Genomic DNA, 55,014 nt, shown 5'->3' with positions numbered 1-55,014 from the left:
GTCGAGGGCGAGCTGCAGTTGCACGGTGTTCGCGCCGAGGGTGGCCTGCGTCTGCGGCCACTGCCCCTCTGGGAGCACGTGCACGAACGGCTCATTGCGGTAGGCATCTTCATAGGCCTGCCGGAGTGTCGTCAGGTCGGTGCCTTCGGCGATCGGTGCGCTGCACGTCGCGAGGATGCCGCGGGACATCGGCACGAGCACCGGGGTGAACGAGACGCTCACCGGCTGCGCGGCGTACGGCGTGAGGTTCTGCTCGATCTCCGGGGTGTGCCGGTGGACACCGCCGACGCCGTACGCCGAGGCGGAGCCCATCACCTCCGCGCCGAGCAGGTGCGGCTTCGGCGCCTTGCCCGCGCCGGAGGTCCCGCTCACCGCGACCACCACCAGCTGGCCGGGATCGACGAGTCCGTTCTGTACGGCGGGGAGCAGTGCGAGCGTGGAGACGGTGGGGTAACACCCCGGGACGGCGACGCGGTGCGATCCGCGGAGCTTGTCCCGCTGCCCCGGGAGCTCCGGGAGTCCGTACGGCCAGGAGCCTGCGTGCTCACCGCCGTAGAACTCGACCCACGCCTCGGCCTCGGTCAGCCGGAAGTCCGCGCCGCAGTCGATCACGGTGACGTCCTCGCCGAGTTGCTCGGCGATTCCGGCGGACTGTCCGTGCGGCAGGGCCAGGAACACCACGTCGTGACCGGCGAGGTTCTCCGCCGTGGTCTCGACCAGGATGCGCCCGGCCAGCGGCACGAGGTGTGGGTGGTGCGCGCCGAGCGCCGTACCGGCGTTCCCGCCGGCGGTCAGCGCACCGATCTCGACCTGCGGGTGGCCGCTCAGCAAGCGGAGCAGCTCGCCGCCCGCATATCCACTGGCACCGGCCACCGCCACCGTCACACTCATATGAATGAGTATGCCATACCCCGAATGAATATCCAACCGTGAGGGGTGTCGCCTGCCACCACTCAACCACCGATGGTGCGCTCGCGGTGTGACTCAGCTCATGTCACAGATGGTCGGCGGGGCGTGTCCGGGAGAGGGACGACGACGTGGAGGTGGATCTGATGGCTCGGATCGGCTTGGAGCATGAGCGGACCTGGTTCGTACGGCTGGCGGAGTGGGGTAGCCGGCGGAAGTACGGGAAGGTGCCGGATCCCGGGAAGGTCGCGCTGCACAACCGGCGGGTGCTGGTGTCGACGCTGCTGCTGGAGGGGTCGGCGGCGCGGTGGAAGGCACTGGATCCGGAGCTGAAGGCGCTCGCGGTGATGGTGACGTCGGCGCGGATCGGGTGCAGTTGGTGTATGGACTTCGGGTACTGGGAGTTCCACCACCAGGGTGTCGACCCGGTGAAGCTGCGTGATGTGCCAGGGTGGCGGGACAGCGATGTCTACACGGATCTGGAGCGCGCGGTGATGGACTACGCCGAGGCGATGACCGCCACCCCACCGGAGGTCACGGACGAGCAGGTCGAGCGGTTGCGCAAGGATCTGACCGACGAGCAGCTGGTCGAGCTCACGGCGATAGTCTCGCTGGAAAACTACCGCTCCCGTGTGAACGCCGCTCTCGGCCTGACCAGCCAGGGCTTCAAGGAGTACTGCGAACTGAGGCCCGTCCGGTGAGCGACGAGCAGTTGGCCCGGGAGTTCGACGAACACCGGGCCGTCCTGGTGGGAGCGGCGTACCGGGTGGTGGGCAGTGTCAGCGATGCGGAGGACGTGGTCCAGGAGGCGTGGCTTCGGTGGGCGGCGATCGAGCATGACGAGATCCGCGACGTACGCGCGTACCTGATCCGCATCACCACTCGGCTGGCGCTCAACCGGCTGCGGGAGCAGAAGGCCCGGCGGGAGCAGTACGTCGGCCCCTGGCTGCCCGAGCCGATCACGCCGACCCTGGCGTCGAACGACGACCCGGCGGCGGTGGTGGAGATGGCCGACTCGGTCAGCATGGCGATGCTCGTCGTACTCGAGACGCTCTCGCCGCTCGAACGCGCAACCTTCGTACTGCGTGAGGTGTTCGATCTCCCGTACGACGAGATCGCGGACACGCTCAACCGGTCCGAAAGCGCGGTCCGGCAGCTCGCCCACCGAGCCCGCGAACACGTCCACGCGCGGCAGCCGCGGCACCACGTCGACAAGGCGCGGCACAACGAGCTCACCATGCGATTCATGGCCGCGGCCGGATCCGGTGACTTCGACCAGGTGGTGTCGCTGCTCGCGCCGGACGCCGTCCTGATCAGTGACGGCGGCGGCAAGAAGAAGGCCGCACTCCGGCCGATCCACGGCGGGGAGAAGATCGCTCGCTGGCTGTTCGGAGTCCTCGCGGAGAACCCGAACTTCGAGATCCGGATGGCCACCATGAACGGCGACACCGCGTTCATCGCGTACTTCGACGACGAGCCGGACACGGTCGCGTTCCTGGAGACCACGGACGGGCTGGTCACCGAGCTGTACCTGATCCGCAACCCGGACAAGTTGGGCACCGTGCCGGCTCGGCACACGCTGGAGTCGTAAGCTATCTGCAACTCAGTCGCAGATGGAGGGGTGCCGTGAAGTACCTGGTGGTGGAACCGGACGAGGCGCTGGATCCGGGTTTGCGGGCGGATCTGCTGGACACCTGGATCGCGGCCACCGACGCCGGCGGCGCGGTCGGGTTCACCGCGCCGGCACCGGTGGAGCGGGTCGCGGAAACGCTGGACGAGGCGCTCGGCCGGGTCGCCGCGGGGGTGGATCTGCTCGGGGTCCTGCACACCGGCGAGCGGTACGCCGGGATGGGCCTGCTGATCGATCGCGGCAGCGCACTGCAGCGACACTGGCGGACGGTGTTGCGGGTGATGGTTCATCCGCACCACCAGGGCAACGGGGCCGGCCGACTGCTGATGGAGGGGCTCCGCGGCTCGGCCGTCGACCTCGGACTCGAGCAACTCCAACTCACGATCCGCGACGGCCTCGGCCTCGAGGCGTTCTACGAGCCCCTCGGCTACCGAGTCGTCGGCCGCCACCCCCGCGCGGTCCGGGTCACCCCCACCAACTACCGCGACGAAATCATGCTGGTCCTCGACCTGTAGGCCGGCGGGGGTGTGGGGCTAGCGGCGGGTTCGGGCTATGGCGGCGAGGGTTGCGCCCAGGGCGGTGAGGAGGGTGCCGAGCGTCAGGAGGATGGCTGGGGGGCCGCCGGTGGGGGGTAGCTCGGCTTGGTTCAGGGAGCGGAGGTCTTCGGTTGGTTGGGCGCCGACGGTGAACTTGACGGGCGCGGTGGTGGTGGCGCCGGTGGTGTCGGTTCGTTCGTAGGTGAGTTTGGCGGTGCCTGTGAATGCTGCCGTCGGCGTGAGGATGATGGTCCCGTCGGGGGCGACCGTCCAGCGGCCGGAGGCATCGGTCACCTGCTTGGCGCAGGTGCCCGGGCCGGTCCGCAGGCAGACGGTGCTCGGGGTGGTCGCACCGCTGTCGTTGAGCAGCGGGTTCACGGCGACCGCGTTGCCTGGAGTGCCGGTCGCCGCGTCGGGCGTCGCCTTGGCGAGCAACGGTCCAGCGACGGTCACCTCAACCAGCGCCGTGCTGGAGGTGCCGTTGGCATCCGCGACTCGGTACGCGACCGATCGCGTCGTGCCGATGAAGTCCTTGGCCGGGGTGAACGTGATTGCACCGTCCGCGCCAACCGTGAAGGCACCCTCGTCCGGTACGGTCACCGCCTTCTTGTCCTTGCCGTCCGCCGGATCCCGCAGTACGACGTAACCCGGCACGAGCGGCGCGGACGGGTCACCGGGTCTGTCGTTGCCCAGCACCTTGACGACGACCGCCGTACCGAACGCCGTTTGAGCGCTGTCGTCGACGGTGACCGGACGCACCGGCAGCACCGACACCGTGATCGTCGCGCGGGCCGAGTTGCGGTTGCTGTCCTTGACTTCGTACGCCGCCGGCCGGGCGGTGCCCGTGAACGTCGCCACCGGACTGAACGTCACCTTGCCCTTGGCAACGACGTACTCACCTTGGCCGGCAATCGTGACCTGGTCGACCAGTGCACCATCCGGACCGACCAGCAGCACCGACGCCGGGTCAAGCGTGGCCCCCGGACCAGGCTTGTCGTTGGCGAGCGGGTCGAGCGTCACGGACAGATGCTGTTTCGTACGAGCGGCGTCGGGAGCCGCGACCGGACGAGCCTGCACGCTGACCGTCAGCGTGGCCGATGCAGTCGTCCCGTTGCGGTCGGCCACCTGATACCGAACCGGAATCGCCACACCGGCGAACCCGTCCAGCGGTACGAACCCGATGCCGCCGGACGGCTGGACCGTGAACGTCCCCTCCCCCGCAATGGCCAGCGACGACACCGGATCCCCGGTCGCTGGATCAAGCAGCCGAACCTCGCCGTCGACGAGCGGCGCAGTCACATCACCCGGCTTGTCGTTCGCCAGCACGGCGACCGTCACCGCGGTCTCGTACGGCGTCGTCGCCGTGTCATCCGCGATCGTCGGAGTGACCGGCGTGACCGTCACCGCGACAGTCGAAGCGGCCGTGTTCCCACTCGTATCCGCGACCTGATAAGCGATCGAGACGACCCCGCTGAACGCCGGCGCCGGGTCGAACGTGATCTTTCCGGTGGTCGCGTTCACCGCGAACACGCCCTGCCCCGGAATCGCCGCCGTCCGCCCCCACCCGCGGGCGCCGTATACCTGGACCGAGGTCTTCTCGAGCTCGGCGCCCGTCCCCGGATCGTCGTTGGTGAGCGGGTCCACGGTCACAGTGACGTTCTGCTTGATCGTCGCGACATCGGCCGCCGCTGACGGCCCCTTGCCGACGGTGAGGAAGAGCAGGCCTTCCGCGGTGCTGCCGTTGTCGTCGGTGATCCGGTACGTCGCCGGCTTCGTCACACCTTGGTAGCCCTTGACCGGCGTGAACGCCACCGTCCCGTCATCGGCAGCGACGTACGTGCCTTCACCCGCGTGCGTGATCGTCTTGCGGTAGCCACCGGCCGGATCCTTCAGCACGAGGCTCGACCGGATCAGCGGCGCGGTCGGGTCGCCGGGCTGGTCGTTGGCGAGCACGTTGACCGTGATCGGGTGGTCGTACGGCGTGATCGCCGAATCGTCCACAGTTACCGGCCAGATCGGCGTGACGGTCATGCTCAACGTCGAGGCGGCGTAGCTGCCGTTCGAGTCGGCGACCCTGTAGTTGATAGCGAACGCCTTGCCACGGAACGCCGGCAGCGGATCGAAGACCACGGCGCCGCTCGGCTGGACGGTGTAGGTGCCCTGCCCCGCGACAGTCACCTTCTTGACGTAGCCCGCGGTCCGGGCAGCCGAATCCAGCAGGCCGACCGACTGCGGGTCCAGCGTGGCGTCGGTCCCCGGGCTGTCGTTGGACAACAGATTCACGGACACCATGACGTCCTGCAGCGTCGACGCGGTGTCGGCAACCGCGACCGGCGGCCGGCCAACGGTGATCGACAGCTTCGCGGTGGTCAACGTTCCGTTGCTGTCGGCCACCTGATAGCTCAGCGGCGTACCAGGCCCGCGGAACGTCGCGCTCGGGTCGAACCTGACCACTCCCCCAGCCGCCGCGTAGACGCCCTCGTTCGCGATGGTGACCGTTGCCTTCGACAATCCGTCGGCCGGGTCCGTCAGCAGCAAGCTCCCCGGCACCAAAGGCGCGGTCGCATCACCCGGTTTGTCGTTCGCGAGCACCTTGACCGTGACTGTCTTGTCGTACGGCGTCGTCGCGGTGTCGTCGGTCGCCACCGGGGTGACCGGCGTGATCGTGACCGTGATCGTCGACCGAGCGGCCTGATCGAACCCGTCCGTGACCCGATACGTCAGCGTGGTCGCCGTACCTGTGAAGCCCGGCAGCGGGTCGACGGTGACGGTCCCGTCCGGCTTGACCTGGTAGTCGCCCTGGCCCGGGATCTTCACCAGCTTCTTCAGCGAACCGTCGGCCGGGTCGAGGAGCGCCAGGCTGAGCGGGTCCAGTGCGGTGCCCCGCCCCGCGGTGTCGTTGGCGAGCGGGTCGATCGTCAGCGGGACGTTCTGCTTCCCGGTGGCGGCGTCAGGCTTGACGGTCGGCGCGGCCGGCTTCGCGATCGTGACCGTCAGCGTCGCCGCGGCGAGCGTGCCGTTCACATCCGAGACGCGGTAGCCGATCGGTGCCGCGACGCCGGTGAACGTCGGCATCGGATCGACCGCGACCTTCCCCTCCGGTGTCACCGCGTACGTCGCCTCGCCGTTGACGACGACCGTGGTCTTCGGCTGCTGGGTCTTCGGATCGAGCAACTGCAGACTGGTCGGCACCAGCGGCACGGCCGGGTCACCGGCTTCGTCGTTCGCCAGCACCGACACGGTCACGGTCGTGTCGTACGCCGTACTCGCGGTGTCGTCCGAGGCGTCCGGCTGAACCCTGGTCACCTGCACGGTCAGCGTGGAATTCCCGATCGCTCCGTTGTCATCGGCAACCTGATAGGCAACCGGGGTCGCGGTTCCGCTGAAGGTCGGCAGCGGTTCGAACAGCACCTTGCCGTCGGGCTTGGCTGTGTACTTGCCCTGCCCCGGCACCACCAGCGTCGTCCCCGGGTCCGTGGTCCGGCTCGGCGTCACCAGCCGCACGCTGTCCGGCCGAAGCAGCGCACCGGTCGGGCCGGGTTTGTCGTTCTCGAGAACGGCGACGATCACGGCACCGCCCTGCAGCGTCGTGACCGTGTCCGGGTTCGCTACCGGCGGTCCGGGTGCATCGACGGAGACCGTGAGCTCGGCGCGGGCCGGCGTACCGTTCTTGTCGAGCACCTGGTAGATCAGCGGCGTACCGACGCCCTGGAAGCCGCGCACCGGCCGGAAGGTCACCTTGCCGGCGGCAACCAGGTACATCCCCTGCCGCGCGACCGTGACCTTGTCGACGAGCTTCTGGCTGACCGGGTCGAGGAGCCGCAGGCTGGCGGGATCGAGCGGTGCATCCGGCGAGCCGGGCAGGTCGTTGTCCAGCACGGGTACGACGGCGTCGGTGTCGAACGCGGTCGAGACGGAATCCCCGTTGGCGGTCGGCTTCACCGGCGTGACCGTGACCGTGAGCGTCGACTCGGCGGTTTGCTTGGTGCTGTCGGTGACGCGGTAGCCGATCGTCGTACCCACGCCGGTGAACTGCGGTGCCGGTACGAAGTCCGCGCCGCCGTCCGGCTTCACGGCGTATTCGCCCTCGCCGGCGATCACCACCTTCTTCTTGAAGATCGCGTCGGCGGGATCCCGGAGCACCACCGAGGCGGGAACGAGCTTCACGCCGGGCGCCGCGCGGTCGTTGGTCAGCGGCTTGAGCGCGATGCTGACGTTCTGCGGGGTGGTCGCGGTGTCAGGCGTGGCAACCGGGTGGGCCGGCAGCGCGACGGTCAGGGTCAGCTTCGCGGTCGCCATCGTTCCGTTGCTGTCGGCGACGCGGTAGGTGACCGGAGTGCCCGAGCCGACGAAGCCCGGCACCGATTCGACATGGATCTTGCCGTTCTGGGCGACGTACTTGGCCTGGCCGACGACGTTCACCATCACGACACAGTTCTTGCCGTCGACGAGGCACAGCGTCCCGGGCTTCAACGGCGTCCCCGGGTCACCCGGCTTGTCGTTGCCGAGGACATCGACCGTGATGCCGGTGTTGAACGCGGTTTTCGCGGTGTCGTCGAGCAGGATCGGTGGTGGCGGCGGCGTGATCACCAGCGGGTAGTCCTCGACCTCACCTGCGTCGGCCGGACCGGTCGGCTTGTCCACCTGCGCATCGGTGTAGCCGACCCGCACCCGCGCGTACGTCGCTCCCGCGCGCGGGCTCAGCTCCGACCAGTTGAGTGTGACGGCGCCTTGGCCGGCGGCGAAGGCGGCGCAGGAGCGTTCGGCCGGGTCGAAGGTGCCGTCGTGGTCGAGGTCGATCCAGGCGCACGCCTGGCCGGCCTTCGAGGCGCCGGTGAGCTTTAGGTCGGCGGTGTAGACAGTCGCGGTGGTGCGGAGCGGCTCGAAGGCGACGCCGTCGTCGGCCTGGTCCGGTGTGGTCGGGCCGGTGGTGCCGTTGGCGACGGTCGCGTTGTCCTCAGTCGCGTCCTTGCCGAGTCGTACGTCGCTGAGCACGGACCACGCGGCGCCGTACGACGCCGGGGCATCGCCGAAGTCCTCGCCCGTGGACGCGAGAATCGAGAAGGCGTCACCGGAGGACCCGGTGTTGAAGGCCGGGAGCTTCGAGTGTTTGGTGAAGAACGCGGTGACGTCGAAGGTGATCGAGGTGGCGACGCCGTTCACGCGGATCGATCCACAGGCGGCAGTCGCGGAGGCGTCGGGGCCGGTGCCGGTCTTGGCGTTGACGCAGTTCGGGCCGGCGTCGTGGTTGACCGCGGTGATCGTGTCACTGGTGACGGCGAGGTTGTTGCCCTGGCCGACCTTGGTGAGGCTGAGGCCTGCGGTGGTGAGCTTGAGGATCGAGTGCAGCTCGGACTGGGCGGTCGGGGTGCCGCTCACGGTCTGGGTCACCGCGCCGCCGATGCCCGCGAGGTGCAGCACCGGGTTGCGCACCGGCCGGCTGAACGCGATCGTCACCGTGCCGCGGTCACCACAAGTCCCAGTGGAAGCACACGTGCCGGTGTTGACGATCAGATCCTGCGCGGGCGTGGTCGTGGCGAGCGCGGGTTGGTAGGTGGTCGGCCCGGTCCCGCGGACGCCGACCGTGGTCGCATCCCCCAGCTCGGTCTGCCCGGTCACCGTGATCGTCTGCTTCAACCCCGACCCCGGCATCACTGCGGTCGCCGAATCGCCTTGGACGAAGGGTGTGGCCGGCACCTGGTACGCAGTCGAAGTCAGGGTCCCGAGAGTGAGGAGGCCGAGGGCCAAGACAATGGCCGCACCCGGTCGTATCGCCCGCATGAAAGTGCCGCCCTCCCGAGCAATCACGTTGCCGCATGCATCGGCCGCGGGGCGGGCGGGCCTGCGTAGAGGTAACGGTCTACGCAGACCCAATGTTACGGGACAATCACTCTCCGAGGTCGTAGATCCGGACCTTCCCGGCGCTGTGTCGCAGCACGGCCAGCCGGTCCAGCGCGGGTGACACGGTCCCGTCGCGGGCATCGGCGTACAACCAGCGAACGCCGTACTCGTCGCGCAGCCGCCGCAGCACGTCCGCGGTCGGCGCCGCGAGGGCCCGGTTGGTGAGGGCGACGCGGTCGGGCCACGGCGACGGCTGCTCGGTGTATCGCCGGCCGCCGACACCCTGCGCGGCCATCGCCTGGCTCGTGTACGCCCAGCCCTCGATCAGTGTCCGGCGACCGGCGATGCCGCTGACCAGATACCCGCGCGCGTCACACCCCTGCGTCTGCGGGCCTGCCGGCCGGCACCACGTATTGGCAGCGACCACATCGGTCGGCGCGGAATTCTTCCCGAGCCACAACGCCGCCGTCGCCTCATCGGGATACACCCACCACCGGGCCGCCCGGTACGTCGGCGCCTTCTCGGTGTCCCCATGCACCGCGCTCTGCAGGAACGAACTGAGCGGCGCCGTCGCCAGCAGCACCAGTACGACGAGCAGCCCGCCACCCGCCTGCCGGAGAAAGAGTCGCCACACCACCAACAGCACGATGGTCAACGCGAGTACGACGAGGAGCACGCGCGTACTCAGCCAGAGTTGGCGGCCCGGTGACGCGGCCGGCACACCTCTCGCCCACACCAGCAGAACGGCGTACACGAGGGAGAGGACGAATGCAGTCACCGCTATCGGGACAGGCCGAGCGGCGGCGCGGACACTCGTCGCCGCGAACCAGCCCGCACCCGCCAGGCTGAACGGCGCGGTGGTGTAGATGAAGTAGGACTCGCTGACGGACGGATGGTCGATCAGGAGGTATCCCGCCCAGCCGGCGATCATCGCACCGAGCAGGAACCACGCGACCGGATCCCGGCGGCCGGCGACTCCGAAGCCGACCAACGCCATCGCCTGCTGGGTGAGCAGCAAACCCAGCAGCAGCGTGAGCGTCCCGATCACCGCGCCATGCGCCAGGGCCGGCAAGATCAGACCACCCTCGCCCGGTGGGGTCGCATCGTGAGTCGCAGCCGTGTAGACCGGGAGCGACTTCAGCACCGCGAGGAACTGCAGCCCCGATCCATTGGTGCTCCCGGCAACCGTCACCAGCGTTGCGGCACCCACCGCGACCAGCGACACCGCCGTCGCGACCAGCCGCCACGGCACCCGCCGGGTCGTCACCAGCAGGTACACCGCGGCCAGCCCGACCGCCGCGGCCAGCAGCGGCAGCACTGTGGGCTTCGACCCACCGCCGACGATCGCGACCGCGATGGTGGCCACCCACAACCAGCCCCGCGCGTTCCTGAACAACAACTCGATCAGGAACACCGCTGCCGTCACACCGGCGACCAGCCCGAAGGTCTGCGACGGACTGAGGAAGCTGACCGGCGGCGCCAGATTCACACTCGTGTCGACGAACAGGTACAGCTGCGGCGCCGCCAGCGCGAGGGCCGCGAGTACGCCGGTCCACCAGGTACGACTGACGATCCGCGCCAGCGTCGCGCACACCAGCAGCGCGACCACGAGCCAGGGAAGCAGCCACAGCCGGAACAGCACGACCATCGGTGTCAGCCGGGTGATGTCCACCGCCGCGGCCATGTCGGCGTTCGCGAACCAGTGGTACTCCAGCCGCTCCCCCGCCACCTGCGGCAGCTCCGGCGGCACCGACCGGGTCAGCTCCTGCACCATCGACAGGTGGTAGAGCAGGTCCGGGTAGTACGCCGATCCGTTCGGCGGCATCGGGTGGTACGCCATCACGCCGAGCGTGGCCGCGCCGAGCATGACCGCCGACGAGACGGCCAGTCCCCAGGCCCAGGCCACCGGCAACGGCTTGGGGTCCGCGATCCGCCAGCAATCCCGTCGTACGAAAGCGAAGGCGATCAGCACCAGAGCGGGCCAGACGATCAGCCAACGCTGCCAGCCGAGGGCGGTGAAGATCGCCCAGCCGATCAGTTGCCAGGTCGCGCCGACCACGGCGCCGAGACCGAGATCCTCCGCCCAGTTGCCGGTACTACGCCAGGCCGCGCGGAGCAGGAGGGTTCCGGGCAGTGCGATCGCGAGCGCGAAGTAGCCGGTGTACTTGAGGATCGGGCCGGGGCCGGCATCGACCGAGGCGAGCCCTGCGGCGGCGACCAGCAACGGCAGCAGCCACGGGAGCAGCCGCCTCATCTGTGGTGGACCGGTTCCTGATGCCCTTGGTCTTCGAGGCTGTCGTACCCGACGAGGAACTGCGGCCGCCGCTGGCTGGACTGGAACAACCGGGCCACGTACTCACCCAGCACACCGAGACACAGCAGCTGGATCGCGCCGATCACGCTGACCGCGAGCACGGTCGACGTCCAGCCCGGGACGCCGCGACCGGTCAGCTTGATGACGAGCGCGCCGACGACGAACAGCGCGGACATCCCGCCGCCGAGCAGCCCGAGCCAGGTCGCGAGCCGCAGCGGCGCGGCCGAGAACGCGGTCACGCTGTCGAACGCGAGCCGCAGCATCTTGGAAAGGTTGTACTTCGTCGTCCCGGCGGCCCGCTCGGCGCGAACGTACTTCACCTCGGTGCTCGGGAACCCCAGCCAGGGGATCACCAACCGGAACACCCGGCCGTCCTCCGGCAGTGCGTTGACCGCGTCGACCACCCGCCGCGAGACCAGGCGGAAGTCGGCCGCGTCGAACGGGATGTTCTTGCCGACCAGGCGGCACATCAGCCGGTAGTACAGCCGGGCCGTCGTCCGCTTCGCCCACGAATCACTCGAGCGGTCCGAGCGAACGCCGTACACGACATCGACGTCCTGTTCGCGCACGGTCTCCAGGAACTCGGCGATGACCTCGGGCGGGTCCTGGAGATCGGCGTCGATCGTGACGACGTACCGGCCGCGGGCGCGCCGGAAGCCGGCCGACTGAGCGGCTTGATGACCGCTGTTCCGCAGGAGTCTGACGACGCGGAGCTGGGCCCAGTCCTTGGCGGCGTCGAGCAGCAGCGCGGCGGTCTTGTCCCGGCTGCCGTCATCGACGACGAGCACCTCGTAGCTGATGCCGAGACTGTCGAGCAGCGGGTGCATCCGGTCGAAGAAGATCGGCAGCACGTCCTCCTCGTCGTACATCGGTACGACGACGGAGAGCTCGGGGTCCCGCATCGGCTGCCTTCCGGTTCAGTGGACTGAGGGTTGACCTTACTGGTCCGGCGAGATGGCAACCGCTCCGGTGCGACGCGGGTCGCCGACCGCGAGCAAGCCGTCGGCCGGGTCCCAGTAGGCGGCCGCGACACCGCCGAAGTACATCGAGTGCGGCGGCATCGGCCGAGTCGGCAGCGAGGTCGAGCCGGACACCGGCAGGTCGTCCTCGTAGTCGACGACCACGTCCTCGCGCACGCGGACGTGCAGCCGCGGATGCTCGACGGCTTCGCGCAGCGGCAACCCCCCGTGCGTGTAGAGCGCGTAGACCTGGGCGAGCGCGGTAGGGATCCGGTCCGAACCCGGTGAGCTGATCGCGAGGACGGCGCCGTCACTCTCGCGGCGCGCGACGCTCGGCGCCATATTCGAGGTGAGCCGCGTGCCGGGCGCCAGGCTGTGCGGGCCGCCGTGCAGCAGCTCCTGCTCGCCGAGGGCGTTGTTGAGCCAGATCCCGGTGCCTGGCGTCAGTACGCCCGAGCCATAGCCGGACGACACCGTGATCGCGCAGGCATCGCCCTCGTCGTCGACCACCGAGACAGTCGCGGTACTCGGTGAGGTCAGCGCCCGCAGATCGCCGGCCGCGGCGAGGTCCAGCAGCTTCCTGGCTTCCAGCTGCCGCTGATCCTCCTCGTCCAGCTCGGCCAGCCGCTGTCCGAGTACGGCGTGCTGCACCTCGACGAGCCGCTCGATCTCGGACTGCCGCCAGCTACCGTCCGCCGGCACGCCGTCGAGCAACGCCAGCATCGCCGCGACCGCGACGCCACCGACGGCCGGCGGCGGGTTGGTCGCCAGTCGCCAGCCGTTCTGCCGGACCATCAGTGCCGGTCGTACGACGGCCTCGTACGCGGCCAGGTCTTGCGCGGTGAGGATGCCGTCGTTCTGGGCCATGTCATGGATCAGGAGCTGGGCGAGCTCGCCGGTGTACAGGGTCTCGGCGCCATCGCGGGCGATCAGCTCGAGCGCCTCGGCCAGCTCGGGGATCACGACCCTGGTGCCGGCCTTGATCACCGCACCGTCGTCGGAGTGCACGACGCCGTGGCTCGGCTGGTGCCAGCCGAAGATGATCTCGTGGGTGAAGCCGAGGTAGTAGCCCGAGGTCCGGCTCAGCGGGAAGCCGTTGCTGGCGACATCGATCGCGGGCTGGACGACCTCGCGCCAGGGCGCCTTCCCGGACCGTTGGTGGGCCAGGTCGAGCGCTTTCATCCCGCCGGGCGTCGCCACCGACCCGTGGCCGACGGTGGTCGTCGTACCGCCGCCGTAGTCGGTGGTGACGTCCCAGACGCCCTGGCCGAACCGCTCGGTGGGCAGGCCGCGGCCGGGCATCTCCACCCAGCCGTCGATGGTGACCGCGTCACCGCCGGCCACCTGCAGGGTGACGAAACCGCCTGAGGCCGGCGAGACCACGCCGATCTCGTTCACCATCGTCACCAGCGTGGCCGCGATCGCCGCGTCCACCGCGTTCCCACCTTCGGCCGCGACCCGCACACCCGCATCCGCCGCGGCCTTGTTCGGCGCAGCAACCGCCACCCGCGGGTGACCGGCGCTCATCGCACTGCCCGCCGCAAGCGCGCCGCCGCGCCTGTGCTCATGGGACTAGCCGACCCGCTGGACGGCGCCGAAGCGATCGACGGCCACCTGGACCGCGGCCTGCCGCACATCGGCGACCTCGTTCTCCTTCAGCGTGCGATCCGGTGCACGGAACCGGAGCGCGAACGCGAGCGACTTCTTTCCCTCGCCGATCTGCTCGCCGGTGTACAGGTCGAAGAGCCGGATCGACTCCAGCAGCCCGCCCGCACCCTCGACCAGCGCCGCCTGCACGTCCGCCGCCGCCACGTCGGCCGGGACGATCAGCGCCACGTCCTCCTTGGCCACCGGGTACGACGAGAAGGGCTCGGCCGTGATCGACTCCGGACCGGCGGCGATCAGCGCATCGAGATCGAGCTCGACCGCACTCGACCGCGCGGGCAGACCGAATGCCTGGCAGACCTTCGGATGCAGCTCGCCGGCCTGACCGACCACCTTGCCGTCGACGGAGAACTCCGCACACCGGCCCGGGTGCCACGGCGCCAGCTCCACGTTCTTCACGACCGGCTCGACGCCGACCGACGCGGCGATCATCCGGGCGAGCTGGACCGCATCGGACCAGCCGGCCGGACGGCCCTTGCCCCACCAACCGGTCGGGGTCGCCGACCCGGTCAGCACCACACCGACGTGGAGCGGCTGCTCGGGCAGGGCGTCGTACAGGGACTGGACCTCGGCGTCACTCGGGCGCTGCGCGACCGACAGCAGCGGCGCGGGCTTCGGGTCCGGCTTCGGGTGGAAGACCAGGCCGGTCTGGAAGATCGCCAGGTCGGCGGCGCCGCGGCCGACGTTGCGCTCGGCGGTCCGGAGCAGGGTCGCGAGCAACGTGGTCTGCATCGACGGCTCTTCGTCGGACAACGGGTTGACCAGCTTGACCGTCGTACGGCGGGAGTCGTCGGCGGGCAGCCCCATCGCGTCGAAGTCGGCCTCGCCGGTGAACGGGTACGACACGACCTCGGTCAGGCCGGCCCCGACCAGCGCGGTCGCGATCCGGCGGCGGCGACGCTGCGACACCGTCAGGCCCTGACCACCCGGAGCAGGCGGCAGGATCGACGGAACGTTGTCGAACCCGAACAGCCGAATAGCCTCCTCGGCAAAGTCGTTGGGATCCCGCAGATCCGGCCGCCACGATGGCGGAGTCACAGTCAGCAGATCGTCGCCGGCGAGTGTCGAAGTCTCTCCGGCAACAACCAGAGCCGGAGCATGCGCACCCGCCGCCAGCGGCGCCGCGCTCGCATCCGACGCGGCCGGCTCAACCTTGCAACCAACCGATTCGAGGTGGCGGATCGTCTCCTCGATCGAGATCGGTGCACCGGCGACGCGGGCTGCGTGGTCGGCCCGGATGGTGACCGGCTCGGGAAGGGCATGGGTGTCGACGACGGTCTCGTCCGGCTGGATGGTGCCGCCGGCCAGGTCGGCGAGCAGGTCGGCGACGCGCTGGGCGGCGTACCGCGGCAGCAGCGGGTCGACCTCGCGCTCGAACCGCCGGGACGCCTCCGACGACAGCTTGTGCCGTCGCGACGCACGGGCGATCACGATCGGATCGAAGTGCGCGGCCTCGATCACCACGTCGGTGGTCGCGTCGGAGATCTCGGTGGACGCACCACCCATGACTCCCGCGACACCGATCGGGCCGGAGTCGTCGGTGATCAGCAGGTCCTCGGTGTCCAGCTCGCGGGTCTGGTCGTCCAGCGTCATCAGCTTCTCGCCGGCGGTCGCCCGCCGTACGACGATCTCGCCGCTCAGCCGGTCCTTGTCATACCCGTGGATCGGCTGGCCGAGCTCGAGCATCACGTAGTTCGTCACGTCGACGCCGATCGAGATCGGCCGCATCCCGGCCGCGAGCAGCCGCTTCTGCATCCACCGCGGCGACAGCGCCTTCGCGTCGATGCCGGTCACCGTGCGGGTGACGAAGACGCTGCATCCCTCGGCATCGTCGACGCGCACCGGGTAGCCCCCGTCGCCCGAGCCGGTCAGCGTCAGGCCGGCCGGGTCCTTCAGCGGAACGCCGTACGCCGTGGCTGCCTCGCGCGCCACGCCACGGATGGACAGGCAGTATCCCCGGTCCGGCGTGACCGCGATGTCGAGGACGTCGTCACGCAACGAGAGCAGCTCGATCGCGTCGTCACCCGGCGTGGCCTCACCCGGCTCCAGTACGACGATGCCGTGCGTACCGTCGTCGCCGAGGCCGAGCTCCGTGCTGGAGCAGATCATGCCGTTGGAGACGTGGCCGTAGGTCTTGCGCGCCGAGATCGCGAACCCGCCCGGGAGCACCGCGCCGGGCAGCACGACGACCACGAGGTCGCCGACCGCGAAGTTGTTCGCACCGCAGACAACCCACTGCGGCTCGTCCTTGCCGATGTCGAGCGAGCACCAGCGAATGGTCTTGCCGTTCTTCTGCGGCTCGTCCTCGAACGTGAGCACCTTGCCGACCACGAGCGGGCCGGTCAGGTCCGACTCCTCGACGGTCTCGACCTCGAGGCCGGCCCGGATCAGCTTCTCCGCGACACCACGGCCGGTCACTTCGGCCGGCAGGTCGACGTACTCACGAAGCCATGACAGTGGGACCCGCATCAGATCTCCATCCCGAACTGGCGGCTGAACCGCACGTCACCCTCGACCATGTCCCGCATGTCCTCGACGCCGTTACGGAACATCAGCGTCCGCTCCAGCCCCATCCCGAAGGCGAAGCCGGAATACCGGTCGGTATCGATGCCGCAGGCCTGCAGGACGCGCGGGTTCACCACGCCGCAGCCGCCCCACTCGATCCAGCCCTCGCTGCCACAGGTGCGGCACGGGCGGTCCGGGTTGCCGATGGACGCGCCGCGGCAGACGAAGCACTTCAGGTCCACCTCGGCCGACGGCTCGGTGAAGGGGAAGAAGTTCGGCCGCAGCCGGGCCTCCAGGCCCTCGCCGAACATCGAGACGACGAAGTGGTCGAGCGTGCCCTTCAGGTGCGCGAGCGTGATGCCCTCGTCCACCACCAGGCCCTCGACCTGGTGGAAGACCGGCGTGTGGGTCGCGTCCAGCTCGTCGGTGCGGAACACGCGGCCCGGGCAGATCACGTAGATCGGGGGCTTGCGGGTCAGCATCGAGCGCGCCTGCACCGGGGACGTGTGCGTGCGCAGCACCTTGCCGGAGCCCGCCGGCTCGACGAAGAAGGTGTCCTGCATCTGCCGGGCCGGGTGGTCGGGCTGGAAGTTCAGGGCGTCGAAGTTCAGCCATTCGGACTCGACCTCGGGGCCTTCGGCGACGTCCCAGCCGAGCGCGGTGAACACGTCCGCGACCTGCTCGGAGATCAGCGAGAGCGGGTGCCGCGCGCCGAGCTCGGGGGTGTGCCACGGCAGCGTCACGTCGACCCGCTCGGTGGCGAGCATCCGCTCCTCGTGCTCGGCCTCGAGAACGGCGAGGCGGCCCGAGAAGGCCTCGTTGATGGCCTTGCGGGCCGCACCGATCCGCTGTCCGGCCTCCTTGCGGCCCTGCGGGGGCAGCGCGCCGATCTCCCGGTTGGCCAGCGCGATCGGCGACTTCTCGCCGAGATGCGCGACCTTCGCCTCCTGCAGGGCGGCCAGATCGACCGCCCCGGTAAACGCCTTCAGCGCCTCGTCGCGGCTCCGCTCCACCTCTTCGGCATGCAGCGGCGTCACTTCGACCGGGTCGTAATCAGTGTTGGGACCGGACATGGCTCGCTCTCGGGTTCGGAACTTCTGCGGATTGCAGTCTAGGAACCAGAACACCGAGAGCGTGAATCGGCTGTCCACAACCTGTGGGCTTCGCCGTTTCAGTGCACCACATCATCCACCGCTGGGACAGCGTCAGCCGTCTGCTCCGCGGCCTGCCGACGGGGCAGAACTACCAACGCCACCACCGCACCGGCCAGCGCCCCGATGCACCCAACCGTCATCGAGATCGACATCGCGTCGGTGAAGGCGGTGCGGGCCGGAGCCAGGAAGTCCGGGCCGAGCGCGAGCGTGTCCGCGATCGACTTGCGGGCCGATTCGGGAACCGAGTCCGGCAGCGAGGAGGAGTACGCCGCAGCCAGCACACTGCCCAGTACGGCGACCGACAACGCGGCACCCGCTTGCTGAACGGTGTCGTTCATCGCGGATCCGACCCCGCGATGCTCGGGCGGCACGGCCTGCATGAGATGCGTGTACGCCGCCGGACCGGCCAGGCCACCGCCGACACCCATGACCAGCAGACCGATGATCAGCAAGCCGTACCCACTCGAGTCGGAGACCTGCGTCAGGATGCCGAAACTGCCGGCGATGATCGCGAGACCGATCACGATCAGCGTACGATCCGCCATCTTCTTCCCGAGGGTCGCCCCAAGAGCGTTGAACACCGTCGCGGCAACGGCGTACGGAATCAGTGCCAGGCCGGCCTTCAGCGGGGTGTACCCGAGCACGAACTGCAGGTACTGCGTCAGCGCCAGCAGCAACCCACCGGCGGTGAAGGACAAGAGGACGATCGAGAAGCTCGTACCACTGAAGTTCCGGTCCCGGAACAGCGCGAGCGGCACCATCGGATGCTCACTCCGCTTCTCCCACAGGGCGAACCCGGTCAGCCCGGCCACGCCGACGGCCAACCCACCCAGCACCTTCGCCGAGCCGAGCCCGTCGGCCGGGATCGAGATGATCGCCCAGACGATCGCAGCCATCCCGATGATCGAGAGCACCGCACCACCCGGATCGACGTTCCGCGCCGGGCCTTTCGACTCGGGGATCATGGCCAGCGTTCCGATGATCGCGAGTACGGCGATGGGCACGTTCAGCCAGAAGATCGAGCCCCACCAGAAGTGGTTCAGCAGTACGCCGCCCACCGTCGGGCCGGCGACCACGCCGACCATCGCCACCATCGACCAGCCGGCCATCGCCTTGCGCTGCTCCTCCGGTGGGAACACCGTGAACAGCAGCGACAGCGTGCTCGGCATCAGCAGCGAGCCGCCGACACCCATCAGCCCGCGGCAGGCGATCAGCTGCCACGGGTTCTGGGCCAGCGTCGCCAGCAGCGAGGCCGCACCGAAGATCACCAGTCCGAGCAGCAGCATCTTCCGCCGCCCGAACCGGTCCGACAGGCTGCCCGCGGTCAGCAGCAGCCCGGCGAACGCCAGGATGTAGGCGTCGATCACCCACTGGATGTCCGCGGGGGTCGCGTCCAGGTCCCGCATCAGGGACGGGATGGCCAGGTTGAGCACGGTGTTGTCGACGACGAGCACCATCAGGCTCAGGCACAGGATCAAGAGGATCCACCAGCGGCGCGGATGGCCGGTCGCTGATGAATCAGAAACAGGGGACTCGAACGGTGTACTAGTCACTCGCACACTGTACGACGAACTCGCACGGTGTTCTAGTGGATTAGCTAGGATGGGGTCATGGAGTCGATCTGGAGCAAGTCCCGGGCCGCTGCGCCCGCCCGCGAGACGCTGACCCGGCAGCAGATCGTCCAGACCGCGATGACCACGCTCGACGCCGAGGGTCTGGCCGGGTTGAGCATGCGGAAGCTGGCCGCCAAGCTCGATGCGGGCGCGACCAGCCTCTACTGGCACGTTCCGACCAAGGACGATCTGATCGACCTGCTGATCGACGAGATCTGGGGCGAGATCGACGTACCGGACCCGGAGCTGGCCGGCTGGCGCAGCGGGGCGATGCTGTTCGGCCACAGCCTGCGTGCCGCCGTACTCCGGCACCCCTGGCTGCCCGAGGTGATGTACACCAGGCCGAGCGTCGGACCGAAGGCGATGACGCTCGGCGCGCGCGGCCTGGTGCTGTTCGGCGCGGCCGGCTTCTCCGGCCGGGACGTCGACTTCGCGATGGGCAGCGTGATGTCCTACGTGCTCGGCACCGCGAGCTCCGAGGTCGCGACCCGCGAGATGGCCAGGAGGGCGGGCCAGTCCTTGGACCAGATGGCCGGCGAGCTGTTGCAGCAGGCTGAAGTCCTCACCGCCGACCTCCCCGACATGCAGGAGTCGGTCCGGCGACGAGCCGAGCGGGACATCAACACGACATTCAACGAGTCCTTCGTCTTCGGCCTCGACACGCTGCTCGACGGTCTCGAGGCGCGCCTCAAGAAGTGAGCCCGAACCACGGTTCCTTGCCAAGTTCGGTCACGAGCACCTCGCGGTCGCCGGGATCCGTGACCAGCTCCGTGAGCTCCTCCGCCCGGCGGCGCTCAGCTCGCGCCTGAGCTGTTGAGCCGGTCGCCGCGAGGGCACGCGCGAGGGCTTCCCGGGCGAACGGCTCGTCCCAATCGCCCATCTGATCCGGATGGTCCTGGACGAGCTGCAGACAACGCCGTGCGTGCTCCAGGCCCAGCTCGGCGCGGCCGATCCGGAGCGCGACCCGGGCGATCAGGTGTTCGCCGCGCGCGTGGTTCGCCTCGTTCCCGGCTTCGAGCCAGTGCAGGCAGGCGGCGTACGCGCCGTACAGAACGCGTTCCTGGTCGAGCAGCGGGCTGGTCTCGTCGATCTGCTCGAGCAGGTCCCAGGTCTCGTTGTTCAGTTCGACACCGAAGTACCGGTGCAGTTCGCGGCCCTCGACCAGCTCGGTGGCCACCTTCTCCATCAGCTCCGGCCAGCTGGCCAGGCCGTACTCGCGGGCGATGGTCAACTGCGCGTCCCGCAGCGTGAACGCATCTTCGCTGTAGGCGGGGTGATGGGTGCGGGCTCGCTCGATCGCGTCCGGGCGGCCCTTGGTCACGGCCTTGCGGAGGTCCTTCGCCCGTGCGCGCAGCTGGCTGAGGCTGGCTTTGGCGGGCAGCGGTGTGGTCGACATCGACGGTCCTTCCAGGGCAGCCCGCTCCGCTGAATCGGGCCGTCCCGAAGGGTTCACCGGCCGTCATGGATCTTGCTTTTCTTTTCCAGGTGCACTCGGTGCTTGCCGCGGAGAGGAGGCGCCCTGGCGCGCGCTGGACCAACGCTGACACGCGGCCCGCCGGGCCGTCAACTATGGCGCTGTGATGGCAGGTGGATCGGGTTGGTCCACGCGCGGCCGCCGGTGGCGTCCTCGACGGTGACGCGACAATGGGTGCCGTGAAACATGGTCACCGAGAGCGAGCACTCGGTCAGCTCGGTGCCCTGGGCAACCTCTGCGCCGGGAGTGCCGCCGCTCAGCAGTACCTTTGTCGCGGGCGAGCAATGGACGACGACCACGTCACCTTCGATGCGTACGTCGTACAGCTCGGGCCCGGTGCTCGAGTAGAAGTGGCCGGCCTTGAGCGCCTGCACCAGAGCGTCCGGTTCGAGTACTGCGGCGCGGACGTGGACCCACGCCTGGCACGGAGGCGGGTCCTGGGGTTGCAGGTGCGCGTCGTCCGCGGCGTACGTCGTCAGTCGGTGACCGCGGTTCAGCAGGACATCGGCGAGGTGCCAACTGTCGCCACGGTTCTCCCGGTCGGCCAGCGCGTTGTAGACCTCGACCGAGTGGGCCGCGTCCAGACTCTCGGCGTCGACCGCCGTCAGCAGCGAGGCCGAGGGGTGGGCCATCCCGACGAATGCCCCCGCCGCCCGCGCTCGCCGCGCCAGCTGCGGCCCCGTCTCCGCTTCTGTCGGCGGCTGGAAATCCAGCGGCAACCCGACCGCCACGATGTGCCACGACTGGCCCACCTCGGTCCGCGGTGCGTGCAGCTCGGCTCCCACCAGCGTGGTGAACCCGTCCGACCGCAACTCCCGCGTATCCGTCATCGGAAAGCCGTACTCCGGCCGGAAGTGATCGGTGATCGCCAGGAAGTCGTAGCCGGCCTCCCGATACACCCGGGCGGTCTCCGCAGGCGGCAACGCCCCGTCCGAGCGGTCCGAGTGCGTGTGCAGGTTCCCGCGCCAGAAGCGTCCCGGCACGTCGAACGGCAGCTCCGTCACCGGCGCTGCGCCCGGGCCGAGGCGTACAGGCAGACCGCGGCGGCGGTGGCGAGGTTGAGGGACTCGGCGCGGCCGTAGATGGGGACCTTCACCGAGTGGTCGACGATCGCGTTGATGTCGTCGGGGAGGCCGTGGGCCTCGTTGCCGAACAACCAGATGGTGGGTTTTGCGAGGGTGCCGTCGTCGATACAGGTATCCAGGTCAGTGGCGCCGTACCCATCGGCGGCAAGCACCTGCAGGCCCTGCTCGTGCCAGGTCTGTACGGCGGTGACGATGTCGACGTCCGTGGTAACCGGCACGTGGAAGATGCTGCCGACGCTGGCCCGGACCGCCTTCGGGTTGTGCGGGTCGACGGACTCCGACGAGAGTACGACGGCATCCGCACCGGCCGCGTCCGCGGTCCGGATCAGGGTGCCGACGTTCCCGGGGTCACGGACCTGGACCCCGGCCGCGACCAGTTTCGCGGTGGGTCCGAGCGCGAGCGGCACGTCGACCAGAGAGCACACGGCGACGACACCCTGGGAGGTGACCGTCTCGCTGAGCGCCTCGACGGCGGCGCGGTTGACCTCGAACCAGGGCACGCCGGCGGAAGCGGCGAGGTCGTGGAGGTCGCGGTGCCGGGTGGCGACGGCGGGTTCGGCGTACACCTCGATGACGAGTTCGCGGTGTTCGAGAGCCTCGCGGACCGCCTGGGGTCCCTCGACCAGGAAGCGGCCGGACTTGCGCCGGAACGCACGAGTGGCGAGCCGCCGGGCCTGCTTGATCCGCACGGACTGTGCGGTCAGCAGACCAGGGCTCGCCACTGTGTTGTCAGGGGGTGTTGCTCAGGCCGCGGCGTCGGACTTCGGCGCGTTCACGTCGGTCGGCAGGGCGGCCTTGGCCACCTGCACGAGCGCGGAGAACGCGGCCGGGTCGTTGACGGCCAGGTCGGCGAGGATCTTGCGGTCGACCTCGACCTCGGCCAGCCGCAGGCCCTGGATGAACCGGTTGTAGGTCAGGTCCTCGGCGCGGACCGCGGCGTTGATCCGCTGGATCCACAGCTTGCGGAAGTCGCCCTTGCGCGCCTTGCGGTCCCGGTAGGCGTAGACGAGCGAGTGAGTGACCTGCTCCTTGGCCTTGCGGTACAGCCGCGAGCGCTGGCCGCGGTAACCGCTGGCCTGCTCGAGTACGACCCGGCGCTTCTTGTGGGCGTTGACTGCCCGCTTCACGCGTGCCATGAGGTGTTACTCCTTGTATTTCTGCGCCGGAGACGGACTGCGCCCACTCGGCGGGGATGTTCGGGGGAAGGGCGGGATGAAGGCCCGGAGAAAGCGAGCCTCAGAGACCGAGGAGCTTCTTGGCCTTCTTCACATGCGTCGGCGCGACCTCGACGGTGCCGGACAGGCGGCGCTTGCGCTTGGTCGACTTCGCCTCGGCGAGGTGACGCTTGCCGGTCTGCTCGCGGCGCAGCTTGCCCGAGCCCGTGATCCGGACACGCTTCTTCATCCCCGAGTGGGTCTTCATCTTCGGCATGGCTATGTACTCCTGGTTTCTTTCGTTGACTCGATCGGGTGACGGCTCCGGCCCGACGACCGGAGCGACACATCACTCCGGATCGAGGTTGTCTGCCGGACCCTTCGGCTTCTTCGTTGCTCCGGCGGCCCGCTCAGCCTCGTGCTGCTTCAGCTGCTCGGCCCGCTCCTGCCGCTCGGCCTCCTGCTCGGCCTCGTGCTCGGCGTGCTTCTTGGCCTTCTCGGCTTCCACGTCTACGCGCGCCTCGGACTTCTTCTTGTGCGGTCCGAGCACCATGATCATGTTCCGGCCGTCCTGACGCGGCGACGACTCGACGAAGCCGAGCTCACTGACGTCTTCGGCCAGCCGCTGCAGCAGCCGGAACCCCAGCTCGGGGCGGGACTGCTCACGACCGCGGAACATGATGGTGATCTTGACCTTGTCCCCGGCACGCAGGAACCGAACGACGTGACCCTTCTTGGTCTCGTAGTCGTGCGGGTCGATCTTCGGCCGCAGCTTCATCTCTTTGATGACGGTGTTGGTCTGGTTCCGGCGGGACTCGCGCGCCTTCTGCGCGGTCTCGTACTTGTACTTGCCGAAATCCATCAGCTTGCAGACCGGCGGACGTGCCGTGGCCGCAACCTCGACCAGGTCGAGATCAGCTTCCTGTGCCAACCGAAGTGCGTCTTCGATCCGGACGATGCCTACCTGCTCACCGTTCGGTCCGACCAGTCGCACCTCGGGAACGCGGATGCGCTCGTTGACGCGCAGTTCAATGGTGATGGGTCCTCCTGGGTTGTCCTCGTACTGGTGCCACCTCGTGATCACCGAAGGCCCTTGGAAAACACAAAGGCCTTCGTGCGATCACACGAAGGCCCAATTCCCAGATCGACGACGCCCCAACCCCTCCGGGTGGTACGCCGTACGATCGCTTCGATTCTCCGGATGTCCTCCAGAATCTCTCAGCGTGACCGGGACCCGCCGACTCTTCATCGACTGGGTGGGAGGTGGCCCTCCGCTTGGACTTGAACCACTGGAGTCCCTCGAGTATTCCGCTCAGGGGTCACCAGCGGACCAGGTCGGTCGCCGTGCAAGAGTAGCAGCATGACCGACTCAGGTGCCACTTCGCAGCCGGACCGCTCCGATCAGCCGGCGGCCGCGGACGCCGACCACCCAACTGCCGTGGACGAGGGCCGCCCGGACCCGCTGTCCACAGTCTCCCGCGACATCGCCGACGTACCCAGCGTAGAGATCATCTCGACCGCGGCCCTGCACCTGATGAGCGCGGCAGCCGTCAACCTCGGCCTGGCCGAGGACCTCCCCGACCACCAAGACCTCGACGAAGCCCGCTCCCTCATCGACGCCCTGGCCGGCCTCCTCGACGCCGCCGCCCCCTCCCTCGGCCACCACCACGCCGCGCCTTTGAGAGACGGCCTCCGCTCCCTCCAACTGGCCTTCAAGGAATCCAGCTCCGTCCCGGACGAGCCAGGCCAAGGCCCCGGCGAGAAATACACCGGCGCCGTCCACCCCACCGCGGCACGCAGGTAGCCCACCCTCGCGCCCGCTCCGCGCGCTCCCACCCGCCCATGGCCGCGACAACCCCGTGGACCCCGGGCGAGCGATTGACCTCACTCCCACCGCATCGACGCTGGATTCCAAGTGCCCTCCGCCGTTCCCCCGAGGATTGGCTCCATGCATCTGGCGACGGTTTCCAGGGCGGAGTCGATCGTCCGGAGTTCAGGGGTCAGCATGGTTCCGGCCGCGGTGCGCGCGTACCCGGCTTCCCAGTGCTCGCTCGGAGCCACGAGCTTGTGTGGGAGGTTGAGCTCACGCCGCTTGGCCTCGTCGTTCAGCGCTTCCGTCGCTCGCACCGCGTCGATCGCCTCGTGGGTAACGATGATGACCAGGTCCACCAGGTCGCGGTAACGCGTCGAGGGCTGGCCCCGGTTCGGACCGTACAGCCCGTACATCGCGCAGAGCTTGTCGGCAATCTGCTCGGCGAGTGGGTAGAGAACGAACTCCGGCAGCGGGTCGCAGCCCGGTAGCTCGACCACCGGCCGCGGACGCCGACGCTCGACCGGCTCCGCGATCCGTTGATTCAGCGACAGGTCTATCGGAAACCGGCCGTACTCAGTGACGCCGAGATAGGCGGACACTTTCACCTGTGCCACAACGTGGTCCACACCTTGGCCTCCGCCGAGGCGTGGCTCCGCCTGCTCGAATCGCAGCAGATCGCCGGCTGGCGCGATTGCAGCTCGACGACGTAGATCCGCGACCGCGTCGACCAGCTGTCCTTCGGGGTCCGGGTAGAGGAGGTCGATGTCGTTACTGTGTCGTGCGTCTGGCACCCGAACCAGCAGTCCGGTGCCTCCCTTGAGGACCCAGCCCGTCTCCGCATCGGCGAACACGCGAGCGAGAAATCGCTGCAGGAGAAACTGTCGTCGGACTTCTTCCATTGTTCGGGTCCGATGCGCCTTGGCTTCAGCCTTGATGCGTGCCTCGACGCCGGCGCGGAAGGCTGCCGCGTTGCGATACGGCTGATCTCTCATCCGGCGGCTCTCCGGAGCGCCTCGAGGGTCTCGTTCAGCTGAGCAAGGTTGCGCTGCGTGCTGGGCTTGGACAGAGCCTCGAGCATCTTGCGCACGTCGGAGCTGGCCAGCTTCTCTGCGAGTTCTCGGAGGTCCGCATCCGAGAAGGCGGCCTGCGACATCGACGTCAAGAGGTCTGCAGCGTCCAGCATTGATTGAGGGATCCCGGCCTCGTCCAGAAAGCGCTCGATGAGAGCGTCGCCGTCGGCGAGTCGCGCGCCGTACTGATGGGCGAAAGGCCTGAGCGCCGTACTGAGCTCGCGAAGATCGACAGCAGAGGTCGCGATGGCGTCGCGAACGACGCCGGCCAGGTGTCCCCCATCGACATGGTCCGTGGCCAGATCCACGATAGTTGTCAGCACAGTTGTCGTCGGGAGGCCGTCGACGATTCGCCAGGAGTTCGGATCGATCCCGCCACTCCTGCGCCGGATCTGCACGTCAGCCCGCCGCGTTTGCTTGCGCCCCTGAACGATGAACTGATGTCTGTCCGCGCTCATGTCGCCTAGACGGTGCACGCGAGCAGCTGAGCTATGCGAGACGACAGCGTCGATCGGCTCGGAAACCAGCCGCTCCGCCGCGAGACGCCCGGGGTCGAGCGCCAGCCAAGCGGCCCGCAGTTCGTCACGGGGGTCGTATGAGCTCCCTACGACCTTGTAGACGCCATGGCTCAAACGAGTCAGCGCACCCTCATTCGCCCAGCGAGCCATCGTCTGTGTAGACGCCCCCGCGCCGCCAGCCTGGGCCGTCGTCACAAGACCCCACTGCTCGCTCGCAAGGTCAGCCAGATCCAGGAGAGACACCTCGAACCTCCTTCTCAATACTGCAAAAGTATACACCTGCGCCTACTTTTGCAGTACATGGGGCGCCGAAGGTGCGTGGAACCGCGAGCACACCGACCGGCAGGGAGTTGGTGAGGTCGTTTGCGGCGTCAAAGGTGCAGCGCAATATCTCGTGGACGGGTTCAGGGGGTTCTGTGACGCTGCCTGCACGGGTCCGGGTGAATCGAGGTGGATGTGCGTAGTGCGGTTTTGAATGTGACGTTTGATTGTGGGGATGCTCCGGGGCTGGCGCGGTTTTGGAGTGGGGTTACGCGGTGGCCGGCGTCGCTGGTGGAGATGCCGGGCAATCCGTTTTGGCTTGTTGCGCACGATGAGGACGAAGGCGTTCGTCTGGTGTTCGTTGAGGTGTCCGAGGCGAAGGCTTCGAAGAATCGGGTTCACCTTGATCTCACGCCTGCGGAGGGGTCGCAGGAGGAGGAAGTTGCCAGGCTGGTGGGGTTGGGGGCGCGGATCCTTGACGACCGGCGGGCGTCGACTCCTGGCGGCTGGGTCGTGATGGCGGATCCGGAAGGCAACGAGTTCTGCCTCGAGCAGGGCGAGTGACCTCGGGCCAACTATTAGGCGTGGCTGGTGAAGAACTCGAGGAGGCCTGCGGGGGCGTCGGGGGCGAAGCAGAGGTCGAGGTTGGCGGCGGATTCGGCGGCCGATTGTTCGGAGCGGGGGAAGAGGGCTGCTTCGTAGGTGGTCAGGGCCGCTTCGGTGTCGCCGGGATGGGCTAGGAGGGCTGCTGCCAGTTCGGCTCCGTCTTGCATGGCCAGGTTGGCACCCTCGCCGGCGAAGGGGGACATGAGGTGGGCGGCGTCGCCTAGGAGGGTGATGCCGGGGACCCGTTTCCACTGGTGGCCGATCGGCAAGGAGTGGATCGCGCGTGGGAACGGCTCGGTGTCCGCGTCGTGGATGAGGCGGAGGAAGCGGGGATCCCAGTCCTTGAACTCGGCCAGGAGGGTGTCCCTGGTGACGTCGCCGGCGGACCAGGCCGCGTCTGTCTGCAGAGCGGCGTACACGTGGAGGCGGTCGGGTTCGCGGTGGGCGAGGAAGCCGCGGCCGTTGCCGAGGGCGAACATGAGGCCGCCACCGATCAGTTCGGCGCTGTCGGTGTGCCGGAGGTCGGGGTCGAGGAGGTCCAGTTCCGCGAAGGACAGGCCCGCGTACGTCGGTGTTGCGTCGGAGACGAGTGGTCGGACCTTGGACCAGGCGCCGTCGGCACCGATCACCAGCTCGGCGGTGAACGAAGTGCCGTCAGCCAACCGCACGTCCCAGGCCGGACCGTCCGCGATCTCGGCGACCTTCGAGTTCCAGCGGATCATGCCGTTCGGGAGGCTGTCGATCAGGAGGTCGCGCAGGTCGCGGCGGTGCACCTCGGGCCGGCCGCCGTCTTCGCGCTCGTCCGAGTGGTGCAGTACGGCGTACCGGTCGTAGATCTTCATCGCTTCGCCGCCGGGCAGGACGATGCTCAGGAAGTCGTCGTACAGGCCGGCCGCTCGCAGCGCTGCCTGGCCGGAGTCCTCGTGGATGTCGAGCATGCCGCCCTGGGTGCGGGCCGTCGGTGATGCGTCCAGCTCATAGACAGCGGCGTCGATGCCGTTGACGTGCAGTACTCGCGCCAGCGTCAAGCCACCCAGGCCGGCGCCGATGATTGCAATCTCGTGGTGCATGGTCAGTTCCCTCCCGTCCGTGGAGTGGCGAGCACTCCGTTGATCAGAACGCGGATACCCCACGACGCCCGGGCCTGTCCCGGGCCACTCAGCAGGTCCTCCCCCAGCGCGGCGATCCGCGGGTGCGTCTCCGGCTGGACCGCGCGCAAGGCAGCGCCCACCGCATCCCATTGCTCCGGGTCATCGCCGCCCGCATGCTCAGCAGCCGTCGCCGTCGCCACTTGGAGCAGCAAGTCGAGGCCCCAAGCTGCCTGTCCCGGCGGTACGCCTCCCTCGTCGAGCAGAGCCAGCAACCCCTCCACCAACCTGAGGTAGTTCTCCCCGGATGGCCGCGCGGTGACCGCTGACTGAGCGAGAGTCGGGTACTCGAACAGGACCCGCGTGTACGACGTCAGCACCGCCTCGAGCCGGTCACGCCAATCACCAGGTGCGTCGACCGGCGACAAGTCCACCGCGCCGAGCAGATCGTCGAGTACGGCGGCGTGCAACTGGGCCGTGTTCCGGAAGTACACGTAGAGCGAGGCCGGCCCGGTGTCGAGCTCCGTCGCCAACCGCCGCATCGTCACGCGCCCCAGCCCCTCGGCCCGCATCACCTCAACCGCCGCCGCCACGATCCCGCCCCGCGTCAACGCAGCCTTGGCCGGCCGCTCCCGCCGGCTCCTGGGTTCATCCGTCATGCCGTCGACAATAACGAACATGTTCGTTACGAACAAGTTCGTCCTCACGCGACGTGCATCACCCACCGGCAACCGCCGGGCTTCACGGGGCGCCAAGCCGGGAGCTTGAACAACAACCGGTGGGCCTGAACAGGCAATAACCTGTCCAAGCCCACCGCACCCAGTCCAAGCCCCCAACGACTGGCCGAGGCGACCACTTCGCCCCGGGAGCACGCGTGGGGCCTGGGTCAGCCCTTGACGGCGCCCTCCTCGACGCCTTTGAAGAAGAAGCGTTGGAGGGTGGCGAAGACGATGACGATGGGGATGAAGGCGATCATGGTGCCGGCGGCGATGAGGCGGGGGTTGTTGCTGAAGGTGCCGGACAGGTACTGCAGGCCGACGGTCAGCGTGTACTTGTCCGGATCGGTGAGCACGATCAGCGGCCAGAGGAAGTCGTCCCACGCACCGATGAACGCGAAGATCGCGACCACGCTGATCGTCCCCCGCACCGACGGCAGGCCGATGTAGAGGAAACGCTGCCACGCGTTCGCGCCGTCGACGATCGCGGCCTGGTCGACCTCGATCGGCAGCGACCGGAACGCGTTGTACATCAGCAGCACGTTGAGCGCGCCGATCATGCCGGGCAACGCGACACCGAACAACGTGTTCGCCAGCCCGAACTCCCGCACCGTCACGTACTGCGAGATGATCGTGACCTCACCCGGCAGCACGAGCGTCGCCAGGAACAACCCGAGCACCAGCCGCCGGAAGCGGAACTGCAACCGGGACAACGCGAACCCGGCCAGCGACGCGCCGATGACGTTGCCGCCGACAACCAGTACGGCGACCACCAGTGAGTTCCGCGCGTAATCCCAGACCGGGATCGTGTCGGTCACGGCCTTGTAGTGATCGAACGTCGGCTGGGCCGGCAGCAACCGCGGGATCCGGGTGTAGATGTCCTCCCCGGATCCCTTCAGCGACGTGGACAACTGCCACAGGAACGGCCCGATCGTGATCAGCAGCACGAACACCAGCAGCAGGTAGCGGACCACCTTCTCGCGCGGCGAGACCGTGTTGAACCCGAACGAACCACTCCGGCGCTTGCGGCCCCCCGGCGTACCAGGATCCGCAGCGACAACAGCCGGCCGGGCCGGATCGGTGACAACACTCATGCTTCGGCTCCTCGACGGTTCAGGCGGGCCAGCACCAGCATCGGTACGACGGTGACGAAGAACAGCACGATCGACAACGCCGACGCGTACCCGAGGTTGCCCTCGAAGCCCTGGCTGTACTGCTGGATCAGCATCACCACCGAGTTGTCCCGCCCGCCCGGACCGCCCTTGCCGCCGCTGAGGATGAACAGCTCGGAGAACACCCGCAGCGCCGACACCGAGATCAGGATCGAGATCAGGATCATCGTCCCGCGGACGCCCGGGATCGTGATGTGCACGAACCGCCGGAACGGTCCGGCACCGTCGACCGCGGCCGCCTCGTGCAGCTCACGCCCGACGTTCCCGAGCGCGGCCAGGTAGATGATCATGTAGTACCCCAGCCCCTTCCAGACCGTCAGACTGATTGCGCTGAGCAACAACAGCCACTGGTCGGACAGGAACGGCAGCGGACCGGAGATGACCCCGAGCTTCTCGGCCAGGCCGTTGACCAGACCGCGGTCGTCCAGGATCCACTGCCAGATCAGCGCCACCACCACCGCCGAGGCCACCACCGGGGTGTAGAAGGCGGTCCGGAAGAACGTGATCCCGGGCAGCTTCTTCTCCACCAGTACGGCGAGCAGCAGCGGCAGGACGGTCAGGAACGGCAGGCAGACCACCATGTAGATGACGCTGTTCAGCAGCGCCCAGCGCAACTGCTCGTCGTGCAGGAGGGTCTCGAAGTTCTTCAGCCCGACGAAGGTGCCGCCGCCGATCGGCCTGGCGTTGGTGAACGACAGGATGACGGTGTTGATCGACGGCCAGAGGTTGAACACCAGCAACCACGTGAGTGCCGGCACGACCAGCACCCACGGGGTGAACCACCGCTGATAACGCATTACTGAGTGAGGAGCTGGTTGGCCTTCGCCACCGCCGCGTCGAGGGCCGCCTGGGACGAGAGCTTGCCCGAGATCGCGAGCGAGATCTGCTGCCCGATGAAGTCGTTGGTGGCGCCACTGATCACCGGCGGCTGCAGCACCTTGGCCTTGGCCAGCGACTCGAACGCGAGCACCTTCGCGTCGCTCTCCGGCGTACCGTCGCTCTGGGAGAAGTACGGGTCCGAGGCCGAGGCCTTGGTGGACGGGAAGATGTTCACGATCTTGGCGAACGCGGCCTGGTTCTCCGCGTTGGTGACGAACCGGGCCAGCGCGATCGCGGCCGCCTGGTTCTTCGTCTTGGCCGAGACCGACAGGCCTTGCACGTACAGCGGCGGGGTGTCGAGCGCGGGCGACGGGACGACCTTGCCCTTCAGCGACGGGTTGTCCTTCTGGAAGTCCTGGATGGCGTTGCCGCCGCCGGTGGTCCAGGCGACCTTGCTCTGGGTGAAGAGCTTGGAGTTGCCCAGGTACTCCTGGGTCAGGATGTCGCGCGGCAGGTAGCCGGCCTTGTACGCGTCGCGGTACTTGTCCAGCAGCGCGGCGGCCTCGGGAGTGTTGAAGACGAACTTCTTGCCGTCGTCGGACAGGATCTTGACGCCGGCGTTGGTGAAGTCACCGATGCCGGGCAGCCGGCTCATCAGGTACTCCTTGCCGCCGGTCTTGTCGTGCATGACCTTGGCGGCCGCGAGCAGCTCGTCGAACGTCTTCGGCGGGTTCTTCACATCCAGCCCGGCCGCGGCGAACTTGATCGCGTTCCAGTAGTCGATGTCGGTGTTCAGGTACCAGGGGTAGCCGAAGGTGCCGTCCATGCCCTGGTACTCGTACGCCTGCACGCCGCCCTCGACGTACTCGTCCTTGATCTTGGGGTCCGCGGCGCCGACGTCGAGCAGCATGTCCTGCTTGGCCAGCGAGAGCGCGAAGTCCGGCGGCAAGTTGGTCACGTCCGGCAACTGGCCGGCCGAGGCCTGGCTCAGCACCTTCTTGTCGTAGCCGTCGCCCGGCTGGTCCAGCCAGGTGACCTTGGTGCCCGGGTACTTCGCCTCGAAGTCCTTGATCACGCCCTCGACGTACGAGGTGAACTTCGGCTTCAGCGCCCAGGTCTGGAAGCTGACCTCACCGGTCACCTGGGCGTTCGCGTCGACGGTCGGCTTGGCGCCGCCGCTACCGCCGGAGTCCTCGGAGCCAAGGCCGCAACCAGCCAGTGTGAGTGCGGCGGCGGCAAGAGCGGCCACCGGCACCAGACGACGTCTACGCATGGATTCTCCTGGAATTGATAAACCGGTATAGCTCCCGAACTATCCACATCGTAGAATCCGCTGTCAAGGGCGCGACACTCAGGAGGTACGACGATGGCGAGACCGACGATCGCGGACATCGCGAATCGGGCCGGGGTGTCCAAGGGCGCGGTGTCGTTCGCGCTGAACGGGCGGCCCGGTGTCAGCGACGCGACCCGGGAGCGGATCCTGAAGATCGCCGAGCAGATGAGCTGGCGGCCGCACAGCGCTGCCCGCGCGCTGGGTGAGGGCCGGGTCGACTCGGTCGGCATGGTGATCGCGCGGCCGGCCCGCACGCTCGGGGTCGAGCCGTTCTTCGCTCACCTGCTGTCGGGCGTGCAGTCCGGGCTGTCCGCGGAGTCGATCTCGCTGCAACTGCTGATCGTCGAGGACACTGCGACCGAGCTCGAGGTGTACCGGCGATGGGCCTCGGAGCACCGGGTCGACGGCGTGATCCTGGTCGACCTGACCGTGAAAGACCCGCGGGTCGACGAGCTGAAGGCGCTGGAGCTGCCGGCCGTCGTGATCGGCGGCCGTGGCGGAAAAGGCGCGCTCGCGTCGGTCTGGGCCGACGACCGGGACGCGATGCTCTCGATCGTGGAGTACCTGGCCGCCCTCGGCCACCGCCGGATCGCCCACGTCGCCGGTACGCCGGTCTTCCAGCACACCCAGCGCCGGATCCGGGCCGTCCGCGACGCCGCACCGAGGCTCGGGCTGCTCGATGCACCCTCGCTGACCACCGACTTCAGCGACGCGGAAGGCGCGGCGACCACGCGCAAGCTGCTCTCCCAGGCCGACCGCCCGACCGCGATCGTCTACGACAGCGACGTGATGGCGGTGGCCGGGCTCGGGGTCGCGATGGAGATGGGCGTCTCGGTCCCGGGCGACCTGTCGATCGTGGCCTTCGACGACTCGATCCTGACCCAGCTGATGCATCCGGCCCTGACCGCGCTGTCCCGGGACACCTTCGACTTCGGCCGGCAGGCGGCCGAGGTCCTCCTCGAGACGATCGCCGACCCCACCCAGGTGATCAACCGCCGCACCGCCGACCCGGTCCTGACCGTCCGCGAGTCCACCGCTCCCCCGTCCTGAGGCGGGCCGGCCAAGGCCGGAACCGGACCCTCAGTTGCTCGTCGGTCCTAAACCGTTTTAGCATCGTCCGCATGCCCTCGGATTCCGTGCTGCCCCGGTTCGGCGCGAACCACGTCCCGTCGGCCGGCTGGTTCTACAGCTGGCTCGACTACGACGGCGACGCCGTACGCCGGGACTTCGCGGACCTGGCCGGGATCGGCCTGGACCACGTCCGGGTGTTCCCGGTCTGGCCCTGGATCCAGCCGAACCGGGCGATCATCCGCGAGCGTGCGATCGAGGACCTGCTGGACACCATCGACGCGGCCGCCGAGCACGGACTGACCGTCGCGGTCGACCTGATCCAGGGGCACCTGTCCAGCTTCGACTTCCTGCCGTCCTGGGTGCTCACCTGGCACCAGGCCAGCCTGTTCGACGATTCCACGATCCGCGACGGGCTCACGGCGTACGTCGACACCGTGGCGCGAGCGGTCGCGACGCGGCCGAACGTCTTCGCGATCACGCTCGGGAACGAGGTCAACAACCTCTGGCCCGACAGCCCGACGAACTTCGAGAGCTCGACCAATTGGGCGCAGGACCTGCTCACCACGGTGAAGAAGGCGGCGCCCGACGTACTCGCCCTGCACTCGCTGTTCGACGACGCCTGGTACCAGGCGGAGCACCCCTTCCACCCCGTTGATGTCGTGGATCTGGGTGACCTGAGCACTGTCCACTCGTGGGTTTTCAACGGGGTCTCACGGGTGGACGGTCCTCTTGGGCAGGCCACGCTCAGCCATGCGGACTACCTGGTCGAGCTTGCGGCGGCGACCTCGCTGGATCCCGCGCGACCCGTGTGGTTGCAGGAGATCGGCGTACCCGGGCCGGACATCCCGGTGGAACTGCAGGCCGAGTTCACCCGGCGGACGGTCGAGACGGTGCTGCCGAATCCGGCGCTCTGGGGTGTCACCTGGTGGTCGTCGCATGACATCGACCGGCGGCTGCTGGACTTTCCGGACCGCGAGTACGACCTCGGCCTGTTCACCGTCGACCACCAGCGCAAGCCGGCCGCGCAGGCGCTGGCGGATGTGATCGCCGAGGCGCGAGCGAACGGCGTACGCGCGCAGACGGCGACCACGTTGACCGCGCCGGTCAACCTGCGCACCGAACCGCACCGCCGCCCGGAAGTTGCCCCCGGCAGCGAATTCCACCGGCAGTGGGTCGCGGCTCGCGCCGACGGCCCGGTCCGGATCGTGTTGCCTTAGGCCCCGATCAGGACCTGGATACCGTCGAGGATCCGGGTCAGGCCGAACTCCAGGTCGTCGTCGAGGCCGTCCTCGTACTCTTGGTTCGTGTAGAGGGCGGTCAGCGTCGGGTAGCCGCCTTGGATCAGCCGCGGCACCAGGAATGCGCCGACCTGCTCGGCCTGTACGGGCGTGTTGTCGCTGGCACCGAGTTGCCGGGCCAGGCTCGCGTAGTTGCGCGCGTACCCGTCCAGGAGCACCAGGCAACCAAGGTTGTCGTGCTGGCTGAGCCCGGTTTCGGCCAGCGCCTGGAGCATCGCCTCGACCCAGCGCAGCAGGTTCGGCGTGACGGGCGCGCCACGGATCGGCACATCGAGCAGCCAGGGACGCTCGGCGTACAGCTGAACCTGGGCCTTCACCCACGCGGTCGCCGCCGCCCGCCAGCCGGACGGAAGCTCCGGCGGTAGTCCGACCGCCTTGTCGTGCACGAGCACGATCAGCTCGTCCTTGGATCGGACGTACCTGTACAGCGCGTTCGTACTGACCCCGAAGTGCGCCGCGATCTTCTGCAGCGAGATCGCCTCGAACCCCTGCCGGTCGCCGAACTCGATCCCGGTCGCCACGATCCGGTCGACCGACAAGGCCGGCTTCGGCCCACGCCGCTGCACCGGCTGCACACCCCAGGCGAGCGCCAGCCCCGGCGGCAAGTTCTCGGTCATGGTCTCCATCCTCGCGTACGCCGGCCGCCCGGAAGAGGGGTGCTACCACCACCCCGGACAGGGCCCCGAACACCCTGGGGCGAAAATTGTTCAATCCCTACGCTTTTTCACAGTACCCCTCGAGAAAGCAGGTAAAGCTGATGAATACCGTCCTCGACCCGCTGCTGCTCCCCGACCAGCTTCAGCTGTCCGCCTCCGACCGGCGGTCGGCCGCGTCCAAGCTCGAAAGCGCCGTACGGCGTGGCAAGCTCACACCGCCGCAGGCACTCGACCGGTTCGAGCACCTGGACGCGGCCCGCACCCGCGGCGAGCTCCGTCAGGTCTTCGACGGAGTGGCCGACGCACTCCCGCCACGCGGTCTCACCACCGCACTGCGAGCAGTCAGCGCCGTCTGGGTGCTCACCTGTGTCGTGCAGTTCGTCATCTGGGTGATCCTCGCCGTCTTCGGCCACTTCGACTGGCCCTGGTGGCTGTGGTCGGACATCGGCCTCGGCATGGTCGTCGCGATCCTCTGGTGGACCAACGAGTCCTACCACCGCAAGACCGACGTACTGGTCTCGCAGTGAGCACGCCGGTCCAGCTCACCGACGTCCGTATCGCCGGTCGCCTCGCGATGCGCCCCAAGCCAATGGACGCCCTCAGCTCCCCGGTCGGCTGAAGCTCACCCCTCGGTTGGCTCTGGGGTGCCGATCCAGGCGTAGCCGCCGTCTTCCAGGCGAACCACCTGGAGGCCGGCGGCCAAGCGCCGTACGTCGCCGGTTTCGATCACCCCGGCCGCCGGGCCGGCGATATCCAGGACGATCGCGGCGGCGCCCTCCTGGATGGCCGCGGTCGCGACCAGCTGGGTCTGCGCCGGCATCGGCCGAGCCTCCGGACTCCAGCGCGCGAGGCTCTCGGTGCCAGTGAAGGCCAGCAACGCGTTCCGGCCGTCCTGCCCCTGCAGCAACGCGACCGCCATGTCCGACGTCTTGTCGTGCGCCAGACCGTTCTCGTCGTACTCGACCTCGCCGAGCATCGCCACCACCGGCACCAGCAGCCGCGCCTTGGTCAGCGCCGACAGCACCGCGCCGTGATCACCCTGCGCAAGCGCCCTGGCCAGCGCCGGATCAGCCGACCCGTCATCGTTGTCGAACCCGGTAAAAGCCAGTCGCCGTTCTGGTTGCACCGTTCCATTCTCTCCCCCGGACCGCCCCCACTCACCAACCACCCCGAATCGGCGCCGACGAGCCCGGTCCCGGCGACGCAGCGCGGGTGCACGTGAGGTTGGTGAGTGGGGGACGTCCGGACCGCCAGGCCATCACAATCGCCCCGGATCACCCGCGCCACGCCTGGGCGAGCCCGGTAGGACCCGGATGTGATGGCCTGGCGGTCCGGAGTCCGGTTTCAGGGTGGGCTCAGGGCTGTTCCCCTCTTGGTTCCGGCGCCGACTGTGCGAGCCTGGGTATGTGCCTGACTTCAACGATTTGACGCTGCTGCCGTTCTGCGTAGGCCTGACGCTGCTGGGCCTGATCGGCTCGTGGGCCGCGTGGCGGCGCCGCGGGGTCGCGGCCGGCACGCGCGGCGTGGCCTGGTCCCTGCTCCCGGTCTCGCTGTACCTGACCGGGCTGCTCGAGCTGGTCTGGGACGTCATCCGCTCGACCGTGAGCTGGGTCACCCACTTGATCTTCTCGCCGACGGTCTGGTCCGGGGTCGCACTGTTCGGCGTCTCCGTGGTGCTGTACGTCGTGTCCGGCGTGGCCCGCGGTCGTCGTCCGGAGAAGGCACCGAAGTCAAAACCCGCCTCGCCCGCGGGTGAGCTGACCGCGACGGGTCCCGCACCCGCGTCGGCCGCTCCCGCCAAAGCTGCCAAGCCGTCCAAGGGGTCCAAGGCCAAGCAGCAGGAATCGTCGGAGTTCGACGAGATCGAGGACATTCTGAAACGACATGGAATCAACTGACAAAGCCGCTGACCACGGCTCGCCCCTGACCATCGACTCCCTCCTGGACAACGTCCAGGCCGGCCCTCCGCACCTCGGCCGGACCAGACTGATCGGCATCGACGGACCGGCCGGATCCGGCAAGTCCAGCCTGGCCGCGAACGTGCAGGCCCGGGCCGAGGCCCGCGGACTGCATACCTCCGTCATCCACATGGACGACCTGTACGACGGCTGGAACGGCGCCGTCCGCGGCTTCAGCCTGCTGCGCGACCACGTGCTGCAGCGGATCGCCGACGGACGCGAGGGCCGCTACCGCCGCTACGACTGGCACGTCGGTGCGTACGCCGAGCTCCACGTCGTACCCGTCACCGTCGAGCTCCTGATCGTCGAGGGCGTCACGTCCTGCGACCGCGACGCCGGTCACTGGCAGTCCCTGCGACTGTGGATCGAAACGTCGAACGAGGTCCGGCTGGACCGCGGGATCGAGCGCGACGGCGAGGCCCTCCGCGACCACTGGCTGGAGTGGATGCGGTGGGAGCGCGACCACTTCGCCGACCAGGCGACCCGCTCCCGCGCGCACGTCATCGTCGACGGCAACCCGACGGTCCCGCACGACCCGGCGCTCGAGATCATCACGAAGTCGGTGGCGTTACCGCCTCACGACTCGGCAGCTTCCTGACCGAGATCAGCCGCGCCCGCGGATGGTGGGTCCACTCCCCCGCCGGCGCCAGGTTCAGGTACTTCGTTCGCAGCTCCGCCATGTAGGCGTCGCCACGCGCCAACCCGAGCGCTCGCATCGATCCGGAGCGGTTGGCAGTGTCGAAGTACTCCGCCGCGTCGGCGTGGGTCATCGGGTAGGACACGAGCTCATCCCGCTCGATGGTGGCACCGTCGAGGTCCGAGAGCAGTCCGTCCTCCCAGGAGTGGTCGCTCCGGACACCGATCACCTTTGCGACCAAGGCGAACGGCCCGGTCTCCTCAGTCACCTCGGGCCAGAAGACGACACACATGCGGCCGCCCGGCCGGAGTGCGTCGTACCAGGATCGGATGGCGGCTTTCGGGTCGGGCAGTTGCTGTAAGCCGAAGACAGATACGACAGCCGCGCAGGCCCCGGACCATCGTGGCTCGAGGGTGGCGGCGTCACCCTGGACGACCTCGACCTGCGGCCGCCGGCTCGCTCGCTCCCGCGCCAGCCGGACCATCTCCGCGGACAGGTCGATACCGGCGATCTTCCGGTCGGGGAACCGCGGTGCGAGCAGGTCGAGTTCGGGGAACGTGCCGCAGCACGGCACCAGGATCGGTCCGTCGGGGAGGCCGTCGAGCGCATCCACCGCGGCCTTCACCCAGGGGGCGAAGCGGGGGACGAAGTACGCCTCGTAGCCGTCGGCTGCTTCGTCCCATCCCTGGGCCACTCTGGACAGACGGTCCGTCACTCTTCCAGACCGTCCCACGACCAGTGCGGGATGCTGAGGCCGTCGGGGATGTCCTCGCCCGAATGCCGGTACATCGTGGTGGTGGTCGCCCAGGCGAAGTAGTCGTGCAACACCGCGGCCAACCGGTCGTCCCCGGCCAGCCCGGCATCCGCCACCGCCTCATCGAAGCAGGCGATCGCGCGCCGATTCATCTCGTCGTGCTCACCGTTCCCGCTGTGCAACCGGGCGACGTACGTCTCGTCTTCGTAGTTCCCGGAGTACGCCGGCGGCCCGCCGAGCGCCTCACCCCAGTACGCCGCCAGCCGCTCGGTGTGGTCCGGCCGCGCTCCACCGTGGAACGCGTGGCTCACGACCTCGTCCGCCATCACTCGCTCATGCCACGCATGCGCCAGCCGAAGCATCCCCTCGGCCCCACCCGCTGCTTCATACACCGTCTCCATGGGCCACAGTCTGCTCCACTTCGGCCAGTCGGTCACGGACATGGGCCCGCTCGGGCTCCGACCCGGCCAGGCCGAGCGCCCGCCCGTACGCCGTGGTTGCCTCGGGCAAGCGTCCGAGGCGGTGCAGGAGGTCGGCGCGGGCGAGTGCGGACGGGTAGTAATCCCGGAGTCGCGGCTCCGCGGCCAGCTCGTCCAGCATCGCCAGGCCGGCCTCGGCGCCGTCGCGCATCGCGATCGCGGCCGCGCGGTTGAGCGCGATCACCGGCGAGGGGTCGATCGCGAGCAGGACGTCGTACAGGATGACGATCTGCGGCCAGTCGGTGCCGGCGAAATCGGCCGCCTCGTCGTGGAGGGCGGCGATCGCGGCCTGGACGGCGTACGGTCCGGCGGGGCCGCCGGTGAGCGCGGCGACCACCAACTCGCGGCCCTCCGCGATCATCTCGGCGTCCCAGCGGCTGCGGTCCTGGTCCTCGAGCAGGACGATCGAGCCGTCGGGTTCGCTCCGGGCGTCGCGGCGCGCGTGGATCAGCAGCATCAGGGCGAGCAGGCCGGTGACCTCGCGCTCATCCGGGAGCAGTCGGTGCAGGATCCGGGCCAGCCGGATCGCCTCCTCGGCGAGGTCGAGGCGTTGCAGGTACGGACCGGAGCTGGCGGCGTACCCCTCGGTGAAGACGGAGTAGATCACCTGCAGTACGCCGGGCAGCCGCTCGGGCAACTCGTCCGGGCCGGGGACGCGGAACGGGATCCGCGCCTCCCGGATCTTCGTCTTCGCCCGGACGATCCGCTTGGCCATCGTCGCGGTCGGCACCAGGAACGCCCGCGCCACCTCCGGCGTGGTCAACCCGGCCAGGCACCGCAGCGTCAGCGCACCCCGGTCCTCGGCGGCGAGCGCCGGGTGCGCACAGGTGAAGAACAACTCCAGCCGCTCGTCCGGCAACCCACCACCTGGACGCGGTGGCTCCGCCCGGTCCGTCTCGACCTGCAGTACGGCGAGCTTGGCGGCGTACACCTGGTCCCGCCGCAACCGGTCGACCGCCTTCCGCCGGGCGGTGGTCATCAGCCAGCCGCCCGGATTCGGCGGTACGCCGTCGACCGGCCAGCGCACCAGCGCCGCCTCGATCGCCTCCGAGGTGACCTCCTCGGCCAGGTCGAGGTCGCCGAACCGCCGGGCGAGCGCGGCCAGCAGCCGGCCGCGCTCCTCCCGGAAGACCTCCTCGACCTGGTCCACGTCAGAACTCCGCGACCGGGCGGACCATCACCGAGCCGCCGGCCCGCGAGCCCGGGCACCTGGCCGCCCAGTCGAGAGCGACGTCCAGATCGGGTACGTCGATCACGTAGAACCCGCCGAGCACCTCACGGGTCTCGGCGAACGGCCCGTCCGTCACGGTCCGCTTGCCGTCGTTCGCGACCTGCACCCGGGTCGCGGTGACCAGGTCCGCCAACGACTCCGACGCCACGACCACGCCGGAGTCGGTGATCTCCTTGTCGAACCGCATCCAGTCCTCGGGCTCACATCCGACCGCTCCCCCACTCAGGTCGAGCTCACCGGCGTTGATCAAGAGCATGTACTTCATCAGAACCTCCTGTAGGCGTGTTTACAGCATCACCACGAACGGGTTCGCCCCCGATGGACAGCGACCGCGAAGAACTTTTGTCAGGATGGGGGTATGAGCGTGTTGCCCTCCGGGGAGCAGTGGACGATCGAGGCCGGCGGCTACGAGGCGACGGTGGTCAGCGTCGGCGGTGGCCTGCGCGGGCTGACGTACAACCGCCGCCCGGTCCTGCTCGGGTACGGCGAGAACGAGCCGGCGCACGCGGGGATCGGGCAGCACATGTTCCCGTGGCCGAACCGGATCACGGACGGGAAGTACTCGTTCGAGGACATCGACCAGCAGCTGTACCTGACCGAGCCGGCCCGGCAGAACGCGATCCACGGCCTGACCCGGTGGGCGAACTGGTCCCGGGTGGACGGCGATGCCGCGAGCGTCGAGGCGGGTCACCGGCTGCACGGTCAGCCCGGATACCCCCATCAGCTCGATCTCCGACTCGGCTACCGCCTGAGCGACGACGGACTGACCGTGACCGCCACCGCGACCAACGTCGGCACGAGTGACGCGCCGTACGGGTATGGGACGCACCCCTACCTCAGCGTCGGCCGGGTGATCGACGAGTGCGTGCTGGAGTTCAGCGCGGCGGAGTGGCTCGAGGTGTCTCCCGAACGGATGATGCCGATCGGGCTGGCTCCGGTGGACGGATCGCCGTACGACTTCCGGTCGGGCCGGGCGATCGGCGGGCTCGAGATCGACAACGCGTTCACCGGGCTCGGTGACGGCTCATGGTCGGTCACTTTGAGCGACCCGGATTCCGGCACTCGCGCGGTCCTGTCCAGTGACACGCCGTGGCTGCAGCTTTACACCGGCGGCGCGATCGGGCGTACGGCGCTCGCCGTCGAGCCGATGACCTGCCCGCCGAACGCGTTCATCACCGGGCAGAACCTCGTCGTACTGAAGCCCGGCGAGTCGCACACGACGACGTTCCGGGTGTCCGCCTAGGCGTCCGTTCGCTTGGTGGCCGGGCCGGCGCCGTGCTCACGGGCGACCGCCGCCAGTTCCTTCGCCGCCCGGCCGGCCCGGAGCCCCTCGGCGGCCTGGACCGCGAGGATCCCGAGCCGGTTGCCATCGGCATCGAAGAGCTGGAGCCAGGCGTCGCCGGAGCGGAACCGCAGTGCGGACACCTCGGTCCAGGGCAGCGTGTAGGACTTGAACACGTTGCGCACGTGCAGCCGGTCGGCGTACGCCGTCACCCGCAGCGTCGTCATCCGGTACAGGATCCACAGGATCGCGCCGAAGAACGCCAGCAACGTCAGCCGCTGGAACCAGCTGAACGTGTCCCGCGCGTTCTCCGGCAACCGGAACCAGATCACCCCGAAGACCGCGATCAGCGACAGGCCCATCCCGGCCGACATGAGCGCCACGATCCGCGGATGGAAGCTGAACAGCCGGCCGGGCGCGGTCATGTCAGATCCGGCAGGCGTGGATGTCCGTGGTGAGGATGGCACGCGCGCCCACCTCCCACAGTTGGTCCATCAATCGCTGTGCGTCGGCCCGCTGAACCATCACCCGGACGGCGACCCAGCCCTGCCGGTGCAGCGGTGAGACCGTCGGCGACTCGAGTCCGGGCGCGACCGCGGTCGCCGCGTCGACATCCTCGGCGCGGATGTCGTAGTCCATCATCACGTAGTTGCGGGCGATCAGAACGCCCTCGAGCCGTCGGACCAGCTGCTGGATCCCGTTCGGCGGGGTCTCGACACCGTGCCGCTTGATCAGCACGGCCTCGGACTGCAGGATCGGGTCGCCGAACACTTCCAGTCCGGCCTGGCGCAGCGTCGTACCGGTCTCGACGACGTCGGCGATCACGTCCGCGACGCCCAGCTGGACGGCCGACTCGACCGCGCCGTCCAGGCGGACCACGGCGGCTTCGACCCCGTTCTCGGCCAGGTGATCCTGCAGCACCCCGGCGTACGACGTGGCGATGCGCTTGCCGGCCAGGTCCTTGATCGAGTCGGCGGCACCCGGCCGGCCGGCGAACCGGAACGTGGACGAGCCGAACCCGAGGCCCATGATCACGTCGGCGTCCGCGTGCGAGTCGAGCACCAGGTCGCGGCCGGAGATCCCGACGTCGAGGGTGCCTGCGCCGACGTACACGGCGATGTCACGCGGGCGCAGGTAGTAGAACTCGACCTCGTTGGCCGTGTCGGTGAGCGTGAGGTCCTTGGTGGTCCGGCGCTGCTTGTAGCCGGCCTCGGTGAGCATCTCGATGGCGGCCTCGCTCAGCGAGCCCTTGTTGGGTACTGCGACGCGCAGCATGGCACTGCCCTTTCTTCGAAGAGGTGAACCGGTGTCTGTCGGGGCGCTCCTACAGATGTCGGTACACGTCGTCGAGGTCCAGTCCGAGCGCGTGCATCATCACCTGGGCGTGGTAGAGCAGCTGTGACAGCTCCTCCGCGGCCCGGTCCTTGCTCTCGTACTCGGCAGCCATCCAGGACTCGGCGGCTTCCTCGACCAGCTTCTTGCCGATCGAGTGCACGCCGGCGTCCAGCGCCGCCACGGTCCCGGAACCCTCCGGCCGCGTCGCCGCCTTCTCACCCAGCTCGGCAAACAGCTCCTCAAAACTCTTCATCGCCCGCCCAGCCTACGGGGCCGCTGCGGCGGCATCCTCCCCAGGTCCGGTAGGCGGACCCGTTCTGTGGGTTACTGGAGTCGTGGACGAACACGCGCAGATCTCGGTGATGCTGGCGGTGCCTGATGCACCGGCCGCGGCGGAGTGGTATGCCCGGGCCCTCGGAGCCGTGGAGCTGTGGAACCTGGGCAGCGTGATCGGCTTGAGCGTCGGCGGCGCAGCCTCCTTCCTCGGCGAGCCGAGCAACAACGGGTGGGCCACACCGGCCACGGTCGGCCTCCCGACGGTGCGGGTCGAGGTGTTCGTGGACGATCCGGACAGCTTCGTCCAGCGCGCTGTGGACGCAGGGGCCGACGGGCGAGGGGACCCGGTCCGAGACCACCTGATGCCCTGGGGCGTGCACCGGCAGGGCACCTTCCTGGATCCCTTCGGCCACCTGTGGTTCGTGGGTGACAGGTCTCCGCTACAGCCCAAGTAGGGCGGCGCTCCGGGTGCGTGGCGGCGAATGCGCGTCGACGTAGTAGGCGTGGCGCTCGGACAGGAGTTGCTTGACCATCGCGTAGTCGAGGGTGTCGTCAGGGGTGCGCAGGTGGAACGGCGGCGGGTAGAAGGCGTCGCCGACGAGAACGACGCCGGAGTCGACCGCGATCAGGGAGTCTGGGGCGTGGTTGCCACCGACATGGCGGAGTACGACGCCGGTCGGGAGAGTCAGCGTGTCGTCGAAGGTCTGGTGGGGAAGGACGATGCGGAAGCCGGTCCAGTCGGGGACGGCCAAGGCGCGGGCGCGGAAACTGGCGGCGAGTTCGGGGTTGGCCCGGACCTCGTCGTGGAGGTAGCGGTGGCTCCACGGGCGGTCGGCTTCGGCTTGGAGGAGCTCGACGGCTGACGTGTGAGCCACGACGGTCACGTCGTCCGGCCAGGCGCAGGCGCCCCATGTGTGGTCCCAGTGGTGGTGGGTGTAGACGAGCCACTTCGGCGCGGGCAGTCCGGCCGCGGCGATCGCCGTACTGAGGGAGCGGGCGTGTTCGGGGCTGTTGCCCGCGTCGATCAGGACAGAGCCGCGGTCGTCAGCGATGACGGCGACGGACGGGCGGATCGCATCCGGGTCGGGGTCGTGGGGGTAGATCCAGACCCGGCCGGTCAGGTGTTCGAGCACCTGGCTGACGATATCTCCATGCAGACACCCCGGAGAGCCCGTGACCTCGGCGTTGTCGTCGGCACCCTGCCGACCGGTCCGCTCAACGCGATCACCGACGTACCAGGTGTGCGGGTTGGGCAGACCACTATCTCCTCCGATGACCTGAACACCGGGGTGACCGCGATCGTGCCGGATGGGTACGCCGACGGGCTGCCGGCGGCGGTTGCGGTCGGCAACGGGTACGGGAAGCTCGTCGGCTCCACCCAGGTCGGCGAACTCGGTGTGATCGAGACTCCGATCTTGCTCACCGCGACGTTGAGCGTCTTCCGGGTCGCGGACGCGTTGCTGACCTGGCTGCTCGAGCGCGATCCGCAGGCGACCAGCCTCAACCCGGTCGTCGGCGAAACCAACGACGGCTACCTCTCCGACATCCGCCGCCGCCCCATCACTCCCGAGCACGTCCACGCCGCCCTGGACACAGCCTCCCCCATCCTCCCGACCGAAGGCTGTGCCGGAGCCGGGACCGGCACCACCGCCCTAGGCTTCAAAGCCGGAATCGGCACCGCCTCCCGCACCCTCACCCCCACCGCACCCAGCGCCGCCTCTCCCGCAGCCGCCGCGGCGACGGTCGGCGCTTTGGTTCAGTCCAACTTCTCCGGTCTGCTCACGGTTCTCGGCACGCCGATCCCGGCTCAGCCACTCGACGCGGACGGAAACTCCTGCATGATCGTCGTCGCCACCGACCTCCCGCTCGACGCCCGCCAACTCGGCCGGCTCGCGCGCCGGGCGATCTTCGCGCTCGCCCGTGTCGGCTCCGACTACGCCCCGGGCAGCGGCGACTACGCGATCGCCTTCACCACCAACCGCACCCCCGCCTACGCCGACCGTGACCTGCGCGGCCCGTTCCAAGCTGTCACCGAGTCCGTCGAGGAAGCCCTCCTCAACTCCCTGACGATGGCCCGCACCACCACCGGCCACCGCGGCAACAGCGCCCGAGCCGTCCCCCACGACCTCATCATCGAGCGGTTGAGGTCGGCCGGCGTACTTCGCTGATCCGCCCCGCGGCTCCACCTTGAGAACCCAACAACCACTTTCGGCGCCTGGAAGTGGTTGGTGGGTGCTCAAGGTCGAGGTGGGACTAGGCGGGCACAGCGGTGCGTGGGGTGCGGTGCTTCGTGGGGGTTCGGTGGGTGACCGCGGAGCCGATCAGCGAGCCGAAGGCGAGCAGGGCGGCGGCGGTGCGGATCAGATGTGCGACCTGCCAGCGGTCGCGCACGCTGGACCAGTCGGCCGGCGGGTTCGGCACCGACCACGACGACTGGTCCGCGTTGATCGGCAGGTTGATCGCGAGGGTCGTTGCGAACACGACCAGCAGCAGCGCGATCGCCACGAGCACCACCCGTCTATCGTTGCCTCGGGCCCGGATTGCGAGCACGACCGTGGTCACGATCGCCGGGATCAGGGTCACCGACGCGAGCGTGTCCAGTCGGTCCAGCTCGACCAGCCGGACCTGCGTGTAGACCGACGCATCGAACTGGCGCAACGAGTTCTCGAGCACCAGCACACACAGCAAGAAGCCGGCGAAGAGCCCGCTGAACAGCAGACTCACCCCACGCACGACCCGGGTCATCAGTACGCCAACCCGACCGGCTGGTTGATCGTTGCCGGATCGTCGAGCACCGCGAGCATCAGGTGAGCCACGTCGGCCCGCGAGATCAGATACCCCCGCGTGACCGTCCCGCCGACAACCGTCCGATACGTCCCGGTCAGCGCTTTGTTCGTGAGCTTCGGCGGGCGGACGATCGTCCACGCGGCTGAGCTGCTCATGATGTCCGCCTCCATCACGCGCAGATCGGCGTACACATCGGCGGCGAAGGCGTTGATCATCGGGTACACCACCCGCCGGTTGAGGAAGCTTTCGTCCGCCAGCACTGGTCCGATCGGCGCGGCGCTCACCGCGACAAACCGCCGTACGCCGACCGCCGACAGCGCGGCGAGCATGGAACGCGTGCTCTCCGACGCGACCGGCCCGTCCTTGCGCCCGCGCGCCCCCACCCCGGAGATGACCGCCCCGCTCCCGTCCACCGCCTCCCGCAGCGGCTCCGCCTCGCCCAACCCGGGCACCCGGAACACCTCCAGCGACGAATGCTCCAGGTCGAACGCCGACGACGTACGCACCACCGCCGTCACCTTGTGCCCCGCCTCGAGAGCCTGCCGGACGACGTGACCGCCGATCCCGCCCGTCGCCCCGAGCACCGTGATCTTCATTCCGGACTCCTTCATGCGCTACCGTGAAATCTGCTCTGTAACTCATATAGTACGGAACTAATAAGATATGGAACAGGCGCAAAGTAGTGACGCGGGCCACCGTCGCTGCCCCGGGAACGAGATCAAGGATCGCCCGCGACCGCGCCCGGGCGGACCGCCGCAGCGTCACCATCCGCGTCCTGCCGGACCGCGGGATGGAAGTGTTCCGGCTCTACCAGTCGATGATCGGCGCGATGGACGACGTCCTGGCCGGCTACAGCGAGGCCGAGCTCGACCCGATCGCCGGATTCCTCCGCCGCAGCAGCGAGGCGGGTGAGCGGGCCAACGACCAGCTGGCTCAGGAGTAGAGGTCGGACAGCGTGCGGCCGAGCCTCGCCAGCTCGGTCCGCAGCTCCGGAGGCTCCAGCACCTCCACGGCATCACCGAACCGGCAGAACGCAGCAGCCGCGTTCGGCACCGACTCGATCGGCAGTGTGACCGTCACACTGCCGTCCTCCGCCGGCTCAGCCGCCGCGACCGCCTTTACCAACTGCGGGAACGAGACGTCATGCATGCGCCCGACCAACTGCGCCGACACCCGCAGTACGGCGTGCGCGGTGAAGCGGACCTGGTCGAACTGATCGAGATGCTCCTGCCAGTACCGCGAGAGGTCGAAACCTTCGGTCCGCTCGAACTCCTCCTCGGTCGGCGTCAGCTCGAGGATGTTGGAGACCCGGTACGTGCGCATCCCGTTCGCGGTCGCGGAAACGACGTACCAACTGCCGTTCTTGAGCACGAGCCCGTACGGCGCCAGCACACGTTCGACCTCGCGCGGCTCCTCCCATCGGCGGTAGAGCACCTTGATCCGGCGGTCGTGCAGTACGGCGTCGGCGACGGCGGCGAGATGCGGTGAGTTCTCGGCGTCCTGGTACCAGGCGGGCAGGTCGAGGTGGAAGCGGTTCTTCAGCCGACCCGCGCGATCCCGCTGGTCCGGCGCCAGCGCGGCCAGCAGCTTCAGCTCGGCCCCGCTCGTCTCCGCGGTCAACCCGAACGCCGCGGCCGCGCCCGGCAGGCCGACCAGGAACAGCGCGGCCGCCTCCTGCTCGGTGAGTCCGGTCAGCCTGGTCCGGTACCCCTCGACCAGCCGATAACCGCCGGCCCGCCCCTGATCGGCGTACACCGGAACACCGGCCGCCGCGAGCGCCTCGACGTCGCGGTAGATGGTGCGCAGCGACACCTCGAGTTCGTCGGCGAGCTCACGCGCGGTCAACTGCCGCCGCGTCTGCAGCAACAGCAGGATCGACAGCAACCGACTCGAACGCATGCTCCGAGGTTAGCCGCAAACACTGCCATGACCTGTCAGGTATGGCAACGAAGCTTGGCTGCATGACGACATGGACCAAGGTGACCGGCGACTTCGACTTCCTCAACGGGTACTTCGACGTTCGGCACCGAACCTTGAAGCAAGCCTTCGCCGGCAGCGACGAGTGGCTGGAGTACGACGGGACGACGACGGCACACACGTACTTCGACGGGGCGATCAGCATCGACGAGATGCGCTTCCCGACGAAAGGGTCGTACGGCCTGTCGGTGCGGTTGTTCGACCCGGTCGCCAAGGAGTGGAGCATCTGGTGGATCAACAGCACCACGATGCAGCTCTATCCCCCGGTGCGCGGCGGCTGGTCGGAGGACGGCTCGACCTGCCGGCTGGTCGGTGAGGACGAACTCGACGGGAAGCCGATCCTCTGCAGCTACGAATGGTCGGACATCACCGCGGAGACCGCGCACTGGGAGCAGGCGTACTCCAACGACGGCGGCGAGACCTGGGAAACCAACTGGATCATGGACTTCACCCGCCGGCCCACGCCCCCACCCGCCCTCGACATCCCCAAGGAGACCGGTGATTTCGACTTCCTCGTCGGTCGCTGGGACATGCACAACAGCCGCCGCAAGCCTGTGTTGGGCGAGCCGGCCGAGTGGTACGACATGCAGTCCGAGATGGAAGTCACGACGTACTTCGACGGAGCGATCAGCTTCGACGAGGGCTGGTTCCCGACCGAGGGCTTCCGCGGCGCAACCCTCCGCATCTACAACCCCGAGTCGAAGACCTGGGCCATCCACTGGATCAACAGCCTCCGCGGCCAACTGGAGACCCCCGTCATCGGCTCCTTCGCCGAGGACGGCACCGGGACCTTCGAGGGCCCGGATATCTGGGACGGTCAGCCCATCGACGTCCGCTTCCTCTGGACCCCAGGCGTCGACAAAGCCGCCTGGGAGCAATCCTTCTCCACCGACGGCGGCAAAACCTGGCTCCCCAACTGGAAAATGCAACACACCCGGATCAAGTAGGCGTGGCCACTCCCACGCACTGCCCGCCCAACCGCACATTCTTTCAGGCATCGAGTCGTGGATCGGGGTCGGCGAGAAGGCCTCATCCCGACCACCGATTCACGACTCGACCAATCGCACTACAGCTCGCGGATGGCGACCAGGGTGCAGAGGGCTGCTTGGGTTGCCTCGTAGCCTTTGTCTTCCCGGCTGTCGGGGAGGCCGGCTCGGTCCAGGGCCTGGGGGTCGTTGTCGCAGGTGAGTACGCCGAAGCCGATCGGGATGCCCGTACTCACGCCGACTTGCATGAGGCCCTCGGTCGCTGCCTGGCACACGTACTCGAAGTGCGGCGTGTCCCCACGGATCACCACGCCGAGCGCGACAACCGCGTCGTACCCGTTCTTTGCCGCGTGCAATGACGCGACCGGGAGCTCGAAGGATCCCGGCACCCGGATCACGGTGTAGTCCGTGACGCCCGAGTCATCGAGCGCGCGCAGAGCGCCGGCGACCAGGGCGTCGGTGACCTTCGGGTGCCACTGGGCGGCGACGACCGCGACCCGGGCGCCTTCCGCCCGGACGACCTCGATGGTTGGTGCTCCACTGCCCGACATCAGCCGGCTCCGTTCTCTTCGGTCAGTACGCCACCCGGCAGGTGGTGGCCCATCCGGTCGCGCTTGGTGCGCAGGTACCGCAGGTTGTGCTCGGTCGGGTCGATCGAGATGCCGCGACGCTCGACCACGTCGATGCCGTAGCCCTGCACCCCGGCCAGCTTGTCGGGGTTGTTCGTCAGCAATCGCACTTCCTTCACCCCCAGATCGGCAAGGATCTGCGCCCCGGTTCCATAGTCGCGAGCATCCGCCGGCAGCCCGAGGTCCAGGTTCGCGTCGACCGTGTCCCGGCCCGCGTCCTGCAACTCGTACGCCTGCAGCTTGTGCAGCAGCCCGATCCCGCGACCCTCATGACCGCGCAGATATACGACGACGCCACCCTCAGCCGCAACCTGCCGCATCGCCTCGTCCAGCTGCGGCCCACAGTCACACCGCAGCGACCCGAACACATCACCGGTCAGGCACTCAGAGTGCAGCCGTACCAGCGTCGGCCCATCACCGATCTCTCCGCGTACCAACGCCAGCTGCTCCGACCCATCGACGATGTTCCGGTAGCCGTGGGCAACAAAATCGCCGTACTGGGTCGGCAGCGTGGTCGTTGCGACGCGCTGGATCTGCGACTCGGTCAGACGCCGGTAGCGGATCAGGTCGTCGATCGACACCAGCACCAGGTCGTGCTCGTCGGCGAACGCCCGCAGCTGCGGGCCGCGCTTCATCGTGCCGTCGTCGTTCACCAGCTCGGAGATCACCGCAGCCGGCGTCAGCCCGGCCATCCGGGCCAGGTCGATCGACGCCTCGGTGTGCCCGGGCCGAACCAGTACGCCGCCCTCGCGCCCGCGCAACGGGAACACGTGACCGGGCTGGACCAGGTCGTACGACTCGGTCGCGGAGTCAGCCAGCACCCGGATCGTCCGGGCCCGGTCGGCCGCCGAGATCCCGGTGCTGATGCCGTCGCGAGCATCCACGGAAATCGTGTACGCCGTACGCATCCGCTCCCGGTTGTGCGGAGTCATCAGCGGGATCCCGAGCCGGTCGAGCTCCGCACCCTCCATCGGGACACAGACCACGCCGGAGCTGTACCGGATCAGGAACGCCAGCAGCTCCGGCGTCGCCTTGGACGCGGCGAAGATCAGGTCGCCCTCGTTCTCGCGGTCCTCGTCGTCGACCACGATCACCGGCCGTCCGGCCCGGATCTCGTCGATCGCGTGCTCGATCGTGTCGAGCTTCAGTACGTCACCCATGTCAACCCACCACCACTGGTTCGGGAGTCGAGGTGCGCTCACGGTTCTGGATCTGCCACCAGGACGCGAAACCGATCACGCAGAACAGTCCGTAGACGACGTACATCGTCGCCGACGGGTAGAACTTCGCCTGTACCAGCAGCGGTACGCCGACCACGTCGACGGCGATCCAGATCAGCCAGAACTCGACGAATCCGCGCGCCATCCCGTACGTCGCCAGGATCGAGCCGGTCAGGATCCACGCGTCCCACTGCGGACCCCACGAGCCCAGTTCGCGCAGAACGAAGTACGCGATCGCGTAGAGGACGACCCCGATGCCGAGCAGCTCGAGCCGCTCGCGCGCGGTCGCCCAGCGCGGCTGGACCGCCGTGGCGGAACCGTGGTGGCGCGTCTGGTACCAGCGGTACCAGCCGTAGAGGCTGATGATCGCGAAGAACACCTGGCGGCCGGCCTGGCCCCAGAGGTCCTTGTCCTGCGGGGTGTCGAAGATCCCGCCGACGAAGACGGTGAACAGCAAGACGTTGCCGACGATGCCGACCGGCCACGCGGCGACGAGCCGGCGCATGCCGAACAGGGCGCTGCCGAGGCCGAAGACGTTGCCGACGATCTCGCGGACCAGTACGGGCGAGCCGGCGATCGTCACCTGGGCGTGCAACAGCCAGTCGACCGGGTTCACTTGGTGCCTCCGTTGAGCAGGCGCTCGACGTACTTCGCGATCACGTCGACCTCCAGGTTGACGGTGTCGCCGACCTGGTTGCGGCCCAGGACGGTGAGTTCGAGCGTGGTCGGAATGAGGCTGACCCCGAACGTCCCGGTCGCGTCGTCCACGTCGGTGACGGTCAGCGAGACGCCGTCGATGGCGATCGAGCCCTTCTCGGCGACGTACCGGAGGATGTTCGCGGGTGCGGCGACGCGGACGTTCTCCCAGTGCTCGGACGGTGTCCGGCTCGCGATCGTGCCGACGCCGTCGACGTGGCCCTGGACGATGTGTCCGCCGAGCCGCTCGTGGGCGGCGATCGCGCGCTCCAGGTTGACCTGCGACCCCTTGGTCGCCTGGCCCAGGCTGGTGCGCTCGAGCGTCTCGCGCATCACGTCGGCGGTGAACGTGCCGTCGCCGGTCTCGACCACGGTCAGGCAGCAGCCGTTGACCGCGATCGAGTCGCCGTGTCCGGCGTCCTCGGTCACCTTCGGGCCGCGGATGGTGAGCCGGGCGGCGTCACCTTCGAGCAGGTCGAGCGCTTCGACGGTGCCGAGCTCCTCGACGATTCCGGTGAACATTCAGTGCTTCCTTTGCGAATCGAGCGGCGTCAGGATCAGCCGGACGTCGTCGCCGAGGCGGGTGACGTCCGCTAGCTTGAACCGCCGCAGGTGGTCGATCGATTCCGCGCCCAGGTCACCGATCGCGGCGTACCCGGAGCCGAGAACGGCCGGGGCGACGTACGCGACGATCTGGTCGACGAGCTGGGCGCGGAGGAACGCGGCGGCCAGTGTCGGGCCGCCTTCGAGCCAGAGGTGCCGGATCTGCCGGTCGTCCAACTGCCGGAGGACCTCGGCGGGATCGTGGGTAGGCAGGAGCAGAGTCTCCGCGCGGTCGTTGCGGACCCGGGCGGTCGGTGGGATCTCGCGATCGCCGACGACGACCCGCAACGGCTGCCGCTCGGCCGGTACGTCGTTTTCGTCGCGGACCGTGAGTTCGGGATCGTCGTCCAGGACGGTCTGGGTACCGACCGCGATGGCGTCGCACTCGGCCCGGAGCCGGTGGACGTCAGCTCGGGCGATCGGGCCGGTGATCCACCGGCTGGTACCGTCCGGAGCCGCCGACCGCCCGTCGAGCGTGGTGGCGAACTTCCAGGTGACGAACGGCCGGCCCACCCGCACGCTGTGCAGCCAGACCTGGTTGACCGCCTCGGCCTCGGCTTGCAGGACGCCCTGCTCGACCCGGATGTTCTTGCGCTTGAGCTTCTCGGCGCCACCGGCAGCCTGGTTGTTCGGGTCGGGTACGGCGTACACCACGCGGGTGATGCCGGCCTCGATCAGCGCATCGGCACACGGCCCGGTCCGTCCGGTGTGATTACAGGGCTCCAGCGTCACGTACGCCGTACCGCCACGGGCAAGCGGCCCCGCCATCCGCAGGGCCTCGACCTCGGCGTGCGGGCCACCGGCAACAGCATGGAAGCCCTCGCCCACCGGATGCCCGTCCCGGCCGGTGATCACACAGCCGACCACCGGATTGGGATGCGTGCCGCCGATACCTTTCGCGGCCAACTCGATCGCACGCCGCATCCAGGCGACGTCAATCGGCGAAGCGTTGCTCACTACGGCCCCTCGTTGTCACGGACGCACTACCGGGGCCATGACAACCGGCACACACGCGCTGCCGTCCGGGGTGCTCCGCGCGGGCCTGCTTGCTACCCGTCTGGGTCGCTACCCGCCGGATCGCTGCCCACCGCGGGCCGCGTCACCGGACGCCAGAGCGCACCCGCCGATCGCGTGCGCCTCCCATCCGGACTTTCACCGTCGGTCCTGGAATTCCACCAGATCAACCAACCGCCAAACCGCAGCGGCCGGGTCGCGGACTGTCACCGCCGGCTCGGAATTACACCGACCCCGGAGCACGCGAGTGGGTTCACTCGTGGTTCAAGTATGCCTCTCCCCACAACCCACACCACAACCTAGGTCACATCCTGGTCACTCGGCGGGGTGTCATCCGCCGGGTGAGGGCGAGCGCGACGGCCGCGACCGCGCAGGCCACGGCGACGGTCAGGATGAGCGGGCGGTACCCGAGCGCTTCGGCCAGCGCGGCCCCACCCAACGGCCCGAGCGCCTTCGCGATCGTTGTCGGCGTCGTCAGCATCCCCGAGATGGTGCCGAACCCGGTAGCGCCGTACCGATCGAGCAGAATCGCCGGCGTCGCGATCGACGACACTCCGAACCCCAGCCCGAACAGCACCAGACACCCGACCGCTCCACCGATGTGCCGCCCAACCACCGGCAACAGCGAGATCGCCACCCCCTGCAACAGCAGGATCCCCGCAGTGATCGTCGCCATCGGCAACCACCGCGCCGACACACTCGTCACCAGCCGCCCCGTCACCGACAACAGCCCCAGCAATCCAGCCAGCGTCGCAGCCCGGGCAGGCGGATGCCCCAGGCTGATCAGGTACAGCACGAGATGCACTGAGATCACCGCCAGCGCCGCACTGTGCACAACGAACGCGCCGGCCAGCAACCAGAACCCCGGATCCCGCAGCACCCGCGCAGGTGCCCCGGTCCGCTGGCCAGTGAGCACGGGCCGCGACGCAATCCGCCGTACGGCGAACAGATGCAGCGGCACCGTGGTCACAGCGAGCAGACCAGCCAGCACAACGAGCGTGGTACGCCAGCCGTACCCGTGCACGAGATGGCCGGTCAAAGGCAGGAAGATCGAACTAGCGAGTCCGCCAACCAGCGTGATGGTAAGGATCGCGTTCGTCCGCGACGCCGGCGCTGCCACAGCAACCACCACCGCAAACGCCGGCGGATACAACACCATCGCCGACGCAATCCCGATCGCCACGAACACGCCGTACAACTGCCCAGTGCTCTGCACCTGCGACCACCCCAGTACGGCGAGCGACGCCACGACCGACCCTGACGTCATCAGCCCACGTCCGCCCCGTGCATCCAGCCATCGACCAACCGGAATCGACATCAGCCCACTCACCAGCACCGCAGTGGTCGACGCCCCAACCGCAGTGGTCGTCGAGATGCCCAACTCCCGACTCATCGGCCCCAGCAACACGCTGAACGCATACGTCAGCACCCCGTACCCAACCGTGGTCGTGACCGCGAGCGCCCCCACCAACCGCCGAACCCGAGCCTGATTGGCCCGAGTCACCAAAGCATCGGCTCGTGTCATCGGAGCAAGAGCCACCCAGCCGCCCCAAGCAGCCCGGTCGCCCCCACAAAACTCACAACAGCCATCCCCACCAACACCCCCCGCGACCGCTCACCTCCCGACACCCGCTCCCGACCATCGTCCGGAACCCTCTCCCGGCCATCAGGTGAAGCCTGCCCGCCGCGTCCAGCCGAAGCGTGCCCGCCGCGTCCAGCCGAAGCGTGCCCGCCGCGTCCAGCCGAAGCGTGCCCGCCGCGTCCAGCCGAAGCGTGCCCGCCGCGTCCAGCCGAAGCGTGCCCGCCGCGTCCAGCCGAAGCGTGCCCGCCGCGTCCAGCCGAAGCGTGCCCGCCGCGTCCAGCCGAAGCGTGCCCGCCGCGTCCAGCCGAAGC

General features: G+C 68.7%; 56 protein-coding genes, 2 pseudogenes and 1 riboswitch (1 of these 59 only partly in view). Of the genes and pseudogenes, 16 read left to right on the top strand and 42 right to left on the bottom strand.

The window, feature by feature from the left end; all coding sequences use genetic code 11:
- Positions 1–891: the 5' portion of an N-acetyl-gamma-glutamyl-phosphate reductase gene (argC, locus tag ACZ3HV_RS41180; protein ID WP_465692989.1), read on the bottom strand. 141 nt of this gene lie to the left of the window's left edge; 891 of the gene's 1,032 nt are visible here — the first part of the coding sequence; its start codon is at positions 889–891; its stop codon lies beyond the left edge, outside the window.
- A 161-nt stretch (positions 892–1,052) separates the two neighbouring features.
- Here argC and ACZ3HV_RS41175 point away from each other — a divergent pair, with 161 nt between their 5' ends.
- From ACZ3HV_RS41175 to ACZ3HV_RS41165, 3 genes are read left to right on the top strand one after another with little or no spacing between them, the layout of a single operon-like run.
- Positions 1,053–1,607, top strand: coding sequence for a carboxymuconolactone decarboxylase family protein (locus tag ACZ3HV_RS41175; protein WP_465692988.1), 555 nt, complete (start codon positions 1,053–1,055; stop codon positions 1,605–1,607).
- Positions 1,604–2,497: an RNA polymerase sigma-70 factor gene (locus ACZ3HV_RS41170; protein WP_465692986.1), complete on the top strand. Its 894-nt coding sequence runs from the start codon at positions 1,604–1,606 to the stop codon at positions 2,495–2,497. The genes ACZ3HV_RS41175 and ACZ3HV_RS41170 overlap by 4 nt, the downstream gene beginning before the upstream one ends.
- 35 nt (positions 2,498–2,532) lie before the next feature.
- Positions 2,533–3,051, top strand: a complete 519-nt coding sequence (locus ACZ3HV_RS41165) for a GNAT family N-acetyltransferase (protein ID WP_465692984.1) — start codon at positions 2,533–2,535, stop codon at positions 3,049–3,051.
- Positions 3,052–3,069: 18 nt separating this feature from the next.
- Here ACZ3HV_RS41165 and ACZ3HV_RS41160 read toward each other — a convergent pair whose 3' ends face one another.
- The 7 genes from ACZ3HV_RS41160 to ACZ3HV_RS41130 form a co-directional block, all read right to left on the bottom strand.
- Positions 3,070–8,769 carry an Ig-like domain-containing protein gene (locus ACZ3HV_RS41160; protein WP_465692982.1) on the bottom strand — a complete coding sequence of 1,900 codons (5,700 nt, stop codon included), beginning with the start codon at positions 8,767–8,769 and terminating at the stop codon, positions 3,070–3,072.
- Between the two features lie 190 nt (positions 8,770–8,959).
- A complete protein-coding gene (locus ACZ3HV_RS41155) occupies positions 8,960–11,167 on the bottom strand; it encodes a hypothetical protein (protein ID WP_465692980.1) in 2,208 nt (735 codons plus the stop codon).
- Complete coding sequence (locus ACZ3HV_RS41150; RefSeq protein ID WP_465692978.1) at positions 11,164–12,129, bottom strand: glycosyltransferase family 2 protein; 966 nt, start codon at positions 12,127–12,129, stop codon at positions 11,164–11,166. The genes ACZ3HV_RS41155 and ACZ3HV_RS41150 overlap by 4 nt, the downstream gene beginning before the upstream one ends.
- Before the next feature lie 36 nt (positions 12,130–12,165).
- Positions 12,166–13,713 (bottom strand): gamma-glutamyltransferase, encoded by a 1,548-nt coding sequence (locus tag ACZ3HV_RS41145; protein ID WP_465692976.1) that lies wholly within the window; start codon positions 13,711–13,713, stop codon positions 12,166–12,168.
- 45 nt (positions 13,714–13,758) lie between these two features.
- A complete protein-coding gene (pheT, locus tag ACZ3HV_RS41140; RefSeq protein ID WP_465692975.1) occupies positions 13,759–16,320 on the bottom strand; it encodes a phenylalanine--tRNA ligase subunit beta in 2,562 nt (853 codons plus the stop codon).
- Positions 16,320–17,429: a phenylalanine--tRNA ligase subunit alpha gene (gene pheS, locus ACZ3HV_RS41135; RefSeq protein ID WP_465692973.1), complete on the bottom strand. Its 1,110-nt coding sequence runs from the start codon at positions 17,427–17,429 to the stop codon at positions 16,320–16,322. Before pheS ends, pheT begins: the two co-directional genes overlap by 1 nt.
- A gap of 98 nt (positions 17,430–17,527) precedes the next feature.
- Positions 17,528–19,063 carry an MFS transporter gene (locus ACZ3HV_RS41130; protein ID WP_465692971.1) on the bottom strand — a complete coding sequence of 512 codons (1,536 nt, stop codon included), beginning with the start codon at positions 19,061–19,063 and terminating at the stop codon, positions 17,528–17,530.
- Between the two features lie 57 nt (positions 19,064–19,120).
- On the opposite strand from ACZ3HV_RS41130, the gene ACZ3HV_RS41125 reads away from it, so the two are divergent.
- Positions 19,121–19,822 carry a TetR/AcrR family transcriptional regulator C-terminal domain-containing protein gene (locus ACZ3HV_RS41125; RefSeq protein ID WP_465692969.1) on the top strand — a complete coding sequence of 234 codons (702 nt, stop codon included), beginning with the start codon at positions 19,121–19,123 and terminating at the stop codon, positions 19,820–19,822.
- On the opposite strand, the gene ACZ3HV_RS41120 is transcribed toward ACZ3HV_RS41125, so the two are convergent.
- The 6 genes from ACZ3HV_RS41120 to infC all read right to left on the bottom strand — a co-directional run bounded on the left by ACZ3HV_RS41120 (position 19,812) and on the right by infC (position 23,920).
- Entirely contained in the window at positions 19,812–20,519 is a 708-nt protein-coding gene (locus ACZ3HV_RS41120; RefSeq protein WP_465692967.1) for a hypothetical protein, read from the bottom strand. The two genes, ACZ3HV_RS41125 and ACZ3HV_RS41120, sit on opposite strands and share 11 nt — an antisense overlap.
- Before the next feature lie 167 nt (positions 20,520–20,686).
- Positions 20,687–21,601 carry a CehA/McbA family metallohydrolase gene (locus ACZ3HV_RS41115; RefSeq protein ID WP_465692965.1) on the bottom strand — a complete coding sequence of 305 codons (915 nt, stop codon included), beginning with the start codon at positions 21,599–21,601 and terminating at the stop codon, positions 20,687–20,689.
- Positions 21,598–22,404: a TrmH family RNA methyltransferase gene (locus ACZ3HV_RS41110; RefSeq protein WP_465692963.1), complete on the bottom strand. Its 807-nt coding sequence runs from the start codon at positions 22,402–22,404 to the stop codon at positions 21,598–21,600. Before ACZ3HV_RS41110 ends, ACZ3HV_RS41115 begins: the two co-directional genes overlap by 4 nt.
- A gap of 21 nt (positions 22,405–22,425) precedes the next feature.
- Complete coding sequence (gene rplT / locus ACZ3HV_RS41105) at positions 22,426–22,818, bottom strand: 50S ribosomal protein L20 (RefSeq protein WP_465692961.1); 393 nt, start codon at positions 22,816–22,818, stop codon at positions 22,426–22,428.
- 100 nt (positions 22,819–22,918) lie between these two features.
- Positions 22,919–23,113, bottom strand: a complete 195-nt coding sequence (gene rpmI, locus ACZ3HV_RS41100) for a 50S ribosomal protein L35 (RefSeq protein WP_360365505.1) — start codon at positions 23,111–23,113, stop codon at positions 22,919–22,921.
- Positions 23,114–23,185: 72 nt separating this feature from the next.
- Positions 23,186–23,920 carry a translation initiation factor IF-3 gene (infC, locus tag ACZ3HV_RS41095; RefSeq protein ID WP_465692959.1) on the bottom strand — a complete coding sequence of 245 codons (735 nt, stop codon included), beginning with the start codon at positions 23,918–23,920 and terminating at the stop codon, positions 23,186–23,188.
- A gap of 276 nt (positions 23,921–24,196) precedes the next feature.
- Here infC and ACZ3HV_RS41090 point away from each other — a divergent pair, with 276 nt between their 5' ends.
- Positions 24,197–24,640, top strand: coding sequence for a DUF1844 domain-containing protein (locus ACZ3HV_RS41090; RefSeq protein ID WP_465692958.1), 444 nt, complete (start codon positions 24,197–24,199; stop codon positions 24,638–24,640).
- Positions 24,641–24,720: 80 nt separating this feature from the next.
- On the opposite strand, the gene ACZ3HV_RS41085 is transcribed toward ACZ3HV_RS41090, so the two are convergent.
- The 3 genes and pseudogenes from ACZ3HV_RS41085 to ACZ3HV_RS41075 all read right to left on the bottom strand — a co-directional run.
- Complete coding sequence (locus ACZ3HV_RS41085; RefSeq protein WP_465692956.1) at positions 24,721–25,641, bottom strand: nucleotidyl transferase AbiEii/AbiGii toxin family protein; 921 nt, start codon at positions 25,639–25,641, stop codon at positions 24,721–24,723.
- Positions 25,638–26,177 (bottom strand): hypothetical protein, encoded by a 540-nt coding sequence (locus tag ACZ3HV_RS41080; RefSeq protein ID WP_465693007.1) that lies wholly within the window; start codon positions 26,175–26,177, stop codon positions 25,638–25,640. Before ACZ3HV_RS41080 ends, ACZ3HV_RS41085 begins: the two co-directional genes overlap by 4 nt.
- A 168-nt stretch (positions 26,178–26,345) precedes the next feature.
- A pseudogene (locus ACZ3HV_RS41075) lies at positions 26,346–26,480 on the bottom strand (type IV toxin-antitoxin system AbiEi family antitoxin domain-containing protein); the annotation flags it as partial.
- Between the two features lie 207 nt (positions 26,481–26,687).
- Here ACZ3HV_RS41075 and ACZ3HV_RS41070 point away from each other — a divergent pair.
- A complete protein-coding gene (locus ACZ3HV_RS41070) occupies positions 26,688–27,062 on the top strand; it encodes a VOC family protein (RefSeq protein WP_465692954.1) in 375 nt (124 codons plus the stop codon).
- Between the two features lie 14 nt (positions 27,063–27,076).
- On the opposite strand, the gene ACZ3HV_RS41065 is transcribed toward ACZ3HV_RS41070, so the two are convergent.
- From ACZ3HV_RS41065 to ACZ3HV_RS41045, 5 genes are all read right to left on the bottom strand, one after another.
- Positions 27,077–28,174, bottom strand: coding sequence for an FAD-dependent oxidoreductase (locus ACZ3HV_RS41065; RefSeq protein ID WP_465692952.1), 1,098 nt, complete (start codon positions 28,172–28,174; stop codon positions 27,077–27,079).
- 2 nt (positions 28,175–28,176) lie between these two features.
- Complete coding sequence (locus ACZ3HV_RS41060) at positions 28,177–28,851, bottom strand: TetR/AcrR family transcriptional regulator (RefSeq protein ID WP_465692950.1); 675 nt, start codon at positions 28,849–28,851, stop codon at positions 28,177–28,179.
- 227 nt (positions 28,852–29,078) lie between these two features.
- Complete coding sequence (locus tag ACZ3HV_RS41055; protein ID WP_465692949.1) at positions 29,079–30,002, bottom strand: carbohydrate ABC transporter permease; 924 nt, start codon at positions 30,000–30,002, stop codon at positions 29,079–29,081.
- Entirely contained in the window at positions 29,999–30,877 is an 879-nt protein-coding gene (locus ACZ3HV_RS41050; protein ID WP_360365483.1) for a carbohydrate ABC transporter permease, read from the bottom strand. Before ACZ3HV_RS41050 ends, ACZ3HV_RS41055 begins: the two co-directional genes overlap by 4 nt.
- Positions 30,877–32,172 carry an ABC transporter substrate-binding protein gene (locus ACZ3HV_RS41045; protein ID WP_465692947.1) on the bottom strand — a complete coding sequence of 432 codons (1,296 nt, stop codon included), beginning with the start codon at positions 32,170–32,172 and terminating at the stop codon, positions 30,877–30,879. Before ACZ3HV_RS41045 ends, ACZ3HV_RS41050 begins: the two co-directional genes overlap by 1 nt.
- A 93-nt stretch (positions 32,173–32,265) precedes the next feature.
- Between ACZ3HV_RS41045 and ACZ3HV_RS41040 the strand changes: the two genes are divergently transcribed.
- Entirely contained in the window at positions 32,266–33,282 is a 1,017-nt protein-coding gene (locus ACZ3HV_RS41040; RefSeq protein ID WP_360365479.1) for a LacI family DNA-binding transcriptional regulator, read from the top strand.
- Between the two features lie 71 nt (positions 33,283–33,353).
- Complete coding sequence (locus tag ACZ3HV_RS41035) at positions 33,354–34,520, top strand: glycoside hydrolase 5 family protein (protein ID WP_465692946.1); 1,167 nt, start codon at positions 33,354–33,356, stop codon at positions 34,518–34,520.
- Here the strand turns inward: ACZ3HV_RS41035 and ACZ3HV_RS41030 are convergent.
- Positions 34,517–35,218 (bottom strand): TetR/AcrR family transcriptional regulator, encoded by a 702-nt coding sequence (locus ACZ3HV_RS41030; RefSeq protein WP_465692944.1) that lies wholly within the window; start codon positions 35,216–35,218, stop codon positions 34,517–34,519. The two genes, ACZ3HV_RS41035 and ACZ3HV_RS41030, sit on opposite strands and share 4 nt — an antisense overlap.
- 140 nt (positions 35,219–35,358) lie before the next feature.
- Between ACZ3HV_RS41030 and ACZ3HV_RS41025 the strand changes: the two genes are divergently transcribed.
- A complete protein-coding gene (locus tag ACZ3HV_RS41025; RefSeq protein ID WP_465692942.1) occupies positions 35,359–35,784 on the top strand; it encodes a DUF1707 domain-containing protein in 426 nt (141 codons plus the stop codon).
- A gap of 95 nt (positions 35,785–35,879) precedes the next feature.
- Here ACZ3HV_RS41025 and ACZ3HV_RS41020 read toward each other — a convergent pair whose 3' ends face one another.
- Positions 35,880–36,383 (bottom strand): SseB family protein, encoded by a 504-nt coding sequence (locus tag ACZ3HV_RS41020; RefSeq protein WP_465692941.1) that lies wholly within the window; start codon positions 36,381–36,383, stop codon positions 35,880–35,882.
- A 280-nt stretch (positions 36,384–36,663) separates the two neighbouring features.
- Here ACZ3HV_RS41020 and ACZ3HV_RS41015 point away from each other — a divergent pair, with 280 nt between their 5' ends.
- Together ACZ3HV_RS41015 and ACZ3HV_RS41010 are read left to right on the top strand one after the other, a co-directional pair.
- On the top strand, positions 36,664–37,155 hold the full coding sequence (locus tag ACZ3HV_RS41015) for a hypothetical protein (protein WP_465692939.1): 492 nt from the start codon (positions 36,664–36,666) through the stop codon (positions 37,153–37,155).
- Entirely contained in the window at positions 37,142–37,813 is a 672-nt protein-coding gene (locus tag ACZ3HV_RS41010) for a uridine kinase family protein (RefSeq protein ID WP_465692938.1), read from the top strand. The genes ACZ3HV_RS41015 and ACZ3HV_RS41010 overlap by 14 nt, the downstream gene beginning before the upstream one ends.
- Here the strand turns inward: ACZ3HV_RS41010 and ACZ3HV_RS41005 are convergent.
- The 4 genes from ACZ3HV_RS41005 to ACZ3HV_RS40990 are packed head-to-tail and all read right to left on the bottom strand — an operon-like array spanning position 37,767 to position 40,581.
- Positions 37,767–38,567, bottom strand: coding sequence for a class I SAM-dependent methyltransferase (locus ACZ3HV_RS41005; RefSeq protein WP_465692937.1), 801 nt, complete (start codon positions 38,565–38,567; stop codon positions 37,767–37,769). The genes ACZ3HV_RS41010 and ACZ3HV_RS41005 overlap by 47 nt on opposite strands.
- Positions 38,564–39,007 (bottom strand): globin domain-containing protein, encoded by a 444-nt coding sequence (locus ACZ3HV_RS41000; protein WP_465692935.1) that lies wholly within the window; start codon positions 39,005–39,007, stop codon positions 38,564–38,566. The genes ACZ3HV_RS41005 and ACZ3HV_RS41000 overlap by 4 nt, the downstream gene beginning before the upstream one ends.
- Entirely contained in the window at positions 38,991–40,235 is a 1,245-nt protein-coding gene (locus tag ACZ3HV_RS40995; protein WP_465692933.1) for an RNA polymerase sigma factor, read from the bottom strand. Before ACZ3HV_RS40995 ends, ACZ3HV_RS41000 begins: the two co-directional genes overlap by 17 nt.
- A gap of 1 nt (position 40,236) precedes the next feature.
- Complete coding sequence (locus ACZ3HV_RS40990; protein WP_360365459.1) at positions 40,237–40,581, bottom strand: YciI family protein; 345 nt, start codon at positions 40,579–40,581, stop codon at positions 40,237–40,239.
- Between the two features lie 93 nt (positions 40,582–40,674).
- Here ACZ3HV_RS40990 and ACZ3HV_RS40985 point away from each other — a divergent pair, with 93 nt between their 5' ends.
- Positions 40,675–41,559: an aldose 1-epimerase family protein gene (locus tag ACZ3HV_RS40985; RefSeq protein WP_465692932.1), complete on the top strand. Its 885-nt coding sequence runs from the start codon at positions 40,675–40,677 to the stop codon at positions 41,557–41,559.
- On the opposite strand, the gene ACZ3HV_RS40980 is transcribed toward ACZ3HV_RS40985, so the two are convergent.
- The 3 genes from ACZ3HV_RS40980 to ACZ3HV_RS40970 are packed head-to-tail and all read right to left on the bottom strand — an operon-like array spanning position 41,556 to position 43,186.
- Positions 41,556–42,023, bottom strand: coding sequence for a PH domain-containing protein (locus ACZ3HV_RS40980; RefSeq protein ID WP_465692931.1), 468 nt, complete (start codon positions 42,021–42,023; stop codon positions 41,556–41,558). The genes ACZ3HV_RS40985 and ACZ3HV_RS40980 overlap by 4 nt on opposite strands.
- Position 42,024: 1 nt before the next feature.
- Positions 42,025–42,873: an ATP phosphoribosyltransferase gene (gene hisG / locus ACZ3HV_RS40975; protein ID WP_465692929.1), complete on the bottom strand. Its 849-nt coding sequence runs from the start codon at positions 42,871–42,873 to the stop codon at positions 42,025–42,027.
- Between the two features lie 49 nt (positions 42,874–42,922).
- The gene (locus tag ACZ3HV_RS40970; protein ID WP_465692927.1) at positions 42,923–43,186 is read right to left on the bottom strand and encodes a phosphoribosyl-ATP diphosphatase; all 264 of its coding nucleotides are present in this window, start codon (positions 43,184–43,186) and stop codon (positions 42,923–42,925) included.
- An 82-nt stretch (positions 43,187–43,268) separates the two neighbouring features.
- Here ACZ3HV_RS40970 and ACZ3HV_RS40965 point away from each other — a divergent pair, with 82 nt between their 5' ends.
- The gene (locus tag ACZ3HV_RS40965) at positions 43,269–43,664 is read left to right on the top strand and encodes a VOC family protein (protein ID WP_465692925.1); all 396 of its coding nucleotides are present in this window, start codon (positions 43,269–43,271) and stop codon (positions 43,662–43,664) included.
- On the opposite strand, the gene ACZ3HV_RS40960 is transcribed toward ACZ3HV_RS40965, so the two are convergent.
- On the bottom strand, positions 43,650–44,342 hold the full coding sequence (locus ACZ3HV_RS40960) for an MBL fold metallo-hydrolase (protein ID WP_465692924.1): 693 nt from the start codon (positions 44,340–44,342) through the stop codon (positions 43,650–43,652). The genes ACZ3HV_RS40965 and ACZ3HV_RS40960 overlap by 15 nt on opposite strands.
- Positions 44,343–44,360: 18 nt before the next feature.
- On the opposite strand from ACZ3HV_RS40960, the gene ACZ3HV_RS40955 reads away from it, so the two are divergent.
- Positions 44,361–45,377 (top strand): P1 family peptidase, encoded by a 1,017-nt coding sequence (locus tag ACZ3HV_RS40955; RefSeq protein ID WP_465692922.1) that lies wholly within the window; start codon positions 44,361–44,363, stop codon positions 45,375–45,377.
- An 85-nt stretch (positions 45,378–45,462) separates the two neighbouring features.
- On the opposite strand, the gene ACZ3HV_RS40950 is transcribed toward ACZ3HV_RS40955, so the two are convergent.
- Positions 45,463–45,954: an anthrone oxygenase family protein gene (locus ACZ3HV_RS40950; RefSeq protein WP_465692921.1), complete on the bottom strand. Its 492-nt coding sequence runs from the start codon at positions 45,952–45,954 to the stop codon at positions 45,463–45,465.
- Positions 45,954–46,592, bottom strand: a complete 639-nt coding sequence (locus tag ACZ3HV_RS40945) for an NAD(P)-dependent oxidoreductase (protein WP_465692920.1) — start codon at positions 46,590–46,592, stop codon at positions 45,954–45,956. Before ACZ3HV_RS40945 ends, ACZ3HV_RS40950 begins: the two co-directional genes overlap by 1 nt.
- Before the next feature lie 86 nt (positions 46,593–46,678).
- On the opposite strand from ACZ3HV_RS40945, the gene ACZ3HV_RS40940 reads away from it, so the two are divergent.
- A complete protein-coding gene (locus ACZ3HV_RS40940) occupies positions 46,679–46,939 on the top strand; it encodes a hypothetical protein (RefSeq protein ID WP_465692918.1) in 261 nt (86 codons plus the stop codon).
- Here ACZ3HV_RS40940 and ACZ3HV_RS40935 read toward each other — a convergent pair.
- Positions 46,930–47,895, bottom strand: coding sequence for a helix-turn-helix transcriptional regulator (locus ACZ3HV_RS40935; RefSeq protein ID WP_465692916.1), 966 nt, complete (start codon positions 47,893–47,895; stop codon positions 46,930–46,932). The genes ACZ3HV_RS40940 and ACZ3HV_RS40935 overlap by 10 nt on opposite strands.
- Positions 47,896–47,957: 62 nt before the next feature.
- Here ACZ3HV_RS40935 and ACZ3HV_RS40930 point away from each other — a divergent pair, with 62 nt between their 5' ends.
- Positions 47,958–48,920 carry a hypothetical protein gene (locus tag ACZ3HV_RS40930; RefSeq protein ID WP_465692914.1) on the top strand — a complete coding sequence of 321 codons (963 nt, stop codon included), beginning with the start codon at positions 47,958–47,960 and terminating at the stop codon, positions 48,918–48,920.
- Positions 48,921–49,039: 119 nt separating this feature from the next.
- On the opposite strand, the gene ribH is transcribed toward ACZ3HV_RS40930, so the two are convergent.
- The 7 genes and pseudogenes from ribH to ACZ3HV_RS40895 all read right to left on the bottom strand — a co-directional run.
- The gene (ribH, locus tag ACZ3HV_RS40925; RefSeq protein ID WP_465692912.1) at positions 49,040–49,510 is read right to left on the bottom strand and encodes a 6,7-dimethyl-8-ribityllumazine synthase; all 471 of its coding nucleotides are present in this window, start codon (positions 49,508–49,510) and stop codon (positions 49,040–49,042) included.
- On the bottom strand, positions 49,510–50,748 hold the full coding sequence (locus ACZ3HV_RS40920; RefSeq protein WP_360365439.1) for a bifunctional 3,4-dihydroxy-2-butanone-4-phosphate synthase/GTP cyclohydrolase II: 1,239 nt from the start codon (positions 50,746–50,748) through the stop codon (positions 49,510–49,512). The genes ribH and ACZ3HV_RS40920 overlap by 1 nt, the downstream gene beginning before the upstream one ends.
- Position 50,749: 1 nt before the next feature.
- Positions 50,750–51,424, bottom strand: a complete 675-nt coding sequence (pnuC, locus tag ACZ3HV_RS40915) for a nicotinamide riboside transporter PnuC (RefSeq protein WP_465692910.1) — start codon at positions 51,422–51,424, stop codon at positions 50,750–50,752.
- Positions 51,421–52,026 (bottom strand): riboflavin synthase, encoded by a 606-nt coding sequence (locus ACZ3HV_RS40910; RefSeq protein WP_360365436.1) that lies wholly within the window; start codon positions 52,024–52,026, stop codon positions 51,421–51,423. The genes pnuC and ACZ3HV_RS40910 overlap by 4 nt, the downstream gene beginning before the upstream one ends.
- Positions 52,027–53,064 (bottom strand): bifunctional diaminohydroxyphosphoribosylaminopyrimidine deaminase/5-amino-6-(5-phosphoribosylamino)uracil reductase RibD, encoded by a 1,038-nt coding sequence (gene ribD / locus ACZ3HV_RS40905; RefSeq protein WP_465692908.1) that lies wholly within the window; start codon positions 53,062–53,064, stop codon positions 52,027–52,029.
- 171 nt (positions 53,065–53,235) lie between these two features.
- Positions 53,236–53,367: riboswitch (FMN riboswitch) on the bottom strand.
- A gap of 58 nt (positions 53,368–53,425) precedes the next feature.
- Positions 53,426–54,625 carry an MFS transporter gene (locus tag ACZ3HV_RS40900; RefSeq protein ID WP_465692906.1) on the bottom strand — a complete coding sequence of 400 codons (1,200 nt, stop codon included), beginning with the start codon at positions 54,623–54,625 and terminating at the stop codon, positions 53,426–53,428.
- A gap of 73 nt (positions 54,626–54,698) precedes the next feature.
- Positions 54,699–55,014 (bottom strand): annotated as a pseudogene (locus ACZ3HV_RS40895) (hypothetical protein); the annotation flags it as partial.

This window comes from Kribbella sp. NPDC020701 (genome assembly GCF_055562215.1).
This window is presented reverse-complemented; position numbering and strand designations above follow the sequence as displayed.

Coding starts and splice junctions, on each gene's coding strand:
- ACZ3HV_RS41155 (WP_465692980.1), bottom strand. CDS start 11,167: ATGAGGCGGCTGCTCCCGTGGCTGCTGCCGTTGCTGGTCGCCGCCGCA.
- ACZ3HV_RS41035 (WP_465692946.1), top strand. CDS start 33,354: ATGCCCTCGGATTCCGTGCTGCCCCGGTTCGGCGCGAACCACGTCCCG.
- ACZ3HV_RS40935 (WP_465692916.1), bottom strand. CDS start 47,895: ATGCGTTCGAGTCGGTTGCTGTCGATCCTGCTGTTGCTGCAGACGCGG.
- ACZ3HV_RS40985 (WP_465692932.1), top strand. CDS start 40,675: ATGAGCGTGTTGCCCTCCGGGGAGCAGTGGACGATCGAGGCCGGCGGC.
- ACZ3HV_RS41000 (WP_465692935.1), bottom strand. CDS start 39,007: ATGGAGACGGTGTATGAAGCAGCGGGTGGGGCCGAGGGGATGCTTCGG.
- pheT (WP_465692975.1), bottom strand. CDS start 16,320: ATGCGGGTCCCACTGTCATGGCTTCGTGAGTACGTCGACCTGCCGGCC.
- ACZ3HV_RS41150 (WP_465692978.1), bottom strand. CDS start 12,129: ATGCGGGACCCCGAGCTCTCCGTCGTCGTACCGATGTACGACGAGGAG.
- ACZ3HV_RS41040 (WP_360365479.1), top strand. CDS start 32,266: ATGGCGAGACCGACGATCGCGGACATCGCGAATCGGGCCGGGGTGTCC.
- ACZ3HV_RS41010 (WP_465692938.1), top strand. CDS start 37,142: ATGGAATCAACTGACAAAGCCGCTGACCACGGCTCGCCCCTGACCATC.
- ribH (WP_465692912.1), bottom strand. CDS start 49,510: ATGTCGGGCAGTGGAGCACCAACCATCGAGGTCGTCCGGGCGGAAGGC.
- ACZ3HV_RS40990 (WP_360365459.1), bottom strand. CDS start 40,581: ATGAAGTACATGCTCTTGATCAACGCCGGTGAGCTCGACCTGAGTGGG.
- hisG (WP_465692929.1), bottom strand. CDS start 42,873: ATGCTGCGCGTCGCAGTACCCAACAAGGGCTCGCTGAGCGAGGCCGCC.
- ACZ3HV_RS41060 (WP_465692950.1), bottom strand. CDS start 28,851: ATGACGGATGAACCCAGGAGCCGGCGGGAGCGGCCGGCCAAGGCTGCG.
- ACZ3HV_RS40955 (WP_465692922.1), top strand. CDS start 44,361: ATGCAGACACCCCGGAGAGCCCGTGACCTCGGCGTTGTCGTCGGCACC.
- ACZ3HV_RS40910 (WP_360365436.1), bottom strand. CDS start 52,026: ATGTTCACCGGAATCGTCGAGGAGCTCGGCACCGTCGAAGCGCTCGAC.
- ACZ3HV_RS41120 (WP_465692967.1), bottom strand. CDS start 20,519: ATGTCGACCACACCGCTGCCCGCCAAAGCCAGCCTCAGCCAGCTGCGC.
- ACZ3HV_RS41145 (WP_465692976.1), bottom strand. CDS start 13,713: ATGAGCGCCGGTCACCCGCGGGTGGCGGTTGCTGCGCCGAACAAGGCC.
- ACZ3HV_RS41055 (WP_465692949.1), bottom strand. CDS start 30,002: ATGAGTGTTGTCACCGATCCGGCCCGGCCGGCTGTTGTCGCTGCGGAT.
- ACZ3HV_RS41090 (WP_465692958.1), top strand. CDS start 24,197: ATGACCGACTCAGGTGCCACTTCGCAGCCGGACCGCTCCGATCAGCCG.
- ACZ3HV_RS41065 (WP_465692952.1), bottom strand. CDS start 28,174: ATGCACCACGAGATTGCAATCATCGGCGCCGGCCTGGGTGGCTTGACG.
- ACZ3HV_RS40930 (WP_465692914.1), top strand. CDS start 47,958: ATGACGACATGGACCAAGGTGACCGGCGACTTCGACTTCCTCAACGGG.
- ACZ3HV_RS41050 (WP_360365483.1), bottom strand. CDS start 30,877: ATGCGTTATCAGCGGTGGTTCACCCCGTGGGTGCTGGTCGTGCCGGCA.
- ACZ3HV_RS41175 (WP_465692988.1), top strand. CDS start 1,053: ATGGCTCGGATCGGCTTGGAGCATGAGCGGACCTGGTTCGTACGGCTG.
- ACZ3HV_RS41045 (WP_465692947.1), bottom strand. CDS start 32,172: ATGCGTAGACGTCGTCTGGTGCCGGTGGCCGCTCTTGCCGCCGCCGCA.
- ACZ3HV_RS40920 (WP_360365439.1), bottom strand. CDS start 50,748: ATGGGTGACGTACTGAAGCTCGACACGATCGAGCACGCGATCGACGAG.
- ACZ3HV_RS41025 (WP_465692942.1), top strand. CDS start 35,359: ATGAATACCGTCCTCGACCCGCTGCTGCTCCCCGACCAGCTTCAGCTG.
- ACZ3HV_RS40980 (WP_465692931.1), bottom strand. CDS start 42,023: ATGACCGCGCCCGGCCGGCTGTTCAGCTTCCATCCGCGGATCGTGGCG.
- ACZ3HV_RS41085 (WP_465692956.1), bottom strand. CDS start 25,641: ATGAGAGATCAGCCGTATCGCAACGCGGCAGCCTTCCGCGCCGGCGTC.
- ACZ3HV_RS40950 (WP_465692921.1), bottom strand. CDS start 45,954: ATGACCCGGGTCGTGCGTGGGGTGAGTCTGCTGTTCAGCGGGCTCTTC.
- rplT (WP_465692961.1), bottom strand. CDS start 22,818: ATGGCACGCGTGAAGCGGGCAGTCAACGCCCACAAGAAGCGCCGGGTC.
- rpmI (WP_360365505.1), bottom strand. CDS start 23,113: ATGCCGAAGATGAAGACCCACTCGGGGATGAAGAAGCGTGTCCGGATC.
- ACZ3HV_RS41080 (WP_465693007.1), bottom strand. CDS start 26,177: ATGAGCGCGGACAGACATCAGTTCATCGTTCAGGGGCGCAAGCAAACG.
- pheS (WP_465692973.1), bottom strand. CDS start 17,429: ATGTCCGGTCCCAACACTGATTACGACCCGGTCGAAGTGACGCCGCTG.
- ACZ3HV_RS41030 (WP_465692944.1), bottom strand. CDS start 35,218: ATGACCGAGAACTTGCCGCCGGGGCTGGCGCTCGCCTGGGGTGTGCAG.
- ACZ3HV_RS40945 (WP_465692920.1), bottom strand. CDS start 46,592: ATGAAGATCACGGTGCTCGGGGCGACGGGCGGGATCGGCGGTCACGTC.
- ACZ3HV_RS41125 (WP_465692969.1), top strand. CDS start 19,121: ATGGAGTCGATCTGGAGCAAGTCCCGGGCCGCTGCGCCCGCCCGCGAG.
- ACZ3HV_RS40970 (WP_465692927.1), bottom strand. CDS start 43,186: ATGAAGAGTTTTGAGGAGCTGTTTGCCGAGCTGGGTGAGAAGGCGGCG.